The organism is Candidatus Methylomirabilota bacterium (genome assembly GCA_035709005.1).
Taxonomy (GTDB): Bacteria; Methylomirabilota; Methylomirabilia; order Rokubacteriales; family CSP1-6; genus 40CM-4-69-5.
On sequence record DASTFB010000083.1, the window covers coordinates 55782 to 113452 of the forward strand.

General features: G+C 69.6%; 56 protein-coding genes and 1 pseudogene (2 of these 57 cut by a window edge). 35 read left to right on the forward strand and 22 right to left on the reverse strand.

Features of this window, described 5'->3' with window-relative positions; genetic code table 11:
- On the forward strand, positions 1-1064 hold the 3' portion of the coding sequence (locus VFR64_14335; protein HET9490916.1) for a dihydrodipicolinate synthase family protein. 103 nt of this gene lie to the left of the window's left edge; the window shows 1064 of its 1167 coding nt (coding positions 104-1167); its start codon lies off the left edge, out of view; its stop codon occupies positions 1062-1064.
- Between the two features lie 26 nt (positions 1065-1090).
- On the forward strand, positions 1091-2137 hold the full coding sequence (locus VFR64_14340) for a C-terminal binding protein (GenBank protein HET9490917.1): 1047 nt from the start codon (positions 1091-1093) through the stop codon (positions 2135-2137).
- Positions 2138-2140: 3 nt separating this feature from the next.
- On the opposite strand, the gene VFR64_14345 is transcribed toward VFR64_14340, so the two are convergent.
- Positions 2141-2677, reverse strand: coding sequence for a YciI family protein (locus VFR64_14345; GenBank protein HET9490918.1), 537 nt, complete (start codon positions 2675-2677; stop codon positions 2141-2143).
- Positions 2678-2724: 47 nt separating this feature from the next.
- Between VFR64_14345 and VFR64_14350 the strand changes: the two genes are divergently transcribed.
- The 7 genes from VFR64_14350 (at position 2725) to VFR64_14380 (ending at position 9867) form a co-directional block, all read left to right on the forward strand.
- On the forward strand, positions 2725-5307 hold the full coding sequence (locus tag VFR64_14350; GenBank protein ID HET9490919.1) for a DEAD/DEAH box helicase: 2583 nt from the start codon (positions 2725-2727) through the stop codon (positions 5305-5307).
- A 17-nt stretch (positions 5308-5324) separates the two neighbouring features.
- The gene (locus tag VFR64_14355) at positions 5325-5810 is read left to right on the forward strand and encodes a hypothetical protein (GenBank protein HET9490920.1); all 486 of its coding nucleotides are present in this window, start codon (positions 5325-5327) and stop codon (positions 5808-5810) included.
- 261 nt (positions 5811-6071) lie between these two features.
- A complete protein-coding gene (locus tag VFR64_14360; GenBank protein HET9490921.1) occupies positions 6072-6383 on the forward strand; it encodes a hypothetical protein in 312 nt (103 codons plus the stop codon).
- Complete coding sequence (locus VFR64_14365; GenBank protein HET9490922.1) at positions 6380-7087, forward strand: HemK2/MTQ2 family protein methyltransferase; 708 nt, start codon at positions 6380-6382, stop codon at positions 7085-7087. Before VFR64_14360 ends, VFR64_14365 begins: the two co-directional genes overlap by 4 nt.
- Positions 7072-7815 carry a ChbG/HpnK family deacetylase gene (locus tag VFR64_14370; protein ID HET9490923.1) on the forward strand — a complete coding sequence of 248 codons (744 nt, stop codon included), beginning with the start codon at positions 7072-7074 and terminating at the stop codon, positions 7813-7815. The genes VFR64_14365 and VFR64_14370 overlap by 16 nt, the downstream gene beginning before the upstream one ends.
- Positions 7816-7822: 7 nt before the next feature.
- On the forward strand, positions 7823-8818 hold the full coding sequence (locus tag VFR64_14375; GenBank protein HET9490924.1) for an ROK family protein: 996 nt from the start codon (positions 7823-7825) through the stop codon (positions 8816-8818).
- Complete coding sequence (locus VFR64_14380; protein HET9490925.1) at positions 8815-9867, forward strand: alcohol dehydrogenase catalytic domain-containing protein; 1053 nt, start codon at positions 8815-8817, stop codon at positions 9865-9867. The genes VFR64_14375 and VFR64_14380 overlap by 4 nt, the downstream gene beginning before the upstream one ends.
- 4 nt (positions 9868-9871) lie before the next feature.
- Here the strand turns inward: VFR64_14380 and VFR64_14385 are convergent, their stop codons facing one another.
- From VFR64_14385 to VFR64_14405, 5 genes are all read right to left on the reverse strand, one after another.
- Complete coding sequence (locus VFR64_14385; protein ID HET9490926.1) at positions 9872-10408, reverse strand: GNAT family N-acetyltransferase; 537 nt, start codon at positions 10406-10408, stop codon at positions 9872-9874.
- On the reverse strand, positions 10405-11856 hold the full coding sequence (locus VFR64_14390; protein ID HET9490927.1) for a DUF222 domain-containing protein: 1452 nt from the start codon (positions 11854-11856) through the stop codon (positions 10405-10407). Before VFR64_14390 ends, VFR64_14385 begins: the two co-directional genes overlap by 4 nt.
- A gap of 238 nt (positions 11857-12094) precedes the next feature.
- Positions 12095-12583, reverse strand: a complete 489-nt coding sequence (locus VFR64_14395) for a VOC family protein (GenBank protein ID HET9490928.1) — start codon at positions 12581-12583, stop codon at positions 12095-12097.
- Positions 12584-12707: 124 nt separating this feature from the next.
- Positions 12708-13619, reverse strand: a complete 912-nt coding sequence (locus tag VFR64_14400) for an ABC transporter substrate-binding protein (GenBank protein HET9490929.1) — start codon at positions 13617-13619, stop codon at positions 12708-12710.
- 68 nt (positions 13620-13687) lie between these two features.
- Positions 13688-14206, reverse strand: a complete 519-nt coding sequence (locus tag VFR64_14405; protein HET9490930.1) for a TlpA disulfide reductase family protein — start codon at positions 14204-14206, stop codon at positions 13688-13690.
- Positions 14207-14224: 18 nt separating this feature from the next.
- On the opposite strand from VFR64_14405, the gene VFR64_14410 reads away from it, so the two are divergent.
- A complete protein-coding gene (locus tag VFR64_14410) occupies positions 14225-17131 on the forward strand; it encodes an FAD-linked oxidase C-terminal domain-containing protein (GenBank protein HET9490931.1) in 2907 nt (968 codons plus the stop codon).
- A 15-nt stretch (positions 17132-17146) separates the two neighbouring features.
- Entirely contained in the window at positions 17147-17884 is a 738-nt protein-coding gene (locus VFR64_14415) for a sulfite exporter TauE/SafE family protein (protein ID HET9490932.1), read from the forward strand.
- 18 nt (positions 17885-17902) lie between these two features.
- Here VFR64_14415 and VFR64_14420 read toward each other — a convergent pair whose 3' ends face one another.
- Complete coding sequence (locus VFR64_14420; protein ID HET9490933.1) at positions 17903-18940, reverse strand: HD domain-containing phosphohydrolase; 1038 nt, start codon at positions 18938-18940, stop codon at positions 17903-17905.
- A gap of 17 nt (positions 18941-18957) precedes the next feature.
- Complete coding sequence (locus VFR64_14425; protein HET9490934.1) at positions 18958-19914, reverse strand: GGDEF domain-containing protein; 957 nt, start codon at positions 19912-19914, stop codon at positions 18958-18960.
- A 148-nt stretch (positions 19915-20062) separates the two neighbouring features.
- On the opposite strand from VFR64_14425, the gene VFR64_14430 reads away from it, so the two are divergent.
- From VFR64_14430 to VFR64_14445, 4 genes are read left to right on the forward strand one after another with little or no spacing between them, the layout of a single operon-like run.
- Positions 20063-20299 (forward strand): sulfurtransferase TusA family protein, encoded by a 237-nt coding sequence (locus VFR64_14430; GenBank protein ID HET9490935.1) that lies wholly within the window; start codon positions 20063-20065, stop codon positions 20297-20299.
- Positions 20300-20321: 22 nt separating this feature from the next.
- Positions 20322-21461: a cysteine desulfurase family protein gene (locus tag VFR64_14435; protein ID HET9490936.1), complete on the forward strand. Its 1140-nt coding sequence runs from the start codon at positions 20322-20324 to the stop codon at positions 21459-21461.
- A 2-nt stretch (positions 21462-21463) separates the two neighbouring features.
- Entirely contained in the window at positions 21464-21655 is a 192-nt protein-coding gene (locus VFR64_14440; GenBank protein HET9490937.1) for a PspC domain-containing protein, read from the forward strand.
- Entirely contained in the window at positions 21652-22095 is a 444-nt protein-coding gene (locus VFR64_14445; protein ID HET9490938.1) for a CopD family protein, read from the forward strand. The genes VFR64_14440 and VFR64_14445 overlap by 4 nt, the downstream gene beginning before the upstream one ends.
- An 11-nt stretch (positions 22096-22106) precedes the next feature.
- Here the strand turns inward: VFR64_14445 and npdG are convergent, their stop codons facing one another.
- The 9 genes from npdG to VFR64_14490 form a co-directional block, all read right to left on the reverse strand.
- A complete protein-coding gene (npdG, locus tag VFR64_14450) occupies positions 22107-22751 on the reverse strand; it encodes an NADPH-dependent F420 reductase (protein ID HET9490939.1) in 645 nt (214 codons plus the stop codon).
- Positions 22752-22753: 2 nt separating this feature from the next.
- On the reverse strand, positions 22754-23509 hold the full coding sequence (gene cofE / locus VFR64_14455; protein ID HET9490940.1) for a coenzyme F420-0:L-glutamate ligase: 756 nt from the start codon (positions 23507-23509) through the stop codon (positions 22754-22756).
- Positions 23509-24186: a 2-phospho-L-lactate guanylyltransferase gene (gene cofC, locus VFR64_14460; GenBank protein ID HET9490941.1), complete on the reverse strand. Its 678-nt coding sequence runs from the start codon at positions 24184-24186 to the stop codon at positions 23509-23511. The genes cofE and cofC overlap by 1 nt, the downstream gene beginning before the upstream one ends.
- Complete coding sequence (gene cofD / locus VFR64_14465; GenBank protein HET9490942.1) at positions 24183-25130, reverse strand: 2-phospho-L-lactate transferase; 948 nt, start codon at positions 25128-25130, stop codon at positions 24183-24185. The genes cofC and cofD overlap by 4 nt, the downstream gene beginning before the upstream one ends.
- A gap of 4 nt (positions 25131-25134) precedes the next feature.
- Entirely contained in the window at positions 25135-25596 is a 462-nt protein-coding gene (locus VFR64_14470) for a hypothetical protein (protein ID HET9490943.1), read from the reverse strand.
- Between the two features lie 109 nt (positions 25597-25705).
- Positions 25706-25984 carry an HU family DNA-binding protein gene (locus tag VFR64_14475; GenBank protein HET9490944.1) on the reverse strand — a complete coding sequence of 93 codons (279 nt, stop codon included), beginning with the start codon at positions 25982-25984 and terminating at the stop codon, positions 25706-25708.
- 78 nt (positions 25985-26062) lie between these two features.
- The gene (gene cofH, locus VFR64_14480) at positions 26063-27328 is read right to left on the reverse strand and encodes a 5-amino-6-(D-ribitylamino)uracil--L-tyrosine 4-hydroxyphenyl transferase CofH (protein ID HET9490945.1); all 1266 of its coding nucleotides are present in this window, start codon (positions 27326-27328) and stop codon (positions 26063-26065) included.
- Positions 27306-28448, reverse strand: a complete 1143-nt coding sequence (cofG, locus tag VFR64_14485) for a 7,8-didemethyl-8-hydroxy-5-deazariboflavin synthase CofG (protein ID HET9490946.1) — start codon at positions 28446-28448, stop codon at positions 27306-27308. Before cofG ends, cofH begins: the two co-directional genes overlap by 23 nt.
- Positions 28445-29569: an LLM class F420-dependent oxidoreductase gene (locus VFR64_14490; protein HET9490947.1), complete on the reverse strand. Its 1125-nt coding sequence runs from the start codon at positions 29567-29569 to the stop codon at positions 28445-28447. The genes cofG and VFR64_14490 overlap by 4 nt, the downstream gene beginning before the upstream one ends.
- A 120-nt stretch (positions 29570-29689) precedes the next feature.
- Here VFR64_14490 and VFR64_14495 point away from each other — a divergent pair, with 120 nt between their 5' ends.
- From VFR64_14495 to VFR64_14550, 12 genes are all read left to right on the forward strand, one after another.
- Complete coding sequence (locus tag VFR64_14495) at positions 29690-31135, forward strand: ATP-binding protein (GenBank protein ID HET9490948.1); 1446 nt, start codon at positions 29690-29692, stop codon at positions 31133-31135.
- Positions 31132-31527 (forward strand): hypothetical protein, encoded by a 396-nt coding sequence (locus tag VFR64_14500; protein ID HET9490949.1) that lies wholly within the window; start codon positions 31132-31134, stop codon positions 31525-31527. Before VFR64_14495 ends, VFR64_14500 begins: the two co-directional genes overlap by 4 nt.
- A gap of 160 nt (positions 31528-31687) precedes the next feature.
- Positions 31688-33193, forward strand: coding sequence for a response regulator (locus VFR64_14505; protein ID HET9490950.1), 1506 nt, complete (start codon positions 31688-31690; stop codon positions 33191-33193).
- Positions 33190-34566: a sigma-54 dependent transcriptional regulator gene (locus VFR64_14510; GenBank protein HET9490951.1), complete on the forward strand. Its 1377-nt coding sequence runs from the start codon at positions 33190-33192 to the stop codon at positions 34564-34566. The genes VFR64_14505 and VFR64_14510 overlap by 4 nt, the downstream gene beginning before the upstream one ends.
- Positions 34567-34726: 160 nt before the next feature.
- Positions 34727-35065, forward strand: coding sequence for a P-II family nitrogen regulator (locus tag VFR64_14515; GenBank protein ID HET9490952.1), 339 nt, complete (start codon positions 34727-34729; stop codon positions 35063-35065).
- A 103-nt stretch (positions 35066-35168) separates the two neighbouring features.
- Positions 35169-36584 carry an ammonium transporter gene (locus VFR64_14520; GenBank protein HET9490953.1) on the forward strand — a complete coding sequence of 472 codons (1416 nt, stop codon included), beginning with the start codon at positions 35169-35171 and terminating at the stop codon, positions 36582-36584.
- A gap of 111 nt (positions 36585-36695) precedes the next feature.
- Complete coding sequence (glnA, locus tag VFR64_14525) at positions 36696-38120, forward strand: type I glutamate--ammonia ligase (protein ID HET9490954.1); 1425 nt, start codon at positions 36696-36698, stop codon at positions 38118-38120.
- Positions 38121-38302: 182 nt separating this feature from the next.
- A complete protein-coding gene (locus tag VFR64_14530) occupies positions 38303-38920 on the forward strand; it encodes a DUF47 family protein (protein ID HET9490955.1) in 618 nt (205 codons plus the stop codon).
- Complete coding sequence (locus tag VFR64_14535) at positions 38920-39903, forward strand: inorganic phosphate transporter (GenBank protein ID HET9490956.1); 984 nt, start codon at positions 38920-38922, stop codon at positions 39901-39903. The genes VFR64_14530 and VFR64_14535 overlap by 1 nt, the downstream gene beginning before the upstream one ends.
- Before the next feature lie 20 nt (positions 39904-39923).
- Positions 39924-40610: a response regulator transcription factor gene (locus tag VFR64_14540; protein ID HET9490957.1), complete on the forward strand. Its 687-nt coding sequence runs from the start codon at positions 39924-39926 to the stop codon at positions 40608-40610.
- A gap of 4 nt (positions 40611-40614) precedes the next feature.
- On the forward strand, positions 40615-42423 hold the full coding sequence (locus tag VFR64_14545; protein HET9490958.1) for an ATP-binding protein: 1809 nt from the start codon (positions 40615-40617) through the stop codon (positions 42421-42423).
- 49 nt (positions 42424-42472) lie between these two features.
- Entirely contained in the window at positions 42473-42886 is a 414-nt protein-coding gene (locus VFR64_14550) for a hypothetical protein (protein ID HET9490959.1), read from the forward strand.
- An 8-nt stretch (positions 42887-42894) separates the two neighbouring features.
- On the opposite strand, the pseudogene VFR64_14555 reads toward VFR64_14550, so the two are convergent.
- Positions 42895-43044 (reverse strand): annotated as a pseudogene (locus VFR64_14555) (HAD hydrolase-like protein).
- Between the two features lie 288 nt (positions 43045-43332).
- On the opposite strand from VFR64_14555, the gene VFR64_14560 reads away from it, so the two are divergent.
- The 7 genes from VFR64_14560 to VFR64_14590 all read left to right on the forward strand — a co-directional run bounded on the left by VFR64_14560 (position 43333) and on the right by VFR64_14590 (position 51699).
- A complete protein-coding gene (locus VFR64_14560) occupies positions 43333-44088 on the forward strand; it encodes a response regulator transcription factor (protein ID HET9490960.1) in 756 nt (251 codons plus the stop codon).
- Positions 44089-44177: 89 nt separating this feature from the next.
- Positions 44178-45149, forward strand: a complete 972-nt coding sequence (locus VFR64_14565) for a phosphate ABC transporter substrate-binding protein (GenBank protein HET9490961.1) — start codon at positions 44178-44180, stop codon at positions 45147-45149.
- 1 nt (position 45150) lies between these two features.
- Entirely contained in the window at positions 45151-47448 is a 2298-nt protein-coding gene (locus VFR64_14570; protein ID HET9490962.1) for an ABC transporter permease subunit, read from the forward strand.
- Entirely contained in the window at positions 47445-49055 is a 1611-nt protein-coding gene (gene pstA / locus VFR64_14575) for a phosphate ABC transporter permease PstA (protein HET9490963.1), read from the forward strand. The genes VFR64_14570 and pstA overlap by 4 nt, the downstream gene beginning before the upstream one ends.
- 65 nt (positions 49056-49120) lie before the next feature.
- A complete protein-coding gene (gene pstB, locus VFR64_14580; GenBank protein HET9490964.1) occupies positions 49121-49882 on the forward strand; it encodes a phosphate ABC transporter ATP-binding protein PstB in 762 nt (253 codons plus the stop codon).
- Between the two features lie 10 nt (positions 49883-49892).
- Entirely contained in the window at positions 49893-50549 is a 657-nt protein-coding gene (phoU, locus tag VFR64_14585; GenBank protein ID HET9490965.1) for a phosphate signaling complex protein PhoU, read from the forward strand.
- Positions 50550-50613: 64 nt separating this feature from the next.
- Positions 50614-51699, forward strand: a complete 1086-nt coding sequence (locus VFR64_14590) for a TIGR00730 family Rossman fold protein (GenBank protein ID HET9490966.1) — start codon at positions 50614-50616, stop codon at positions 51697-51699.
- Positions 51700-51750: 51 nt separating this feature from the next.
- Here the strand turns inward: VFR64_14590 and VFR64_14595 are convergent, their stop codons facing one another.
- A complete protein-coding gene (locus VFR64_14595; protein ID HET9490967.1) occupies positions 51751-51939 on the reverse strand; it encodes a hypothetical protein in 189 nt (62 codons plus the stop codon).
- Entirely contained in the window at positions 51936-53492 is a 1557-nt protein-coding gene (locus tag VFR64_14600; GenBank protein HET9490968.1) for an ABC transporter substrate-binding protein, read from the reverse strand. Before VFR64_14600 ends, VFR64_14595 begins: the two co-directional genes overlap by 4 nt.
- Before the next feature lie 62 nt (positions 53493-53554).
- Between VFR64_14600 and VFR64_14605 the strand changes: the two genes are divergently transcribed.
- Entirely contained in the window at positions 53555-55279 is a 1725-nt protein-coding gene (locus VFR64_14605) for an NAD+ synthase (protein HET9490969.1), read from the forward strand.
- A gap of 95 nt (positions 55280-55374) precedes the next feature.
- On the opposite strand, the gene VFR64_14610 is transcribed toward VFR64_14605, so the two are convergent.
- Together VFR64_14610 and VFR64_14615 are read right to left on the reverse strand one after the other, a co-directional pair.
- Positions 55375-56952, reverse strand: a complete 1578-nt coding sequence (locus VFR64_14610) for an NADH-quinone oxidoreductase subunit C (protein HET9490970.1) — start codon at positions 56950-56952, stop codon at positions 55375-55377.
- Positions 56949-57671, reverse strand: partial view of a proton-conducting transporter membrane subunit gene (locus VFR64_14615; protein ID HET9490971.1) — the 3' portion only. The gene runs 708 nt beyond the window's last position; the window shows 723 of its 1431 coding nt (coding positions 709-1431); its start codon lies beyond the right edge, outside the window — the gene reads right to left on this strand; it ends in the stop codon at positions 56949-56951. The genes VFR64_14610 and VFR64_14615 overlap by 4 nt, the downstream gene beginning before the upstream one ends.

Here is a 57671-nt window from a genome sequence, read left to right on the forward strand (position 1 = left end):
GGGTGGCCTTCGCCGCCGTGCACGTTGTCGCCGACCCGCTCGCGCCCGGCGACCCCACGGAGGACGCCGTCCTCGATTGGGAGGCGACGTTGGCCTATCGCCGCTACCTCTGGTCGCTGGGGCTGGCGGTCGCCGAGGCGATGGATACGGCGCAGCGGGGCATGGGCCTGCCCTGGGCCGCCGCCCGGGAGCTCATCCGGCGCACGGTGGCCGATGCCCGGACCACCCCGGGCGCCGTCGTCTTCTCGGGCGCGGGCACCGACGACGTGCCGGCCACGCCGCGCGTCACCACCGCGGACGTGGAGACGGCCTACGAAGACTCGTGCGCGTTCATCGAGTCGGTGGGCGGGCGCATCATCCTGATGGCGAGCCGGGCCCTGGCTGCCTGCGCCAAGGGGCCGGACGACTACGTGAAGGTCTACAGCCGCATCCTGTCCCAGGTGAAGCAACCCGTGATCATCCACTGGCTCGGCGACATGTTCGACCCCGCGCTCGCCGGCTACTGGGGGTCTCACGATCTCGATCAGGCCGCCACGACGTTGCTCGCCCTGGTCAGCGAGCACGCCAACCGGGTCGACGGGATCAAGGTGTCGCTGCTGGATCAGCGGCGGGAGATCGCCATGCGTCGCCGGCTCCCCCGCGGCGTGCGGATGTACACGGGAGACGACTTCGACTACCCGACGACCATCGCGGGCGACGAGCAGGGTCACAGCGATGCCCTGCTGGGGATCTTCGACGTCATCGCCCCCATCGCCGCGGCCGCCCTGCACGCGCTGGATGCCGGACACCGCCGCCGTTTCGACGAGCTGCTGGCGCCCACGGTGCCGCTGTCCCGCCACGTGTTCGGCTCGCCGACGCGCTTCTACAAGACCGGCGTGGTGTTCGCCGCCTACCTCAACGGGCACCAGACGCATTTCCGGATGGTCGGCGGTCTCGAGAGTGCCCGCTCGATCGTCCACCTGAGCCAGCAGTTCATCCTGATGGACCAGGCAGGCCTGCTCCGCGATCCCGACCTGGCCGCGGCCCGGATGCGTCACGTCCTGGCCCTGGCTGGGATCAGCTGAGCGCGGGCGCCGGCCGGGAGGGCCGCGTGGCCAAGTTCAAGATCGTCACGCCTGTCGGCGCCAGCTTCTCGGTGCCGGGTGTCGGCTACAAGCTGGAGATGGAAGCCCTTGCCCCGCTCGATGCGGAGATCGTGGAGATCGCCCCCGGCAGCGACGAGGAGTTCGTGCGGGCCGCCCGCGATGCCGATGCGCTCTACGCCAAGGGCCGCCGCATCACCGAGAAGATCATCGACGGGCTGGAGCGGTGCCGGGTCATCGCGCTGGGCAGCGTCGGGGTCGACTCCGTCGACGTCGCTGCCGCCACCGCGCGGGGGATCCCGGTCACCAACGTCCCCGACACGTTCATCGAGGAAGTCGCCGACCACACCATGATGTTGCTGCTGGCCACCTATCGGCGGCTCACCACCATGGACCGGTTCGTCCGGGACGGGCGGTGGGCCGAAGGCCGCCCGTTGCTGTCCCAGTGGCCCCGGCTGATGGGGCAGACGCTGGGCTTCGTCGCGTTCGGGCACGTCGCCCGGGCGGTGGCCGTCAGGGCCAGAGCCTTCGGGTTGCACATGCTGGCCTACGATCCCTACGTGGAGGAACTGGTCATGCCCCGCTACGGCGTGGAGCCGGTGGGTCTGACCGAGCTGCTGCAGCGCTCCGACATCGTGTCGATGCACGCGCCATCGACGTCCGAAGCCCACCACCTGCTGACCGAGCACCACTTCCGGGCGATGAAGCCGGAGGCGATCTTCATCAACACCGGGCGCGGCCCGACCGTGGACGAAGCCGCGCTCATCCGCGCCCTGCAGGAGGGTTGGATCGCCGCCGCCGGCCTGGACGTGCTCGAGCAGGAGCCGGTCGCCCCGACCAATCCGCTGTTGAAGATGGAGAATGTCATCCTCACTCCGCACGTGGCCTCGGCCTCGGTCCGGTTCGATCCCGTGCGCAAGCGCCGGGTCGGCGAGGAGATCGCCCTGGTCCTGACCGGCCGATGGCCGCGGAGCTGCGTGAACCCCTCCGTGCTGGAGCGCGGCGGGCTCCGCCGCTGGCAACCCCACTCCATGGAGCGGGGCCCAGGAGCGTAGCCGCTACAGCACGTGCAGGAGGGGGCGCGCGCGGAGACTGTCCGGCGCCCAGAAGCCCGCGCCGGTGAACCACTCGATGACCGTGGCCGCGTCGCCCGCGCGGCAGAGCGCGAACGTGTCACCGCCCGCGAAGAATCCCCCGAAAGCCAGGCGTCCGGCGCCCCGCAGCTCGATCAGGGCGAACTGGGCCATGTCGTGCTCGGCCGTGCGGCCTTCGATGATGGTGGCCGACCGCGAGCCGTCGAGCACGATCGGGGGAAGCTCCCAGGGCTCGATGAACTGGGCGAAGCTCCGCGGCGTATAGCGGACCCAGGCGCCGCCCGCCCAGTAGGGATCGTCTTCGATGAGCGTGGCGAGCTGATCGGGCCGCCCGATCCGGTAGACGAGGTCGGCGCTGCGCCCGTCCGGCGCCGGCCCCCCGCCGATGACGACGCCGCCTTCGCGCAGCGCGGCCAGCCGCTCGATGTGCGCGCGGCGGTGGGGCTCGCGTTTGTCCGTGTAGTGCTCGGCGGTGGTGATGGCGACGTGCACGACGATCACGCGGGCGTCCTCCTCGGTGCGATGATCGCATGATAAGGTGAACGGCGATGGACGTTCTCGCCGAGTTCCGCGCCCGCTATCCGTTCCCCCTCGATGACTTTCAGGTGGAGGCCTGCCAGGCTATCGGCGCCGGCTCGTCGGTCGTCGTGGCGGCGCCCACCGGGGCGGGCAAGACGCTGGTGGCCGAGTTCGCCATCACGCTGGCCCTGGCCCAGGGCCGGCGAATCGCCTATACGACGCCGCTGAAGGCGCTGTCCAACCAGAAGTTCGCGGACTTCTCCCGGGCGTACGGCGAGGACCGGGTCGGCATCCTGACCGGCGACGTCAAGGTGAACCCGCAGGCGCCGGTGCTCGTCATGACGACCGAGATCCTGCGCAACATGTTCTATACCGGCGGGCTGGCCGGCCTCGGGTGGGTCGTCCTCGACGAGTGCCACTACATGGGCGACGAGGGCCGGGGGACGGTCTGGGAGGAGATCATCGTCAACGCCCCTGCCGACGTCGGTCTGGTGGCGCTGTCGGCCACCGTCGCCAACGTGCGGGAGATCGCCGACTGGATCGCTCTGGTGCACCGCCCCATCGTCCCCGTCTACCATCCCCACCGGCCGGTGCCCCTGTCCTACGCGCTGGCCGACCTGGCCGGCGAGATCCACGACTTCGACAAGGTCCGCAAAGGCCAGGTGCGGATCGTGGGCGACGAGCGCTCCGGTCCCGACGAACGGGGCCGGTGGTTCACGCGGCGAGTGGTCGATCCCACCGTCCTCATCGAGGAGCTGGAAGCCCGGGGGTGGCTGCCCGTCATCTACTTCATCTTCAGTCGCGCCGGGTGCGAGCGGGCGATGGCCGACGTCCTTACGGAAGGCCGCGGGCTGCTCACCCGCGATCAGCGGGGCGAGGTCGACGTCGTCATCGGCGAGGCCCTGCACGAGAGTCCGGGCATGGGGGATTCCGAGCTCAACCAGACGATCTTCCGGGCCCTCGGCCTGGGGGTCGGCGTGCACCACGCGGGGATTCTGCCCAGCGTCAAGCGCCTGACCGAGCGGTTGTTCGAGCGCGGCCTCTGCAAGGTGGTGTTCGCCACCGAGACCATGAGCCTGGGCATCCACATGCCCGCGCGCTCCGTCGTGCTCCAGAGCCTGACCAAGCGGACGGAGCGGGGCTTTCGGTCCTTGTCGCACAACGAGCTGACCCAGATGGCCGGCCGGGCCGGCCGACGGGGGATCGACACCGAGGGCAAGTGCGTGATCGCGCTGGATGCCCGCGACGGCGTCGAGGACGTGGTGCGGGTCGTGGACGGCTCGCCGGAGCCGATCGAGAGCCAGTTCAAGCTGGGGTACGGCTCGGTCGCCATGCTCATCGCCACCGGCGCGCCTCCGGAGGTCCTGCGCCGGCGGGTGGAAGCGTCCTTCGGGCAGTACCAGAACCTCAAGCGCATGCGTGCGATGGAGGACGAGGTGCAGCGTCTGGAGGCCATGGCCAACGAGGCCCGGGCCTTCGCTGCGCCCTGCGGAGACTTCGAGCGGATCGGGCGCTACCGGCGGCTGCGTCAGGAAGTGGAGGCCCGGCGCCGTGCGAGCGGCCGCGGGCGGGGCGAGCGTAGCGCGATCGAAGCCGAGCCGGGGCGCCTGGCCATCGTCAAGCGCCGGGGCGGCCCCAGCCTCGCCCTCATTCTCGGTGTCCATTCGATGCGCGGACATCGAGCGCTGGTGGAGGCGCTCCTGCCCCACGGCGCCGTGGTCCGGCTCAAAGCCGGCGCCATCAAGCAGATCCTCTGGTCGACCCCCGCGCTGACGTTGCCCCGCGATCGTGGCCGCGACCCCCGCGGCCTCCGCCACCTGAGCGCGCAGCTGAGCGAGCTCGATGCTCATGAGCTGCTCGAGCGTGAGCGGGCCCAGCGGCCGGAGGCGGCGCTCGGCAGCGTGGAGTGTCACCGCTGCCCCTGGGGCTCCACGCCCCGGTGCGATCAGGCCTGGCGCGAGGTGGAGCGGGTCGGCGAGCGGCTCGCCCAGCGTCGTCAGGCGCTCGAGTCCTTGCGCGGCGCCTACTGGCACGAGTTTCTGAGGGTGGTGGAGGTCCTGGAGCAGTTCGGCGCGTTGCGCGAGGGGCGGCTCGAGGCCAGGGGCCGATTGATCGCCGGGCTCCGGCACGACAATGAGCTGCTGGTGGCCGAGGTGATCTCCCGCGGGCTCCTGGCCGATGTCACGCTGCCGGAGGCGGCCGCGCTCTGCTCGACGCTCTCCGAGGAGGCGCGCTCCGGCGAGCCGGCGCTGGCCCGTGCCTTCCTCCGGGCCCGACCGAAGCTGCGGCGCCGGCTGGATCAGATCGCCGCCGTGGCCGAGACCGTGGCCGAGGCCCAGCGACACCGCCGGCTCGGCATGCCGGTGAGCGTGCACCCCGGCTTCATGGCCGCCGTCTATCGCTGGGCCTCGGGCGAGGCCGACTGGCAGGCCATCGTGCAGGACGCCTTCGGCGGGCACGAGGGCGACCTGGTCCGCGCCATGCGCCGGCTCATCGATGTGCTGCGCCAGCTCGGCGAGAATGCCGAGGTTCCGCCGGCCACGGGGCGGCTGCTGCTGCAGGCCGCCCGGATGATCGACCGCGATATCGTCCTCGAGTCCGCCCTGATCTGATCTGCTATGCTCTCCTCGTGACGGTGCGCCTCTGGGTTCTCGTTGCCCTCCCGCTGGCGCTGGCCGCATGCGCCACCGGCAAGCCCCTCGAGCAGCGGACGAGCCAGGGACCCACGGCCGAGCACTTCTGGTTGCTCCGGATGATCGAGGCCAACGGTCGCGAGCCGGACTTCGACGAACGCCGGCACTGGCAGAATCAGATCGACGAGGACATCGCGCAGTACCTGCGCACGCACCCCGAGACCGCCAACAGCCTGGAGGTCTCGACGTTCCGCTTCTACCGGCGGGCGACGGTCGGCATGACCAAGGAGCAGATCGTGATTCTGCTGGGCCGGCCGGAGACCACGACCACCGATCCCGCCGAGATGGAGAAGCTGGCCCGTCAATACTGGCCGAGCGTCAAGGCCCGCGCCCAGGAGGCCTGGACCTACCCGCTGGGCTGGCGATTCTACTTTACCGACGACCGGGTGGTCGACATCACGCAGTACCTGCCCCGTGAGTAGCGAGGAGCTTGCCCATGCCGGAGCTGGAAGAGAAAGTCATCGCGAGCTGGAGGTACAGCAAGGGGGCGCTCGACGCCAAGACCGCGGCGCTCTGTTATCTGGCGGCCAACCTGGCCGTGGGGAACACCCACTGAGCGAAACGCGACCTGGCGGGCGCCAGGGCAGCCGGAGCCAGCGAGGCCGAACTGCGAGAGGCCATCAGCTTCGCCATCCGGGCCAACGCGGCCCGCGCCCACGCCGACATCTTGAAGGTGTGGGCCGATGGCGGACATTAGCCTGACCGCGGCTTTCTCCACGGTCCCCGTCGGCGAGCAAGAGCACATCAAGCGCGTGCTGGTCGAGACCGTCGGGCAGCTGGCGCGCGAGGACGGGACGTTCGCGCGCGCGCGCATCGTGTTCACCGAATCCGACGAGCGCTGCGGGCTCTCCGCCGAGCTCGACGGCATCAAACGACAGGGGGTGCCGTTGCCGCTGGACCTCGAGGAGCTGGAAGAGGCGAAGACCTCAGCCGGGGCCCGGGCCCAGCTCAAGGAGTCGTTGCGCCTGTACTTCCGGAAGGTGCTCGGCAAGTGACGGACGACGCAGGGCGGCTCTTGTTCCTTTGGCGGGAGTGCCTGTTCCGAGTGCCCGATCGGGTGCAGGCGCCCAAAGCGGGCTCGCTGTTCTTCTGCCGTCACCTCGCCGTCCAGCGGGGTGAGCGCATGCTGGAGATCGGCGCCGGACTCGGGCTGGCCGCGGTGCTGGCGGCCCGCGCCGGCGCCCACGTGGTCGCCACCGACATCCTCCCCGAGGCCGTCGACGCCATCCGGGCCAATGCGGCGATCAACGGGGTGAGCGTCGACGCGCGCCAGGGCGACGGTTACGGGCCGGTCGTCGGCGAGCGCTTCGACCTGATCTGCACCAATGCGCCCCAGATGCCGACACCGCCTGGCCGTGAACGGCGCGACGCCGCGGCGGCTGCCGACAACGGCGGGTTCGACGGCTGGGACATCCTCGACCGCGTCATCGAGGGCGCCGGCGCCCATCTGCGGCCCGGTGGCCGGCTCGTCTTCTCCATCTTCGGCTTCCTGGGACGCAAGAGCGCGTTCGCCCGGCTCGAGCGCGCGGGATTCGTGCCGATGGTGGTGGCGGTGGAGACGCAGGCGTTCCCGCGCCTGGGGTATGAGCGCCTCGATCACATCCGCAGCGTCGATGGCGAAGGGACACTGCCAGCCGGTGTGCCCGTGACCGTTGAGCGTCTGATCCTCCAGGGCACCCTGCCATGCTCCGCCGGCTGATCGTCAACGCCGACGACTTCGGGATGACACCGGGGGTGAGCGCCGGGATCCTCCTCGCCGCTCGCCACGGCATCGTGACCAGCACCACAATCCTCATGACGGCGGACATCGACCGCGGCCAGCTGTCCGCCGCGCTCGATTCCGGCCTGGGGCTGGGCATCCACCTCAACCTCACGCTCGGCAAGCCGCTCACCCGCGCCCGCTCCCTGGTCGACGGCGACGGCCGCTTCGTGCGTGATCCGCGCCGGGCGGCGGCCCGGGCGGACGTCAAGGACGTCGAGAGCGAGATCGAGGCGCAGGTCGAGCGCTTCATTGCTCTTGCCCGCCGCCCGCCCACGCACCTGGACACCCACCATCACGTCGGGCTCTTCCCGCCCGTCGATGACGTCGTGCTGCGAGTGGCCCGCCGGCTGGGCGTCGCCGTGCGCAGCCAGACGGAGCTGGTCCGGGCGCGCGCCCGCGCGGCTCGGCTCAAGACCCCCGATCACTTCTTCGGCGAATCGGGGCCTGCGGCCTACTGGTCGCCGGCGCGCCTGCGCCAGGTCTTGAAGGAGGTGCCCGGCGGTGTCTCCGAGTTCATGACGCATCCCGGCCACTGCGACGAGGGCCTTGCCGGCAGCCGGTACGGGCGCCAGCGCGAGACGGAGCTGGTCGGCCTGGGGAGCGCGGCCGGCCGGGCGGCCGTGGCGAGCCTCGGTATCCGCCTCTGCCACTTCGGCGACCTCTGATCCGGCCATGACCTCTGTCGTGGTCGGGGTCGACGTCGGCGGAACGACGACGGCTGCCGGCGCGGTGACCGGGCGGGGCGAGGTGTTGATCGAGGAGCGTGCTCCAACTCACGGCGACGGCCCGGGGACTGCCGGACGGACCATCGTCGGGCTCATCGAGTCGATCCTCGACCGCGCCGCCGACCTCGGGCTGCGCCCGAGCGCGATCGGCGTCGGGTTGCCCGGCATCGTGGATCCGGCGAGTGGAGTCATCGGCGAGGAGGCTCCGCACGTCTTCGATCTCCAGGGTCAGCCTTTGAGACAGAAGCTTGCCGATCGGTTTCGATTACCAGCCTATATCGATAATGATGTCAATGCGTTAGCCATTGGAGAATATGTTTTTGGTCAAGGTATAGGTGCTCGTTCTCTGGCCGTTCTGGCTGCCGGGACGGGGTTCGGGGCCGGCATCATCCTGGACGGGCACCTGGTCCGTGGCGTCCGCGGCTTCGGCGGCGAGTTCGGCCACGCGCCGGTGAAGTTCGACGGGCGAGCCTGTTGGTGCGGTGGCCGCGGGTGTCTGGCGGTGTACGCCAGCGGCCGCGGCATCGCCGAGGCCGGGCAGGAACGGGCGGGCCCGGACGCGAGCAGTGAGTTGCTGCGTCTGGCCGGGGGAGATCCTGGCGCCATCACGGCCCCGCTCGTCTTCCAGGCGGCTGCCTCGGGCGACCCCGTGGCGACGGGTATTGTCGAGGAGGCGTGCCGCGCGCTCGGGGCGGGTATCGCCGTCATCGTGAACGGTCTGAACCCCGAGGTCGTGGTGATCACGGGCGGCGTCGCCGCCGCCTACGCGCCGCTGGAGAAGCGCGTGCTGGCCGCCGCTGCCGAGCACGCCTTCCCCCGGGCGCTGGTCGACACGAGGGTGAGCATCGTGCCGGGCGACAAGCGCCACAGCATGCGGGGAGCCGCGGCCCTGGTGCTCTACGAGACGCGGGGTGGGCAGCGACCCCCGGGAGGGCAGCGATGAAGGCCATCACGTTCCATGGGGTGGGCGACGTGCAGGTCGACGACGTCGCGGATCCGAAGATCGTCGATTCCGCCGATGTGGTCCTGCGCATCACCACCAGCGCGGTGTGCGGCTCGGACCTGCACCAGTACCACGGCCGGGGCGGCGGCCTCGTCGCCACCGGCGCCGTGATGGGGCACGAGTTCATGGGCGTCGTGGAAGAAGTGGGCCCGGCCATCCGGAGCTTGCGTCCCGGCGACCGCGTCGTGGCACCGTTCTCGGTCTCCTGCGGTCGCTGTGAGTGGTGCCAGCGGAGGCTGCCCACGCAGTGCACCACCACGGGGCGGGCCGTCTTCGGCGGCCGCTTCGGCACGATCTTCCCCGGCGGGCAGGCCGAGCGCATCCGCGTGCCCTTCGCCGATCACCTGTGCGAGAAGCTGCCGGCCGGCATGTCGGACGAGGACGCGCTATTCCTGGGCGACATCCTCTCCACGGGCTACTGCTGCGCCGAGAACGGCGGCATCCGTCCCGGCGACACCGTGGCCGTCTTCGGCGCCGGCCCCGTCGGGCTCCTGGCCATGCAGTCCGCCCAGCTCTTCGGGCCGGCCCGAGTCTTCGCGGTGGATCGCGTCGACTACCGGCTGGCTCTGGCCCGTGACCTCGGCGCCGAGCCCGTCGACCTCGAGCGCGGCGATCCCGCCGAGCAGCTACGGGCCCAGACCGGCGGCTGGGGGCCCGATGTCGTCCTCGAGTGCGTGGGCCACGAGACGCCCTTCACCCAGGCCATCCAGGCGGTGAGGGCGGGCGGAGTGGTCTCGTCGGTCGGCGTCTACGTCGAGCCGAGCATGGGGTTCCCCGCCCGGGAGGCGTTTATCAAGGACCTCACGCTCAAGATGGGCATCTGCAACGCCCGCAACTACATCACGCCCCTGATGAAGCTGGTCGCCCTGGGCAAGCTCCGGCCCGCGCGCATCATCACCCACACCATGCCGCTCAAGGACGGCCCCCGCGGTTACGCGATCTTCGACCGCAAGGAAGACCGGGCGGTGAAAGTGCTGTTGAAGCCCTGAGGCCTCAGGCGATCACGCGGGCATAGACGTAACAGTCGCGCGGGTGGGCCGACAGATTGGGGTGCACGATCCAGCGCCGCAGCATGCCCTCGCGCGACATGCCGAGCTTCTCGAGCACCCGCGCGGACGCCACGTTCTCGACGTCGCACACGGCCCACACGCGATAGATGCCCGAGAGGCCCGTCGCCCAGCCGACGACCGCCCGGCCCGCCTCGGTGGCATAGCCGAAGCCCCAGCTCGCCCTGGCCAGGGCGTAGCCGATCTCGGCGGCGTGACCGCGGATGCGGCAGGCGATCGAGCCGACCACCTGATCCCGTTCCTTGAGCCCGATGACCCAGCAGTACTCCTCGCCGGACCCCCAGCGCTGGCCGCAGCCGGCAAGGAACCGCTCGGCGTCGGCCCGCGACCGATGGGTCTGGAAGATGAGGTATCGCGTCACCGCGGGGTCGCGCCCGTACTCGTACACGGCGTCGGCGTCCGCCCGTCGAGGACGGCGGAGCAGCAGGCGCTCGGTCGTGAGCGTGTCAGGAGGGCGGATCATTCGTCGACGTCGCCAGTGGGCGGTGATCCGTTGGCTCGCGGATGCAAGACGTCGATCGCCCAGCGGACATCGAGGCGCTCTCCGAGCCAGCCGGGGCCGGAGGTCCTTGGATGGATGTTGAGCCCCTGCGCGGCGTGGTGTGAGCGAAGGGCGTGCGCCGGGTCGGTCGGCACTGCGGCTGGCGGCGGGACTTCCGGGAGGAGCCGCCCGTCGGGCCGCCGGAACCGGAGCGTGCCGTCGGGCTGTCGATCGACCTGGAAGCCCTCCTCGTGGACCGCCCGGTGGTGCCGCCGACAGAGCAGCGTGAGGTTCGAGAGCGTCGTCGGGCCGCCCTGAGCCCAGTGGCGGATGTGGTGCCCCTGGCCGAAGGGGACGCCGCAGCCCGGGAAGCGGCAGCTGCGATCGCGATGCTGGAGTGCTCTCCGTAGGGCGGGTGGAATCGTGCGCGTTCGGGCACCGACTTCCAGCAGGCCGCCGTCCTGGTCGTGGCGCATGATCACCCGGGTGGCGTCGCAGGCCAGGCGCTGGGATGTTTCCGCGGAGAGGCGTGTGCCCTCCTCGAGGACGGACTGGCGGGGCGCATCGGCGTCCGCCAGGACGTCGGCATCGACGTGCACGACAACTTGATAACGCTCGCCCGGGGCCCCGAGATCGAGCCCGTGGTGCAGGGCGGTCTCGGCCAACAGCGCCAGGGCGTCGGCCTGCTGCTGGGCCAGCGTGGAGGTGTCGGGGTGCGGTGCACCCCAGAAAACCACCGGAGACGTTCCCGCGGGAACGTCCACCGGAAGCGTTCCCTCGGGAACGTCGCCCGGGCTGGTGTCGCCTCGATCGGCGCGCTCGTGTCCGCCTGCGCGCGCTTTCTGATACAGCGCCTCCCGGGCCGCGGCCAGCGCCTGCATGACCAGGGCGCCGACCTCGGGCTCCAACCGCCCCCGCAGGACGACCATGCCGTCTTCGTCGTAATACACGTGCAGGGCCCGGCTCTTGTGCCGCTGGGCGGCTTCCTGTGCTTCGGCCTGCCGGTCGACCTTACGCCAGCCCCGCACGATGCGCTCGACGTGTTCGGCCGTCCCGGCCCGCCCGACGGCCAGCAGCCGCTCTTCCGTTTCCGGGGTCGCCACCCGGGTCAGGGCCCGGACCTTCGAGTACGAGAGCTCCCCACGGGCGAGCGCCTGGGCCAGCAACGGTAAGGTTCCCAGGGCGCGGGCCACGCGCACGTGCTCGCGGGCGGCGCCAGGAGCGAGGCCGATCCGCCAGGTCAACCAGTGGGCGCAGGACTTGAACCCGTTGCTCCAGCCGCCGAGGGCATCGAACTCGCGTATCAGGTCGAGCAGGCGGGCAGTCGCAGCATCCAGGTGAGCCGCCAACTCGGCGATCTCGTCGCCCAGCCGGTCGGGCTCTGCGGTGCGATCGTCAGTGGGAACACGAATCGGCGAGTGAATTCCCATGGCGCCCCCTTCGATGGGGGGACTCTACACCGTGTTCTTTACGTCATCCGGGAGCCTCCAGGATAGCCGCTCTTTCGCCCGGCCGGGTTTTTTCGAAACCGCGGGCTCGGCGTCGATTGGGGCAGCGCTCCGCAGCCCAAAACCGGTATTTCCTGAAGGGCATGGGCGGGCGGCAACCGTGGCTCCACAAACCTGTCAACGTCGATTTTTACTGACAGCGTTTTCGGGCAGGGATCAGCTATCCGGCATACGCCCGCTGCAGCTCTGCGAGGTTGATCTTCTTCATGCGCAGCATGGCTTCCATCGTCCTTTCGGACTTCTGGGTATCTGGATCCCCGAGCATCTCCAGAAGAGCGGTCGGGAAGACCTGCCACGACACGCCATATCGGTCCTTGAGCCAGCCGCATTGCTGTGCCTTTTCGTCTCCCCCGGCCGAGAGTTTCTCCCAGTAGTAATCCACCTCTTCCTGCGTCTTGCAGCCGACCTGGAACGAGATGGCCTCGTTGAACTTGAACTGCGGGCCACCGTTGAGCGCCGTGAACGGCTGCCCATCGAGCTCGAAGGCGACGGCCATGACCGTTCCCGCGGGTTTGCCGTGGACCTCGCGTCCCGCCCCTCCGTAGCGAGTGACCTCCACGATCCTGGAATTCTTGAAGATTCCGGTATAGAAGCGGGCTGCCTCCTCCGCCTGATTGTCGAACCAAAGACACGGGGTGATCTTTTGCATGGCATTTCTCCTGATTGGTCCAAAGTGTGGACCTGGATGGCCTCGACCACCAGCTAGTCGCCTGGAGGACCCCGCGATCGACAGCGTCAGCTGTTCGACTGGGACACTGGTTGGCCGGCGTTCATCAGTTGATGATCTGATCCGCTCGCAGCAAGAGCGATTGCGGGATGGTGACGCCGAGAGCTTTCGCCGCCGTGAGGTTTATCACGAGCTCGAACTTCGTGGGCTGTTCGACCGGCAGGTCCGCGGGTCGGGCGCCCTTGAGAGTTTTGTCGATGTAGGTCCCAGTGCGCCGTAGGAGCTCCGGAAGGCTCGTTCCATAGCTCATGAGGGCCCCCAGCTCAACCGCCTCCCTGTTGTTGAACACCCCGTATCGTGGCACTCGCCGCGAGACACCGGCTACCCTCTGCGCGTTCGGCAAAAAGCATCGTGCTCGGGAAGACGGCAAAGTCCTGGCGGCGGCCTCGGCCTCCTTCAACATGTCCCGCATCGTGCTGTCGGCGAATGCCCCCGGATGCCATAAAATCGCGATGCGGGTGGCCCGGGGAAGAGCCTCGGTGAGCAGCGCCAGGTGCTTGGGGACGAGCGTCGGGCCCAGGAACGTGGTGCCTGTGAGATTCCCGCCTGGGCGTGCGAGGCTGGCAACCAGGCCGTCTCCGACAGGATCGCCCATAGCCATGACGATGATAGGGATCGTCGCAGTCGCGGCCCGCGCGGCGCGGCCCGCCGGCGTCGCTCCAGCGACGATGAGATCGACCTTCAGGCGAGCAAGTTCGGCCGCGAGACCGGGGAGCCGCTCGATATTCCCATCGGCAGCGCGATATTCGATCAGGATGTTCCGACCTTCGACATATCCGTGGTCGCGCAGCCCCTGCCTGAAGGCGTCGAGGGATGCCTTCGTCTCGGGCATCTCGAGCGCTCCCGTGATCAGAACCCCTATCCGGGGGACTTTTCCCGGTTCCTGCGCCTGAAGCGCGAGCGCTCCAGCGAGGCAGAGGAGGATAGCCGCCGCGCCACGACCGGCAGTCTTCAGCACCCCCCTAGCTCGGTCAGGCAGTCGACGCGGCAGGGGGGATGCCCGGTGGCGAAACCGGCCGCGCGGCCTCACGAGCCCGGGGGCGCCTCGCGCAGCGCCGCGTCGATGATGGCGGGCAGGCGGTCCAGCGCCGACGCGCCCTCCAGGCGGGCCACCAGATGCCCCTTGAGGTCCATCACGACGGTGTAGGGGGTGCCTTTGAAGCCGAAGCGGTTGCCGATGTTGAGCTGGGGGTCCAAGGCTACGGGATAGGCCACCTTCTGGGCCCGGATGAACTTCCGGGCGTCAACCTGCGTGTCCTGGACGTGAACAGCCACGAACTCCACCGCCTGCCCGCGATAGCGCTCCACCAGGCGGCTGAACGCCCGTGACTCCCGGGCGCAGGCCCGGCAGTAGGAGGCCTGGAAGCGCACCACGAGGACCTTCTTGCCGGTGATCTCGCGGGAATCGATGACCCGGGAGTCGTTGAGCGGCTCCACTCGAAGTCCCGGCGCTTCTCCCAGGTGGTCCGCCCGACCGGAACCCGGGATGGCGGCGATCACCAGCGCCAGCGCGAGCGCCAGCACGAGACGGTGGCCCGGACCCACACGCGTATAATAAGCCCGGTGCGCGACCTAGAGCACGAACTGCGGAAGGTCATCTCGGGCGACGTCCGCTTCGACCGTACCTCCCGGCTCCTCTACGCCACCGACGCCTCGATGTACCAGGCGGAGCCGATCGGGGTGGTCATCCCCCGCGAGGTGTCCGACGTGCAGGCCGCCGTGGAAGCGGCCTGGAAGTTGGGCGCTCCGCTCTTGCCTCGGGGTGGTGGTACCGCGCTCAGCGGCCAGACCGTGAACCACGCCCTGGTGATCGACTTCTCCGCCCATCTCAACCGCGTGCTGGAGGTCAACATCGAGGAGCGGTGGGCGCGGGTGGGGCCGGGGCTGGTGCAGGACGAGCTGAACCACCACGTGCGCCCGCTGGGGCTCCTGTTCGGGCCCGACACGTCGACCTCCAACCGGGCCACCCTGGGAGGCATGATCGGCAACAATTCCGGGGGATCCCACTCCATCGCCTACGGCCTCACGGTCGATCACGTCCTCGAGCTCACCACGCTCCTGGCGGATGGCACGCGGCTCGTCTTCGGCGAGCTCACGGCCGACGAGTTCGCCGCCAAGTGTCGGCTCCCCGGCCGCGAGGGTGACATCTATCGCGCGGTGGACCGCCTGCGCACCGCCTATGCCGACGAGATCCGCGCCCGCTACCCCGCGCACTGGCGGCGGGTCGCCGGTTACAACCTCAACGAGCTCGTCGGCGTCGGGGTGAAGCCCGGTTCGTACGCCGGCGGCGGCAACGGCGCGCCGCGGCCACTGAGCATGGCCCGGCTCCTGGTCGGTTCGGAAGGCACGCTCGTGACGGTCGTGGAGGCCAAGGTGCGGCTGATGCCGCGGCCCCGGGCCACGGCCCTGGACGTGATCCACTTCGCGGAGATGCAAGAGGCGCTGGAGGCGTCCCAGGCGATCCTGGAATCCGGTCCCTATGCGGTCGAGCTCACCGACAAGATGATCCTGGATCTGGCCCGCGGGAACATCGAGCACCGACAGCGAGCGGCCTTCATCCAGGGCGATCCCGCCGCGATCCTGATGGTGGAGTACGCGGGCGACCGCGAGGCCGAAGTCCGGGCCAAGGTGGAGACGCTGGAGGCCCGGCGCCAGCGCGAGCGGTTCGGGTACGCCGCCCACATCACGTACGACCCGGCCGCCCAGCAGTCCATCTGGAAGCTACGCAAGGCGGGGCTCGGGCTGCTGCTGGGCATGAAGGGCGACCGCAAGCCGATCGCCTTCGTCGAGGACACCGCCGTCGAGCCCCGGCACCTGCCGAAGTTCGTGGAGCGCTTTCGCGAGATCGTCGCCCGTCACGACACCGAGGGCGCCTACTACGGCCACTGCTCGGTGGGCTGCCTGCACATCCGGCCCGTCATCAACCTCAAGACCCCGCGTGGCCTCGAGCAGGTGCGGGCGATCGCCGACGAGATCACCGACCTGGTGCTGGAGTTCGGCGGGACCATCTCCAGCGAGCACGGCGATGGCCGGGCCCGCAGTCCCTTCCTGGAGCGCATGTACGGCCCGACCCTCATGCGGGCGTTCCGCGAGCTCAAGCAGGCGTTCGACCCCGACAACCGCATGAACCCGGGGAACCTGGTCGAGAGCCCCGGCATCACCGAGCACATGCGCTACGGCGCCCAATACACGACGTGGGAGCCGTCGACGCTGCTGGACTTCAGGGGGCAGGGAGGGTTTGCCGCGGCCGTCGAGATGTGCAACGGCGTCGGGGTCTGCCGCAAGACGCTGGAGGGCACCATGTGCCCCTCCTACATGGCGACCCGGGACGAGGAGCACTCCACGCGCGGGCGGGCCAACGCGCTGCGGGCGGTCTTGTCCGGGCAGGTACCGGCCGGGGAGTTCACGGGCAAGCGCCTGTACGAGGTGATGGATCTGTGCCTGGAGTGCAAGGGCTGCAAGGCCGAGTGCCCGTCCAACGTCGACATGGCCAAGCTGAAGTACGAGTTCCTGCACCACTACTACCGCGCCAACGGGCTGCCCCTGCGCAACCGACTCTTCGGCCACCTCGCCCGCGTGAGCGCGCTGGGCGCCGCGGCCCCGTGGTTGGTGAACCGCCTCTCCGCGCTGGCTCCCAGCCGGTGGCTGCTGGAGAAGATCGCGGGAATCGACCGCCGCCGGCCGCTGCCGCCGCTGGCGGCCCAGACGTTCACGGACTGGTTCGCGCGGCGACCCGCGCCGGCGGCGGCATCGAAGGGCGACGTCGTGCTCTTCCACGACACGTTCGTGACCTACAACGTCCCCGAGATCGGCCAGGCCGCCGTGGGCCTGCTGGAGGCGGCCGGGTACCGTGTCGTGCTCGTCGACCGCAAGTGCTGCGGGCGGCCCCTCATCTCCAAGGGGCTGCTGGACCAGGCGCGCGAGCACGCAGCCTGGAACGTGGCGCGCCTGGCGCCCCACGCGAGCCGGGGGACCGCCATCGTCGGGCTCGAGCCCTCGTGTCTGCTGACGCTGCGCGACGAGTGGGTGGATCTGTTGCGCACCGACGAGGCCCGGGCCGTGGCGCGTCAGAGCTTTCTCCTCGAGGAGTTCCTCGTCCGCGAGCGCGACCGCGGGCTGCGGCTTGCGTTCAAGGGCCAGGGGCGTGCGGCCCTCTTGCACGGCCACTGCCACCAGAAGGCGCTGGTGGGCACGGCGCCCACGGTGGAGGCGCTGCGCTGGGCCGGGTTCGCGGTCAGCGAGGTCGACTCGGGCTGCTGCGGAATGGCCGGCTCGTTCGGCTTCGAGCACGAGCACTACGACATCTCGGTCTGGCTCGGTAACCGCCGCCTGGCTCCCGCCGTGAAGGCGGCGCCGACCGAGACCGAGATCGTGGCCCCGGGCATCTCGTGCCGCCAGCAGATCGGGCATCTGGCGGGGCGGCGCGCCCGACATCCGGCCGAGGTGCTGTGGGAGGCGCTCGCGACCTGAGGTAGCATCCTCGGCGTGCAGGCTCTTCCGGTCGCCGCCCTGGCCGTGCTCCTCGCGGCGGTCGTCAAGGGCACCATCGGGATCGGTTTTCCGACCCTGGCCACGCCCCTGCTCACGCTGGTCCTCGACGTCAAGACGGCGGTCGTCCTGCTCATCCTGCCGAACATCGTGATGGACGGTATCCAGTTCACCCGTCAGGGCGTGCCGGTGGCGACGATGCGCCGCCTGACCTCGCTGATCATCTTCGGGGCGCTGGGCACCGTGCTGGGAACCCGGCTGCTGGTGGAGTTGCCCGCCCACGTCGTCCTCCTGGTCCTGGGGGTGTTCCTGCTGGTGTTCGTCGCCCTCAACGTGGCGCGCATGTCGCCTCGGATCCCGGCGGGCTGGGAGCCCTGGGTCGCCCCGGTGGCCGGTCTCGTGGCCGGGGTCCTGGGCGGGGTCACGAATGTCCCGGGCACGCCGCTGGCCGTCTACTTCTACGCCCTGGGCATGGAGAAGCGCGAGTTCATCCGGGCGGTGGCCTTCACCTTCCTCGTCTACAAGCTCGTGCAGCTCGGCGCGGTCGCCTACTACGGACTGCTGACGTGGAGCCTGCTGCTCGTCTCGGCCGGGCTCACCGCGGTCGCGGTTACCGGGTTCGCCGGCGGGCTACTGGTCCAGGACCGGCTGGAGCAGCGGGCCTTCAACCGCCTGATCTTGATCTTTCTGGCCGGGCTCGGTCTGTGGCTGGTGCTGCGCGCGACGCGCGGCTGAGCGGGCCCGGTTACCGTCTCAAGGCTGGAAGCTGGCGAGCCGGATCTCGGCCAGCACGGCGTCGGGCACGCAGAGGAAGGAGGCGACCACGGCGGGGTCGAAGTGGCTGCCGGCGCAGCTCTGAATCTCCCGCTTGGCCGCGTCGAACGAGATCGCCTTCGAGTACGGGCGGTCGAACGTCATGGCGTCGAAGGCGTCGACCACGCTGAAGATGCGGGCCCCCAGGGGAATGACCTCGCCCTTGAGCCCTTGCGGGTAGCCGGTGCCGTCCCACCGCTCGTGATGGGAGTACACGATGGGCACCGCGCCCTTGAGGAACGGGATGTTCTCGATGAGCCGCTTGCCGATATCGGGATGCCGCCGCATGATCGCCCACTCTTCGGGGGTCAGCGCGCCGGGCTTGAGCAGGATGTGGTCGGGAATGCCGATCTTGCCGATGTCGTGCAGCAGCACGCCGTGGGCGAGGTCGACGAGCTCCTCGTCGCTCAGGCCGTGCTGCCGCGCGGTAGCCAGCGCGTAGCCGTGCACCCGCCGGGAGTGCGCCTCGGTGCCGACGTCGCGGGAATCCAGCGCGGCGCCCAGGGTTTCCAGCGTCGCGCGGTAGGTGTCCTGCAGCTGGCGATAGGCTCGTTGCAGATCCCGGGTGGCTTCGTCGACCCGGCGCTCCAGCCGCACCTGATACTCGCGCCGGTCCACGAGGAGCTGGCGGCGCTCCAGGGCCCGTTCGGCGGCGATGAGCAGCTCGTCGACGTTGACCGGCTTCACGATGAAGTCGTCGGCGCCCAATCTCAAACTTTCGATGGCGGTCGTCACGTCGGGGGCCCCGGTGAGCACGATGACGGCGGCATCGCGGTCGAGCGCCCGGATCCCGCTGAGCACGGCGATGCCGTCGAGCTCCGGCATCCGGAGGTCCATCACCGTCAGCGCCGGCCGCGACTCGGTGAAGGCGGCCAGGCCCTCCTGACCATTGCTCGCGTGCAGGCAGTCATAGCCGGCCGACAGGAAGACCTGATGCAACAGCGTCCGCACATGAGCGTCGTCGTCGACGACCAGCACCTGCCGGCGGTGTGCGTTCAGAGGATCTTCTCCGGCGAGTCGGTGGTGGCCACCTGATTCTTGCCGGCGCGCTTGGCCGCGTAGAGCGCCTCGTCGGCGGCCCGGACCAGCTCCTCGGCGCTGGCGGCGTCGTCGTCGGGCAGGCTGGCCAGCCCGAAGCTGGCGGTGAGGGGCTTGCCGTGGGCGAAGGCGTGAGTGGAGACGACGTGGCGGATGCGGTCGGCGTACAGGCGGGCCCCCGCTCGCGAGGTCTCGACCAGGAGGACGACGAACTCGTCGCCCCCATACCGCGCCACGACGTTGATCCCACGCGAGTGCTTGACCAGGATCTGGGCCACGTCCCGCAGCGACTCGTCCCCGACGGCGTGCCCCAGCTCGTCGTTGACGGCCTTGAACCCGTCCAGGTCCATGAGCACGACGGAGACGGGATGATTGAAGCGCCGGTGCCGCTGCATCTCCTCCTCGAGCCGGATGGAGAAGAAACGGCGGTTGTAGAGGCCGGTGACTTCGTCCTTGAACGACGTCTCCTTCAGACGGGTGTTGGTGTTCTCGAGCTCCTTGTAGGCGGCGTCCAGGCGGGAGGCGAAGCTGTTGATCTCGCCCGCCTGCTGCTCGATCGTCTCCAGCATCCGGGCGATGGTCTGCATCAGCGTGCCGGCCTCGCCACGGCGCTCGGCCAGCTCGCCCAGACGCCCCTCCTCGCCGAGCATCCGGGCCACGCGGGCCACCGTGCGCCCGATGTCCCACACCATATAGCCGCCGGCGACGATGGCCAGCGCGGTGAAGAGGAACAGGCCCAGCAACCCGAAGAATTCGGCGCTACCGAGCGGGCTCAAGGACGGCAGCACGAACCGGTGGGTGACGTACGCCAGGACGAGGAGCGGGATGATGGCGACGAGGCCGAGGGCGACGAGGACCTTGTGGCTGAGCCGCTGGCCTGCTTCCGCCACGTCGGACGGGGGCTTGGCCGGCATATGGGCATTGTCTCGGGTGTTGCTGCGAAGTGTCAATGTCCAGAGGTCGGCCGGGCCAACTCCCCGGAAAGACTCGACAAGTCCGTTTCGGGCCCGCCGTCGGCCGGTTGCGCTCGGCCGCCGGTCGGTGTCAGAATGTCGGTGCACGATGCTCCTCACACCCGACAAGAAGCTCGATTGCATTGGTCTGTTCTGCCCGATGCCAGTCCTCAAGGTTCGGGAGGCGCTCACGACGATGGCCGAAGGCCAGGTGCTGGAGATGCTCGCCGATGATCCCGCCGCCGAGGCGGACCTCAAGAGCTGGTCCGCCCGCACGGGGCACCAGCTCCTGGTGGTGGACAAGGATGGGCCCGTCTTCCGCTTCCTCGTCCGAAAGACCAAGTAGCGGCGTCGTCGCCGTCACTCGCGTGTACCTGGACTACGGCAGCTTCACCCCTGTCGACCCGCGAGTGGTCGCGGTCATGCGGCCGTTCCTGGAGGGGGGCGCCGGCAACCCGTCGGCGCCGCACTCGCTGGGCCTGGAAGCGCGGGCCTCGCTGGACGGCGCCCGGGCCAAGATCGCCCGACTCTTCGGCGGCGCCCCCGCGGGCATCATCTTCACCGCCAGCGCCACCGAGGCCAACAACCTGGCGGTCAAGGGGACCGCCCTGCGCACGCCGGTGCGCCACGTCGTCACCTCGGCCGTCGAGCATGTCTCCGTCCTCAACCCGTGCCGGGACCTCGAGAAGCACGGCTCCCCCGTCACCTATGTGGGGGTGAATCACGAGGGTCGGGTCGAGCCGGCCGCCGTGGAGCGGGCTCTGCGGGACGACACGACGCTCGTCTCGATCATGGCCGCCAACGGCGAGATCGGCGCCGTTCAGCCGCTGCGCGAGATCGGCCTGATCACTCGGCGCCGGGGCATCCCGTTTCACGTCGACGCCGTCCACGCCGCCGGTCGGCTGCCGCTGTCGGTCGACGAGTGCGGGATCGATCTGCTTACCCTCTCTTCCAACGACCTCTACGGCCCTCCGGGCGCCGGGGCGCTCTGGGTGCGGCCGGAGGTGAGGCTGGCGCCCCTCATCCTGGGTGGCGGTCAGGAGCGCGGCTACCGCGCAGGCACGGAGAACCTGCCGGCCATCGTGGGCATGGGCGTGGCCGCCGAGCTGGCCCGCGTGGAACGCGTCGGGGAGTCGACGCGCCTGACCGCCCTGCGCGATCGCCTGATAAACCAGCTGCTGGACCGGGTGACCGGCGCCGGCCTGACCGGCCCGCGCGCCGAGGCGCGCCTGCCCCACCACGCCAGCATCGTGGTCCCGGGGGTCAAGGCGGAGGCGCTGCTGCTCGAGCTCGATCTGCGTGGGGTGGCGGTGTCGTCGGGTTCGGCCTGCACCACGATGACGGGCGAGCCCTCGCACGTGCTGCGGGCCATCGGCTGCGACCGCGAGGCCTCCGAAGGGTCGCTGTGCTTCACGCTGGGGCGGTGGACCACGGCCGCCGAGATCGACTTCACGCTGGACGTCCTGCCTGGCATCGTCGAGCGCCTGCGCCGGCTGGCGCGGGGCTAGCGATGCCGCTGCAGCGCTCCCGCCGCCACCGGATGATCGCCGGCGTCTGCGGGGGCCTCGCCGAGTGGCTGGGATGGGATCCCACGCTGGTGCGGGTGCTCTACGTGCTCGTCTCGATCCTGTCGGCGGCCTTTCCGGGCATTGTCGTCTACCTGTTGCTCTGGATCATCATGCCCCGGGCCCCGGCGGAGTGAGGCTGTTCGCGCTCTGGGTTCACGTGCTCGGCGCGGTGGTCTGGCTGGGCGGGCTCGTGTACCAGATCCATGTCGTCGGTCCGCGGGCCGGGCAGGCGCGGACCTTCGCCGAGGCCGCCCGGGGCGCCCGCCCGTACGCCTGGACGGCCCTCGGGCTGACCACCCTGACCGGGTTCTACAACGTCACCCGCCTGGGTCCGCTGGAGCGTGTCATGGAGAGCGGCGCGGCCCTGCTCCTGGCCGGCAAGTTCCTTCTGGTCCTGCTCATCGTCGCGCTCGCCGCTCAGCGCGACTTCGCCCAGATCCCTCGTCTGGCCCGGGTACTCACGGCGGGCGAGGATCCCGGGCCGGCCCTGGCGGCGATCGGCTGGCTCGATCGCATCGCCATGCTGCTCGGTGTCATCGTCGTCTATCTGGGGTTGGCCATCTCCCGGAGCTGACGGGCGGCTGCTCAGAGTCCGGTGATTCTGACGCCGGCGTTCTTCACCTTGTACCGGCGGTTGATGGTGGCGAGCAGGGCGGTGACGCCTTCCAGCGGCCCCGCGTTGGCCAGGGGGCCAGCGTCGAAGGTTCGCAGCCCCATCGTCGCGCCAAGCTCCGCCACGGTCTCTTTGGCTGCCGGCTCGTCGCCGCAGAGCAGCAGATCGCAATCGATCGTCTCCTGGATGTCGGCGAGCTCGTGAGCCGCGATGTGCTGGAAGGCCCCGACCACGCGCGCCCCCGGCAGCAACGCCTGAATTTCCTCGGCCGACGAGCCGGCCGGCGGCGGGGTGAAGAGGCGAGGACCCTTGAAGTCGAGCGCGACCACCGTGCTGACCACGACCTTGCCGCGACAGGCCTCGGCCAGGGGCGGCAGCGTGGCCGCCAGGCCGCTGGCGGGCAGGGCCACCACGACGATCTGACCCAGGGCGGCCGCCTCCGCGTTGGTGTGACCGACGATGGTGAGCTTGCGCGTGAGCTCACGGAGCTCGACGGCCTTGGCCTTCGCCCGCTCGAGGTCGCGGGAGCCGATGACGATGCCGTGGCCGCCCAGCGCCCACCGGGCGGCCAGGCCCACGCCTTCCTTGCCGGTGCCTCCGAGAATGGCGATGTTCATGGCTAGCGAAACAGGTCCCGGGCCGGGTCGCGCAGCAGCGGCTTGGAGCCCTCCTCGCCCGGCGCCACCCGCAGGCCGCGCACGATCGCGACGGGGACGCGGTCGAGCTTGCCCATGACCAGCTCGGCGGCTCCGGTCACCTCGTCGGCCACGGCCAGGATCGTGGCCTGCAGGGCGCGTCCGGCCTGATCCTTGTACCCCAGGTAGCTGCGCAGCGGCGCCATCCCGCTCACGCCGATGGCCACGTTGGTGAGTCCCTCGCGCCAGGGACGCCCGAACGTGTCGGCGATGATGACGGCAAGGTCGATCCCGGCCGCTCCGCGAATCGCCTCGCGCAGCCGCCGGGCCGAGCGATCGGGATCCTCGGGGAGCAGGGCCACGCAGTCGGGCTCGACGTTGGACTGGTCGACGCCCGCGTTCGCGCAGACCCAGCCGTGGTGGGTCTCCGCGATGAACACGCCACGGTCCATGCGCACGATGCGTCGCGACTCACGGAGGATGACCTCCACGAGGCGTGGATCACGTCCGAGCTGGGTCGCCATGGTGATAGCCGCCGGCGACGGCGACACGTCGCTCAAGCGGACCAGGCGGCCTTCCGCCTTGGACACGACCTTCTGGCCGACCACCAGCAGGTCGCCGTCGCGCAGCGGGGTCCCCTGACGGTCGGCCGACTCCACGACGAGTCGGCCGAGGTCGTCGCCGGGGCGGACTTCCGGGATCCCGGTGACGCCGACCACCTCGTACCGGGGCAGCATCATCAGTGCGCGCGCTGAAGCGACGGTGGTAGCGCCTCGTTCAACTGGATTCCCCAGCTCGCGACCAGACGGCCGCTCTCGGTGCCCGGCCCCTGGTGGAGCAGGGCACGGAGGTCGTCGAGTTCGTCCACGTCGAGACCCAGCCCCGCCAGCGGCAGCACCCAGGGGTTCAGCCCCCGCGCGCGCGCGGCGGCCAGATGGTTGTCGAACGAAGGCTCGCCGAAGACGAGCGGCATGATGTCGGGGGGAGCCAGGGCGGCCCCGTTGGTGCCGCGGCCCGAGCGGGACGGGGTGAAGACCACGCCGGGATGTCCGGACGCGGCCACCTCGATCAGGGCGGCCACCTCGTCGGCGGTCGTGCAGGGCACATCGCCGGGCACGGTGAGGAAGAGGCGGGCGCGGCGACGGGCCGCCTCGGCCTGGGCCTGGGCCACCGCCGCCGTGTGCCCGCGATTGCAGTCCTCGTTGAGGGTCGCGGCGCCGGCACGCCGTGCAATGGCGGCCACTTCGGCGTCCCCGCTCACTACCCACACCGCGTCGAGCCCGGCGCCCATCAGGGCGCCGAGCACGTCGCGCAGCATTGCCCGGGCCAGATCCACGCGCTCGGCCGGAGTAAGCACGGTGATCAGGCGTTGCTTGGCGTTGACGAGGTCCTTCACGGGAACCGCGGCGACCCTCATCCGCCGGCCACCTCGAGCACCCGCCTCGCCAGCGCGACCTCGCGCTGGCGATCGGGCATGAGGATCTCGGCCAGGACCGGCGAGACGCCCCGCTCGCGCAGCGCGGGAACCGAGGCGCGGTCGCCGGAGTCGATGAGAAGCATGCGGAGCCACGGCGCGTAGGCCAGGGCGACGCCCACGGGCGACACCGGCAAGCCCCGAGCGCGCATGAGCTGAGCGGCGGGTCCGCTCACGGCGGCGCCGCCGATGATGGGGCTCACCCCCACGATCGGCGCCGGGGCCCTGGTCAGGGCCTCGACGATGCCGGGCACGGCGAGCACCGGCCCGATCGACGTCACGGGATTCGAAGGACAGATCACGATGAGCTCGGCTTCGGCGATCGCGCCCAGCACCTCCGGTGGCGCCGTCGCCTGGGCCGCGCCCGCGTAGGCGACCTCGAGCACCTCCCCGAGGGCCTTGTCCCGCACGAAGTACTCCTGGAACGTGAGCCAGCCGTCCTCGGCCCCGGTGGCCATCGCCGCGCGGATCCGGGTCCGCACAGGATCGTCGCTCATGGGCAGGATGCGCGTCTCCACCCCGAGACGACGGGCGATGGCCGCCATCACGTCCGACAGCGGCGTCCCCGCGCGCAGCGCCCGCGTGCGGAACAGATGCGTGGCCAGATCGCGGTCGCCGAGGTTGAACCAGGTCTCGGCGCCGAGCTCGGCCATCGCCCCCAGGCAGCGGAACGTCTCTCCGGCCAGCCCCCAACCCCGCTCGGTGTCCAGGCGGCCGGCCAGCGCGTACGTGATGGTGTCGAGGTCCGGGGAGACGTGCAGGCCCCAGATCTCCGTGTCGTCGCCGGTGTTCCCGATGACCGTCAGGTTCCGGGGCCCCAGGCAGACGACCAGTCCCCGCAACAGCTTGGCGGCGCCGGTTCCGCCGGCGATGGCGGTCACCTTCACGACGTCACTCGCGAGGTGCTTCGCGCAGGGTCCAGAGGGCGCTGCCCCCTCGCCAGGCGTAGAGGCCGACCCCGGCCCGACCGGTCAGGGCTCCGGGCAGGGTGCCCTCCGGTACGGGAATGAAACCGAACCGCACCCACACGCGGTCAAGACCTTGCGGGCGCGCGAACACCACGTCGCCACCGAGGGCGGTGCTGTGATCCAGCGCCGCCGTCACCAGTTGGGCCGCGATCTCGAGGGGGTCTTCGCCGGCGACGACGACGGGACCGTGCAGGAACAGGGCGCGCCCCTCGCGCTCGGCGAGCACCGCCCCCACCAGCCGCTCGCCCTGGGGTGGTGTGGCCACGAAGGCTCCCCACGCGAAGGCGAGCCTCGCCGGTTCGGGCCAGGCGAACGCGGCGAAGTCGAACAGCGAGCGCGCTTCGGTCCCGTCGGCCAGGGGACGGTAACCTACTCCCTGCCACACGCGAGGGACGGTTGCCTGAGCCAGCGACGGAGTGGGCGCGAGCGCGACGCCCGGCGCCCCGGCCGCCGCCGCCGGCGCCGACCCGGGACCGGGACGGCGCCGGCGCGGGCTACTTCTTCCCAAGCACGGAGTCCTTCAGGCTCTTCGTCAGCCGGAACTTGCACACGCGCTTGGCCGGGATCTTGATGGGCTCGCCGGTCTGCGGATTGCGTCCGATCCGCGCTTTGCGATTGGACAGGACGAGCTTTCCGAAGCCGGGGAGAACGAAGCCGTTCTTGGCCTCCTTGCACGCGAGCGTGACCAGCTCGTCGAAGAGTTCCCCGACCTGCTTCTTGGAGAGGTTGCTCTTCTGCGCGAGGTGGGACATCGTCGCCGACTTCGTCATCATCTTCGCCACGGGCAGCCTCCTGTTCGTCGGTTGGGAGTGAGGGTGACGTGAATTAATACCACAGGCCGCAATCGCCGGCTACCGACCCGTGTAGCGAAACTCCCCCGACGCGATGAGACGACGGTACGAGCCGAACCGCGACTCGGTGTCGTGGATGGCGTCGAGGGGCGAGGCCTCGTCGTCTTCCCCGTCGTAGCGCCGGAGGATCGTGTACAGCGTGTCCCGCTGCGCCGGCACCCGACCGGCGTCACGGACCAAGCGCTTGAGCTCGGCCGGCGGCACCAGCTGCCCGTAGGCGGCCCCCGCCGACGTCGAGATGGATTCATTGATCAGCGTTCCACCCAGGTCGTTGGCGCCGGCGTCGAGCAGGAGTTGGGCCAGCTTGGGTCCTTCCTTCACCCACGAGGCCTGGATATTGGGTATGTGAGCGCCGAGCATGATCCGGGCCAGGGCGTGCATGACCACCACCTCGGCCCCCGTCGCCCCCGGCCGGACCCCTCCGACCAGCCCTTTGGCCCACATGGGCGCTTCCGTATGGATCAACGACAGGGGCACGAACTCGGTGAATCCCCCGGTGTCCTTCTGGATCGAGCGCAGCAAGGCCAGGTGCCGCACCCAGTGGGCGGGGGTCTCGACGTGGCCGTACATGATCGTCGAGGTGGTCCGGAGCCCCAGCGCGTGAGCGGTCGTCACGACCTCGACCCACTGCGGTACCGTGATGCGCCCACGGGCGATCCGGTCGCGGATCTCCTGATCGAGGATCTCGGCCGAGGTGCCGGGCAGCGTCCCCACCCCGGCCGCCTGCAGCTCGGCGAGGTATTCGCGCACCGGCAGCCCCGAGCGCACGGAGCCGTACAGCACTTCCTCCGGTGAGAAGGCGTGCAGGTGCAGCGCGGGGATGGCCTCCTTGATGGCCCGGCACAGGTCGATGTAGTAGCGCCCATCGAGCTTGGGCGGTAGCCCGGCCTGGATGCACACCTCGGTGGCGCCCAGCTCCCAGGCCTCCCGGGCCCGCCGCACGACCTCGGCCACCGGGAGGAAGTAGCCTTCTTCCTCGCGGTGATCCCGGCTGAAGGCGCAGAAGGTACAGTGCTTGATGCAGACGTTCGTGAAGTTAATGTTGCGGTTGATGACGAATGTCACCAGCTCGCCCGCCTGTCGCCGCCGCAGGGCGTCGGCGGCGCGGACGAGGGCCTGGAGATCGCGGCCGCGGGCCGTGGCCAGCACGAGCGCGTCGTCGACGGACACTTCGCCGCCCTCGAGCGCCCGCCCCAGCACGCGGCGCACCGGGGCGGCGGCCGCGTCGAGCGTCGGGCGGAGGCTACCAGCGTCGCCAGTGTTCATAGGACTCCTTGACGAGGCCGTCCTCGTCGGTCAGGTTCGCGATCCGAGGGCGCAGCGGCTCGGCCACGAACTCGGCCCGCCGGCTGTATTCGGGATAGATGGCCAGGCGTTCCCGCAACACGAAGCCCGCGCGCGCCGTCGCCTCTCGCAGGTCGATGATGCGCGGCCAGGGCTTTTCGGGATTGATGTGATCGAGGGTGAGCGGCGACACGCCGCCCCAGTCGTTGAGGCCGGCGGCGAGCAGGCGGGCGTAGGCGCCCGGCGACAGGTTGGGCGGGGCCTGGATGTTGACTTCGGGTCCGAGGATCAGCCGGGCCACCGCGATCGTGCGGAGGAGGTCGTCGAACGACGGCTCGGGGGCGTCGCGCATGGGAATCGCGGGCTTGGCGCGGAAGTTCTGGACGATGACTTCCTGGATGTGGCCGTAGCGCTCGTGGAGGCTGCGGATGGCCATGAGCGCATCGACTCGCTCCCGGGGTGTCTCGCCGATGCCGATGAGGATCCCGGTCGTGAAGGGGATCTGCAGCTTGCCGGCCAGCTCGATCGTCCGGAGTCGGCGCGCCGGCACCTTGTCGGGCGCGCGCTCGTGGGCCATGCCCGGCGCGAGCAGACGCTCGGCGACCGTCTCCAGCATGAGCCCCATGCTGACCGTGACCTCGCGGAGCGCGGCCAGGTCGCGTTCGCCCATGAGCCCGGGGTTCGCGTGGGGCAGGAGCGGCGATTCCCGCAGGGTCGCCGCGCACATCGCCGTCAGATACTGGAGCGTCGTGCGGTGGCCGTGCGCCCGCAGGAACTGTCGATGCTCGGGGAAGCGAGCTTCCGGCTTGTCCCCGAGGGAGAACAGCGCCTCCTTGGCCCCGATGCGCTCGCCGGCCTGCACCAGGGCGACGACCTCGTCCGGGGTCATGGTGTGCGCGCCGGCCTGGCCGGGGTCGCGGCGGAAGGTGCAATAGCCGCAATAGTCGCGGCACAGCGTGGTGAGCGGCACGAAGATCTTCTTGGAGAAGGTGACGCGGCGGCCGCGGCCCTGGTCGCGCAGCGCGCCGGCCCGGTCCAGGAGGTCGGGGATGCCCGCGGCGGGCGTCTCGATCAGCGCGCACGCCTCAGCGTGAGTGGTCACTGTATCGGGGGCCGTGAGGCCGGCTTGGACCGTGGGTGGCCTGTTCTAGGTGCGGGGCGGCTGCGTTCGTTTTTCCGATTGATTGGACTCGAACTAGGTGCGGCGTGGCTCCGTTCGGATTTCCGATTTATTGAAGTCGATCGTGCTGCGGGGTGGCGTCGCCCGGTCTTCAGTTTGGGGAGGACGTCGTGGGCGAAGCGCTCCATGCTGGCCAGAACTTTGCCCAGGGCGGGGCGTACGGGGTCGAACACGAAGTGGGTGACGCCCAGGGACTGGTACCGGCGGATGTCGGAGGCGACCTCGGCGGCCGTGCCCTGGAACAGGGGGCGCTCGCCGGCGGGGGCCCGGTCGCGCGGGCCCCGAACCTCCATGGGAGCGCGGAAGCTCAGGGTGATGGCGCGGGGGTCGCGCCCGGCCTGCCGGGCGTAGGCCTGCAATTGTGCGACCCGGGTCCCGTACTCGTCCGGGTAGAGCAGGGCGGGTGGGCGCAGCCCGATCGGATGCCACCCATCCCCCAGGCGGGCCGCCCGCCGCAGCGCGGCGTCGGTGTGGCCGCCGATCCAGATCGGGATCCCGCCTCGTTGGGCGGGCTTGGGCAGGGCGTGGACCTCGCGGACGGTCGCGTAGCGTCCCTCGAACGTCACCGGGTCGGTCGTCCACACCCGACGCATCAGGCTCAGATACTCGTCGGTGACTCGTCCCCGTTCCTCGAAGGGGGGTGCGCCCACCGCCTCGAACTCCTCCTTCAGCCAGCCCGTTCCTGCGCCCAGGATGAGTCGCCCCCGCGACAGCACGTCGATCATGGCCAGCATCTTGGCGGTGAGCAGCGGGTTGCGGTAGGGAATGACCAGCACGCTGGTCCCCAGCCGCAGCGTGCGGGTGACGTGCGCCAGGTAGCCCAAAAGCACCAGGGGCTCCAGATAGTCCTGCTGGGAGCCTCCGGGGAAGCGGCCGCTCGCCGCATAGGGATAGATCGACGCATCCGTCTTCACCGGAAGCACGATGTGATCGGTGACGAACAGGGAGGAGAAGCGCAGCGCCTCGGCCCGCGTCGCGATCTTGAGTACGGTGTCGAGGGTAGCGAACGGTCCGCGGCCCGGCAGCGAGAGGCCGAACTCCATGGCGGGCGTAATGGTAGGCTACGCTCCAGGCCTTTGCAATCGCGGGCATGCTCACGCGTGTCTCGTCCCTGACGCCAAGAGGGACAACCCTCCCCCGTTCACGCTATCTTTGAAGCGCGTATGAAGCTCGGGGCCAAATTGTTCGTGGCCTTCTCGCTGGTGCTCGGCGTCCTCTTCATCGTCGGTGTGCTGAGCCTGCGCGCCCTGGACCGGCTGGTCACGGTGAATCGGGACATCACGACGCGGACCTTGCCGGCGGTGCGGCACGTCTCGGCGGCCCACGAGGCCATGCCCGGCCTGGCCCGGCTGGAAGCCCGTATGCTGATCCTCCGCGACGCCGCCTACGCCGTCGCCTGGACGGAGCGGATGGCCGAGGTCCGGCAGGATCTGGCCCGCCTGTCGGCGCTGCTGACCGCGCCCAGCCAGACCGCGTTGCTGAACGAGGCCCGGCTCGCCCTGGACCAGTACGACGCCGTGGTGGCCCGCGAGCAGCTGCTGACCGCCGAGGGCAAGCGCCAGCAGGCGCTGGAGGTGGCCCAGACCGAATCCAGCGCGCTCGTCGAAGCGGTCGAACACGCGCTGGGCAGACTCATCGAGGACATCCACGAGGCGGCGCGCAGCGCCCAGATCGAAGCGGCGCGACTGGAGGCCCGAACCTGGACCGGCGTGCTCGTCGCCCTGGGCGCCGCGGTGGGCCTGGCCTTTCTGGCCGCCGCGGTGATCGTCGTCCGCCTCACGCGCTCGCTCCGGGCCCTGTCGGTCGCGACCTCGGCGCTGGCCACCGGCTCGTTCCGCGAGCCGGTCAAGGTGGAGGGGCGTGACGAGGTGGCCGCCCTGGCCCTGGCCTTCAACCGGATGGCCGAGCGGCTGCAGGAGATCGATCGGCTCAAGGAGACGTTTCTCGCCGCCGTCTCCCACGAGCTCCGCTCGCCGCTGACCTCCATTCGCGAAGCGGGCCACCTGCTGCGCGAGGGGGTGCCCGGCGGCCTCAATCCCAAACAGACGCGCCTGGTCGCCATCGTGGAGAAGGGCGCCGACCGCCTGCTCCGGCTGGTCAACCAGATCCTGGACCTGTCCCGTCTGCGCGCCGGCATGCTCCGGATCGAGCGCAAGCCGGTGGTCCTCGACCGGGTAGTGGCCCGTGCGGTGGAGGAGCTCCGCCCTCAGGCCGAGGACGCCAATCTCACCCTGACGCTGGAGCGGGTCGGCACCCGGTTCGATTTCCTTGGAGACGAAGATCGCCTGGTGCAGGTCGTCGTGAACCTCGTCTCCAACGCCGTGCGCTTCACGCCGGGCGGAGGACGCATCACCGTGCGCGTGATCGACGTCGGCCGCGAGATCGAGGTTCAAGTGGAGGACACCGGCATGGGCATCCCCGCGGCGGCGCTGCCTCACATCTTCGGCTGGTACGAGCAAGCCCATCACGACCGCGGGGGCACCGGCCTGGGTTTGCCCATCGTGCGGGGACTGGTGACCGCGCACGGGGGGCGCGTGACGGTAGAATCCCAGGAGGGCAAGGGCAGCCGGTTCACCGTGCTGCTGCCCCGCGAAGGTGTGGACCCGTGAGGAGCGACCGACTCCTGGTCGGGATCGCGCTGGTGTCGGTGGCGTCGGGCTGTGCCGCGTCTCGTCCGGCCACGTCGCTGCTGGAGCGCGCCGATCGCCTCGTTCAGCAGGGCCAGTATCAGGCTGGGATGCGCGCGTACGACGAGCTGGTGTCGACGTACCCGACCGATCCCGGGGCGCCGCGAGCGCTGGCGGCCCGGGACGCCCTGGGCTCCCTGCTGGCCGCGCGCGGCGACGTGGCCCGTCTGAAAGAGGAGCTGGCGGCGCGGGACAGCGAACTCGGCCGTCTCAAGCAGGAGCTGCAGCGGTTGCAGGGCGAGACCGAACGCCTGCGCGCCGACCTCGAGGCGCTCAAGAAGATCGATCTCAAGCAGGAGCGCCGGCCGCGATGAGGCGACGGGAGCCCCAGCTCGGATCGCGCGATCGAACCATCACAGCCGGAGGTCGCGGCGGGGCACGGGCCCGCGGTGCGAGCCGCAGGACGTCGCGGGGCTGGGGCCCCGCCGTCCGAGGCGAGCCGACGAGGCAATCACAGCCCGGGTGCCCAATCCCATGAAGCGACGCGTGCTCATCGTGGACGACGATCCGGCCATCCTCGAGGTGCTGGAGATGCGCCTGAATGCCATGGGCTTTCAGGTCGTGGCCACCACCGACGCCCGGCGGGCGAGCGAGGCGGTGGAGAAGACGCGCTTCGACGTGGCCCTGCTGGACCTGCGTATGGAGCCCGTCGACGGCATCCGGCTCATGGAGATGCTGCACGCCCGCCAGCCGCGCCTGCCCGTGCTCATCATGACGGCGCACGGGACGATCGAGACCGCCGTCGACGCGGTGCAGCGGGGCGCCTTCGATTACCTCACCAAGCCGTTCGTCCGCGACGAGCTCCGGGCCAAGATCGGTCGGGCCCTGGCCGTGCGCCAGTGGGCGCGGGATCGGGAACGACTGCTGATGATCGGGGAGACCTTCGCCTCCTCGGGCGTCATGACCCGGATCCTCGACTCGGTGGCCCAGGCCGCCGTCGAGACCACGGAGGCCGAGCGCTCGGTCGTCTTTCAGCTCACCAACGGCCGCCTCACGCCCATGGCCAGTGCCGGCACTCCGCCGCCCTCCTGGAAGGCGCTCGAGCAGGCAGCCGGCCAGGCCATCGACAAAGGCGCGCCCGTGACGACGCCCGGCACCGAGAGCCGGGTGATCATGGCCGCGCCCCTGGTGGTGCAGCGGGGACCCGTGGGGGCCCTGGTGATCGAGACGCCGGCCCGGGTCGAGCCTACCGACGACGACCTCGACTTGATGGCCCTCTTCTCGTCGCAGGCGGCCATCGCCATCCGGAACAGCCACGAGCTGGAGCGGTTGCGGAGCGGGGCCCTGGCCGCGCTGGGCCGCATGGCCACCCAGGTCGCCCACGAGCTCAAGAACCCCCTGGCCGGGTTGCGGCTCTACGCCCATCACCTGGAGCAGCGGCTGGAGCGAGCCGGCGAGGCCGACACCGCCGAGCTGGCGCGGAAGATCAGCTCCACGGTCGATCATCTGGCCTCGGTCGTGTCGGAGATCACCGCGTTCGGGCGGCCCCCCGAGCTGCACCGCGCGCGGACGGCGTTGGCCCCGCTGCTCGACGAATGCATCGCGCTGGGGCGGGCCCGCTGTCCCGACGAGCGCATCGAGGTCGTGCGGACCTACGACGCCCGCTGTCCCGAGGTCCACGTGGACCCGCGCGAGCTTCGCAAGGCGTTCCTCAACCTGATCCTCAACGGGCTGGAGGCGCTCGGGGGCAATGGCCGCCTCAGCGTCAGCCTGGCCTACGCCGGCGAGACGCAGTCCGTCACCGTGGGCATCGACGACACCGGCGCCGGCATGACCGAGGAGGTCCTGGTGCGCGCCTTCGATCTGTTCTTCACTACCAAGCCGGAGGGGACGGGGCTGGGGATGGCTATCTCCCGCTCGGTCATCGACCTGCACGGGGGCGAGCTGGGCATCCAGAGCTCGCCCGGGCAGGGCACCCGCGTCCGCATCCGCCTGCCGGTGGGCGCGCCATCGCGCGGCGAGGCGGCGGAGGGTCGGTGAGGCAGGGCCGCACGATCCTCGTCGTCGACGACGAACCGACCATCGTCGACGGGCTGCGCATGACGCTGGAGGCCGAGGGCTACGCGGTTCGCATCGCCGGCAGCGTGGAGACGGCCCTGGCCGCGCTGGCCCAGCTCGAGGCTCACATGGCGATCGTGGACCTCATGCTCCCCGACGGGGACGGTATCGCGCTCACCCGCGAGCTCAAGAAGCGCGATCCCTCGCTCGAGGTGATCATCATCACCGCCTACGGATCGGTGCGCCGGGCGATGGAGGCCACCAAGGGAGCGGGGGCCTTTCACGTGCTGGAAAAGCCCTTCGATCCCGAGGAGGTGCTGGGGCTGGTCAGGAACGCCCTGGAACACCGCAAGCTGCTGGCCGAGAACACGGATCTCCGGCGACGGCTGGGCGAGCAGACGGCCGACAGCGAGATCCTGTTCGAGGCGCCCTGCATGCAGCGGGTCATGGAGACCGTGTCGGCCGTGGCCGACGCCGACGCCAACGTGCTCCTCATCGGCGAGAGCGGCACCGGCAAGGAGCTGATCGCCAACGCGCTGCACGAGCGCAGCCGGCGCCGTGACGGACCGTGGGTGAAGATCAACTGCGCGGCTCTGCCCAAGGACCTCATCGAGTCGGAGCTGTTCGGCCACACCCGCGGCTCGTTCACCGGGGCCACCGCCGAGAAGCCCGGCCTCCTGGAGGAGGCCCACCGGGGCTCCCTGCTGCTCGACGAGATCACGGAGATGCCCTTCGATCTCCAGGCCAAGCTCCTGCGGGTCCTGGAGGAGCGCATCGTGCGGCGCATCGGCGGCACCAAGGCGGTCAACGTCGACTTCCGCCTGATCTCGTCGACCAATCGCAACGCCGAGGCCGTCGTGAAGGAGGGCGGTCTGCGCCAGGACCTCTACTTCCGGATCAACACCGTTACCATCCAGGTGCCCCCCCTGCGCGAGCGCCGGGACGACATCCCGCTGCTGGTCCGGTCCTTCTTCGAGCGCTACGTGCGGAAGCACGCCCGGCCCATGGAGGGCATCGAGCCCGAGGCCTACCGCCGGCTCATGAACTATCCCTGGCCGGGCAACGTGCGCGAGCTCCAGCACGCCATCGAGCATGCAATTCTGGTATCCCGGGGGCAGCAGATCACCCTGGCCGATCTGCCCGAGAGCGTCCAGCGGGCCGGCGGCGGCGCCGCGGCGATCGCGCCCTCGGAAGTGCCGTCGGGCTCGCTGGAGGAGATCGAGCGGGCCTCCATCCTCAAGGCCCTGGAGACGACCCGTTGGAACAAGCAGGCGGCGGCGGCGTTGCTGGGCCTGCGGCGGCCGACCCTCTACTCCAAGATGCGCAAGCACGGCATCCCCCAGCGCCCCGGCTAGCCCGGGCAGTTCAAAACTCGGGCAGCAGCCCGCCGCGTGCCTAATCGATAGGCAACGGCGTCCGGCTGAGTTCCCGCTAAGTCGCCGAAAACACGAGGCTCTACATTCTCCGAGACAGGCACACGCGTTGCTTTGATGCTCGACTCCTGGAGGGCTGGCGATGAAAAAGATCGAGGCGGTGATCAAGCCGTTCAAGCTCGACGACGTCAAGGAAGCGCTGACTGGCATCGGCGTGATCGGCATGACGGTATCGGAGGTCCGGGGGTTCGGCCGCCAGAAGGGCCACACCGAGCTCTACCGGGGCGGCGAGTACACCGTCGACTTCCTTCCCAAGATCAAGGTCGAGGTCGTCGTGCCCGACCACCTGGCTGGCAAGGTGGCCGACGTCATCGCCGGGGCCGCCAAGACCGGGAACATCGGAGACGGCAAGATCTTCATCTGCCCGGTCGAAACAGCGATCCGGATCCGTACCGGCGAGCGCGACGAGAATGCGCTCTAGCCACGAGCCTGGCTGCCCGCCGGGCCGGACCCGACGGCGAGCCCAGAGGAGGGGGTTGACCGTGACGCGACTGACACTCGCATTCGCAGTGGTGGTGGTCCTGATGGGGGCGGTCGTCGCATCCGCCCAGCAACCGGCGGCGCCGCCGGCGAGCCCGACGGCCTCCGCTCCGGCGGCCGAGGCGCCCAAGGCAGCCGAGGCGCCCAAGATCGACAAGGGCGACACGGCGTGGGTGCTCACATCGTCGCTCCTCGTCCTCATGATGACCGCGCCCGGCCTGGCCCTCTTCTACGCGGGGATGGTTCGCCAGAAGAACTCCCTGGCCACGCTGATGCACTGCTTCATCATCGCCGCGCTGATCTCCGTGCAGTGGGTCCTGTGGGGCTACAGCCTGGCCTTCGGCCCCGACAAGGGCGGCATCGTAGGGGGTCTGGAGTGGATCGGCCTGCGTGGCGTGGGCTCCGAGCCGTTCCCCACCTATGCGGGGACCATACCCCATCAGGCGTTCATGATCTTCCAGATGATGTTCGCCATCATCACGCCCGCCCTGATCGTCGGCGCGTTCGCCGAGCGGATGAAGTTCTCGGCGCTCATCCTGTTCACGCTGCTGTGGGCCACGTTCGCCTACGACCCCCTGGCCCACTGGGTGTGGGGCGACGGCGGCTGGCTCAAGAAGCTGGGCGCGCTGGACTTCGCGGGGGGGACGGTCGTTCACATTTCCTCGGGCGTCTCCGCGTTGGTCTGCGCGCTGGTGATCGGCCGCCGACGCGGCTACGCCCACCAGCCGATGCCGCCCCACAGCTTGCCGCTCACGGTGACCGGCGCGGCCCTGCTCTGGGTGGGGTGGTTCGGCTTCAACGCCGGCAGCGCCCTGGCCGCCGACGGCCTGGCGGCCAGCGCCTTCCTGGCCACCAACACGGCGGCCGCGGCGGCGGCCCTGGGCTGGATGTTCACGGAGTGGCTCACGCGGGGCAAGCCCACGGTGCTCGGGGCGGCGTCGGGCGCCGTGGCCGGTCTGGTCGCCATCACGCCGGCCGCCGGCTTCGTGGGACCCGTCGCGTCGATCATCATCGGGGCGATCGGCGGCGCCCTGTGCTACAGCGCCTGCAACTTCAAGGCGCGCCTGGGCTACGACGACTCGCTGGACGTCGTGGGCGTGCACGGAGTGGGCGGGACGTGGGGCGCTATCGCCACCGGCCTGTTCGCCTCCAAGGCGGTCAACGCCGCCGGCGGCGACGGGCTGTTCTACGGCAACCCCGGCCAGCTGATGACTCAGGTCCTGGCGGTGCTGGCCACGTTCGTCCTGGCCGTCGTCATCACCGTCATCGTCCTCAAGGTCGTGGACGCGCTGGTCGGGCTCCGGGTCAGCGAAGAGGACGAGGTGGCGGGGTTGGACCTCTCCCAGCACTCCGAGACCGCCTATACGTTGGGCGGGGGCTCGTACGGCGAGTTCTCGAGCGGCGGGGCCATGGCCGAGGCCATGCGGGCGGCGGAAGCCAAGGTACGGACGGCCCATTGAGGCCGGAGGTGCCTTGATTTTGCGCGCGTAGTTCACTAAGGTAGCGCGGTCCGGCGGCGCCGCACGGCGCCGCCGGGGCCTCGTCAAACTCAACAAGAGGAGAAGGATCGCATGACCCCGAAGGATGTCCTCAAGCTCGCCAAGGAGAAAGGCGCCAAGATCGTCGATCTCCGCTTCATCGACTTGCCGGGGCTCTGGCAGCATTTCTCGATCCCCATCTCCGAGCTCAACGAGGGCATCTTCGAGGACGGGCTCGGCTTCGACGGCTCGTCGATCCGCGGCTTCCAGACCATCGACGAGTCCGACATGCTGCTCATGCCCGATCCGGCCACGGCCGCCATGGACCCGTTCACGGCGGTGGCGACCCTCGTGCTCATCTGCAACGTCAAGGACCCCGTGACGGGCAAGGCCTACACCCGGGATCCGCGCTACGTGGCCCAGAAGGCCGAGGCGTACGTGAAGAAGAGCGGCGTGGGCGACACCGTCTACATCGGGCCAGAGCTCGAGTTCTTCTTCTTCGACTCGATCCGCTTCGACCAGTCGTACAACTCCGGCTACTACTTCATCGACTCCGAGGCCGGCTTCTGGAATTCCGGCAAGGAAGGCCCGGCGGACAATCCCAACCTGGGCTACAAGCCGCGCTACAAGCAGGGCTACTTCCCGGTGCCGCCGATGGACAAGTTCCAGGACATCCGCTCGGACATGGTGCTGGCCCTGGAGAGCGTGGGCGTCCGCGTCGAGGTGCACCACCACGAGGTGGCGACCGGCGGTCAGACCGAGGTCGACATGCGCTACGACACGCTGACGAAGATGGCCGACAAGGTCATGTGGTACAAGTACTGCGCCAAGAACACCGCGCGGAAGTGGGGCAAGACGGCCACCTTCATGCCCAAGCCGCTGTTCCAGGACAACGGCTCCGGGATGCACACGCACCAGTCGATCTGGAAGAACGGCAAGAACCTGTTCTACGAGCGCGGCGGCTACGCCGACATCTCCAAGACCTGCCTCTACTACATCGGCGGGATCCTCAAGCATGCCCCCGCGCTGCTGGCGCTGATCGCGCCCTCGACGAACTCCTACAAGCGCCTGGTGCCGGGCTACGAGGCGCCCATCAACCTGGTCTACAGCCAGCGCAACCGTTCGGCCTGCATCAGGATCCCGATGTACTCCAAGTCGGAAGGGGCCAAGCGCATCGAGTTCCGCACGCCCGACCCGACCTGCAACCCGTATCTGTCGTTCGCGGCCTGCGTGATGGCAGGGCTGGACGGCATCGCCAACAAGATCGATCCTGGCAAGCCGGTGGACAAGGACCTCTACGAGCTGCCGCCGGCCGAGCAGAAGAAGATCAAGCAACTGCCCGGCGCGCTCGACATCGTGCTCGACAATCTCGAGAAGTCGCACGACTGGCTGCTCAAGGGCGACGTGTTCACGCCGGATCTCATCGAGACGTGGATCGACTACAAGCGCAAGAACGAGGTCGATGCCATTCGGCTGCGGCCGCACCCCTGGGAGTTCGCCCTCTACTTCGATATTTGATCGCATGGGGGGCCTCGAAAGGGCCCCCCATGCCGCCCGAAACGTTCGGACCGCCCCGGGGGACCCGGGGCGGTCGTCTATTTCCGCCTGCCGTTATTTCCGGCTGCCGTGGACACGCTCGCTGGGCGGAGTATGCGCTGGCGCCCATCACACGTTTCCGTTAGACTCCGGAGCAGCCGGTCATGTTCAAGCTTTTCCCGCGGGAAGCCCGGTTCTTCGATCTCTTCGAACAGCAGTCCCAGCACATCCTGCGCGCGGCGGGGCTCCTGCACGATCTCGTGCACAACTTCACCGACGCCCGGGTCAAGCTCCACGCCATCAAGGAAGTCGAGCACCAGGGCGACCAGATCACGCACGAGGTCGTCCGCCGCCTCAACACCACGTTCATCACGCCGCTGGATCGCGAGGACATCCACGCGCTGGCCAGCCGGCTCGACGACGTGCTGGACTACATCGAGGCCGCGGCCGAGCGGCTGGTGGTGTACCGGATCAAGGAACCGACCGCGGCGTCCCGCGCCATGGCCCAGGTCATCGTGGAGATCGCGCGGGCCACGGACCGGGCCGTCCGCTGCCTGCGGGGCATGGATCCCGGCTTCCACGAGCAAGCAGTCGAGGTCAACCGCCTGGAGAACAGCGCCGACAACCTCTTGCGCGACAGCCTCGCCGAGCTGTTCGAGCAGCAGGCCGATCCCATCGAAGTCATCAAGTGGAAGGAGATCTACGAGACGATGGAGATCGTCACCGACCGCTGCGAGGACGTCGCCAACGTCATCGAGGGCATAATTCTCAAGATGGCTTGATGGAGTCGTCCCTCCTCCTGGTCCTGCTGCTGGTCCTGGCCGCGGAGTTCGCCAATGGCTGGACCGACGCCCCCAATTCCATCGCCACCGTCGTCTCGACCCGTGTGCTCACGCCGCTGCAGGCCCTGGTCATGGCCAGCGTACTCAACATCGTCGGCGCCATGTCGGGCACGGCGGTCGCCGCCACCATCGGCAAGGGGATCATCGACCCCGGCGCCGTCCATCTGGGCACGGTGGCCGCTGCCATGGTGGCCATCGTGCTGTGGAGCACGGTGGCCTGGTACTACGGGCTCCCCACCAGCGAGAGCCACGCCCTGGTGGCCGGGCTCAGCGGCGCCGCGCTGGCCACGGCGGGTGCCGGCGCCCTCATCTGGGACGGCTGGCAGAAAGTCCTCATCGGGCTGCTGTTCTCCACGTTCCTCGGCTTCGCCGGAGGACTGGTCCTCACGCTGGTGATCTACTGGACCTTTCGGGAGGCGCGGGCGGGGTCCGTACGTCGAAAGTTCGGGCGGCTGCAGATCCTGTCCTCGGCCTTCATGGCGTTCAGCCATGGCTCCAACGACGGCCAGAAATTCATCGGCGCCTTCACCCTGGCCCTGGTGCTCGGCGGCATGCTCCCCCGGTTCGATGTTCCCCTGTGGGTGATTTTCCTTTGCGCGGTCACGATGGGCATCGGGACGGCGATCGGCGGCTGGCGGATCGTCAGGACCATGGGACTCAAGGTGACCAAGCTGGATCCGGTGCACGGCTTCGCGGCGGAGACGGCCGCCGCCAGCGCCATCGAGCTGGCCTCGCGGCTGGGGATCCCGGTCAGCACGACGCACACGATCAACACCGCGATCATGGGGGTCGGCTCCACGCGCCGGCTGTCCGCCGTCCGCTGGGGCGTCGGGCGAGAGATCGTGATCGCCTGGATCCTCACCTTTCCGGTGTGCGGCTTCATCGCCTGGGCGGTGGCCAAGGTCTTCGCGCTTCTGCGCTGACCGTGCGCTAGAGTGCGGGCATGGCGCAGAACGTCCTGGTGGTCGAGGACGAGACCGACATCCGCAACCTGGTGGTCTTCCACCTCGCTCGCGAGGGCTTTCGCTGTCGGACGGCGGCGACCGGCACCGAGGCCCTGCAGGAGGTGCGGCAGCACCCGCCAGATCTCATCGTCCTCGACCTCATGCTGCCCGAGATGGACGGCCTCGAGGTATGCCGGCGGGTGCGTGCCGACCCGGCGGCGGCGGTGGTGCCCATCATCATGCTGACGGCGAAGGCGGACGAGGTGGACCGAGTGGTGGGGCTGGAGATGGGCGCCGACGACTATCTCGTCAAGCCATTCTCCCCCAAGGAGCTCGTGGCCCGTGTGCGGGCCGTCCTGCGCCGGACCCGGGCGCCGGTTCCGGCCGCCGCCCTCCACGCCGGCGCTCTGGTGCTGGATGCTGGGCGCCACATGGTCGCCGTCGAGGGCGCTTCCATCGTGCTCACCCCCAAGGAGTTCGACCTGCTGCAGGCGCTCATGGAAGCCGCCGGGCGCGTGCTCTCCCGCGAGCATCTGCTCGATCGTGTCTGGGGATACGCCCGGGCCGACGAGGTCGAGTCGCGGACCATAGACGTCCACGTGCGGCGGCTGCGGGCCAAGCTCGGGGAGGAGGGCCGACGGATTACGACGGTCAAGGGCGTGGGCTACCGCTTCGAGGCGGAGTGAGGCGGTGACGGCCGGCGTCGTCCAGCTCCTGCGCCGGCGCATCGCCGTCAAGCTCACGCTCGCCCTGGTCGGCTTCGTTGCCGTCACCCTTCTGATCGTCGGCCTCTACGTGAACCGGGTTTTGGAGCGCCTGGCCCTCGAGGGTCTGGAAGCTCGGCTGACCACCGCCGCCGAGCTGCTTCACGACGAGGCCCGGGCGTTGCTTGCGCGCGGGGCATCCCCCGAAGAACTCCAGGCCTTCGCGGCGGGAGCCGGGCGGGCGAGCGACTTCCGGGTCACCCTGATCACCCCCGACGGCCGGGTGGTAGGGGAGTCGCAGCTCCAGCTGCGCGATCTGGCTTGGGTGGAGAACCACCGCGGTCGGCCGGAGGTGGAGGCCGCCCTCGCTGGTCGTCACGGCCGTGACCTGCGGCGCAGCACGACCGTGGACACGCCCTTGCTCTACGTGGCGGTGTCTATCCGAGACGACGGACGCGTTCTGGGGGTGATGCGCACGTCGCTGCCGCTGCGCGTGGTGACGTCCTCGCACGGCGCGATCCGGCGCCTCCTCTTCCTCGGCAGCCTGGTGGCCCTCGCGGTCGCTCTCGGCATCGGGCTCTTCGTGGCCCACCGGGTGACACGCCCGGTGATCCAGATGCAGTCGGTGGCCCGGGCCATGAGCGAGGGCGACTTTTCTTTCCGCGCTCCCATCCGCTCCCCCGACGAGATCGGCCAGCTCGGCCGGGCCCTGAACGCGATGGCGGCGAGTCTTCAAGATCGGCTTGCCGACCTCCAGCACGAGCGCGCCAAGACCGCGGCCATCCTCGACAGCATGGTGGAGGGCGTCATCGCCGTCGACGGGCAGGATCACCTGCTGCTCATCAACGAGCAGGCCCGGGTGATCCTGGGGGTCGGGCGGGGGCCGGCCGAGGGCAAGCCGTTGCTGGAGGTCGTCCGCAACGTGGACCTGCACGGCGTGCTGCGCCAGGCGCGAGCCACCAGCCAGGGTCCGCTGACGACCCGGGAGTTCGTCGTGCCCGGGCTCGTGAATCGGCGGCTGCAAGTCAATGCCGTGACTCTGCGTCTGGGCCCCGAGGACAGCGGCGTGGTGATGGTGCTCCACGACCTCACCGAGCTCCGGCGCCTCGAGCAAGTGCGCACCGAGTTTGTGGCCAACGTCTCCCACGAGCTGCGCACACCGCTCACGGCCATCCAGGGATATCTGGAGACGCTGCTGGGCGGAGCCCTCGAGGATCCCGCGCACGCCCGACGATTCCTGGAAGTCGTCGCCCGGCACACCGAGCGCCTGGGTCGCCTGCTGAACGATCTCACCGACCTCTCGAACATCGAGCTGAACAAAATCAGTCTCCGGCTCGAGCCGACCGGGCTTCTCGAGGTCATCGACTCCGTGATCGGGATCATCCGTCCCCGCGCCCAGGGCGGGGGCGTGCGGCTGGATGCCACGCTTGCCCCCGACCTCCCTCCGGTGAAGGCCGATCGCGACCGGCTGGCGCAGATCCTGATCAATCTCGTCGACAACGCCGTCAAGTACACCCCGGCGGGCGGCCAGGTGACGGTGACGGCCCACGGGGCGCCGCCCGGGATGGTGGAGATCGCTGTCCAGGACACCGGCCTCGGCATCCCGGCCGCGGACCTGCCCCGGATCACCGAGCGGTTCTACCGGGTGGACAAGGCGCGCTCGCGCGAGCTCGGCGGCACCGGGCTGGGCCTGGCCATCGTCAAGCACCTGGTCGCCGCGCACGGCGGCGACCTGAGGATCACGAGCGAGCTGGACCGGGGAACGACCGTCCGCGTCACCCTGCCGGCCGCCTGAAATCGGGTAGACTCCGGGACGTCGTCCAACCGACCCGAGGGAGGGGCTCATGGCCGATACGGTCAGCCTGGTCGACTACTATTACGTCATGGCGCCGGATCGTCCGGGCGAGGCATCCCGGATGCTCGAGCATCTCAAGAGAGCGGGAGTCAATCTGCTCGCGTTCACGGGATTCCCCAAGGGCAAGCAGGCCCAGCTGGACTTCGTTCCGGCCGACGCGGCCGCCTTCCGGGCGGTGGCCAGGCAGGCGAAGTGGAAGCTGACGGGCCCCAAGAAGGGCTTCCTGATCCAGGGGGAGGACCGCGTGGGCGCCCTGGCCGACCTCCTGGGCCGGCTCGCGGAAGCGAAGATCAACGTCACGGCCACCGACGCCCTCTGTGCGGGCGCCGGCCGTTACGCGGTGCTGCTATGGGTCAAGCCCCGCGACGTCAAGCGCGCGGCGCAGGCGCTCGGCGCGTCGTAAGCCTCGCGTCACCACCCGAAGAACTCGTGCGCCCATTGGAAGCGGCCGACCCCGGCGCGCGCCGCCGCCTCGCGGTCTTTGTCGGAGTCTCCGACGTGCAGCGACGCCGGTAGATCGAGGCCATAGCGCCTGGCGAGCTCGAGGAACATGCCGGGCTGGGGCTTCCTCGGTGTATTCGACCTCGACCGGCCGCCGGGAGCGTCTCGTCGTCCGGAGTCGCCCTCGCGCTATGCGCTCGCCTCGATCGGGTGAAGGTTCTCGACGTGACAGGCCGCCCGAATTTCGACGCCCTGGTCGGGATCATAGACGAGCTGGACCGCTGACCTGGAAAAGCCCTCGCTCCGCGCCTGAATGAGCAGGTGGCGGGCGCCCTGCACACGCCGCTCGTTACGCAGGATTTACCCGGCCGTCATCGCTCGTTAACGCTGCTGGCGGACACTCCCCATGTGGCCAAGACGACCGGAGAAGTGGGTCGGCAGCCGGGACGAGCGCAGGCGCCCCAGCGGCTCGGCCGCGTCCTGGTCGTCGAGGACGAACCCGACGTCGCCGAGCTCCTCCGCTACAACCTCCAGAAGGAAGGTTGGGAGGTTCTGGCTGTCTCCACCGGCGCCGAGGCCCTGCGCCGCGCCCGCGAGGCCCGGCCTGACGTCATCCTCCTCGACATCATGGTGCCCCAGCTCAACGGCTGGGAGGTGTGTCGCCGTCTCAAGCAGGACGCCGAGACGCGGGCCATCCCGATCATCATGGTCACCGGTCGCGTCGAGGAAGGCGACAAGGTCCTGGGCTTCGAGCTGGGCGCCGACGATTACGTCACCAAGCCGTTCTCCCCGCGCGAGCTGATCGCGCGCATCCGCGCCGTCATGCGGCGCGGCAAGGTCGAGGCCCAGGAGCGCAAGCACTACCTCAAGGCCGGCGACCTCGAGGTGGACCGCCACCGCTTCGAGGTCCGGATGAGCGGCAAGCCGGTCGAGCTCACCCCCAAGGAGTTCGAGTTGCTGGCGGCTCTGGTCGCCACGCCCGGCCGGGTCTTCGGCCGCGAAGAGTTGCTCGACCTCGTCTGGGGTCACGACGGTTTCGTGGAGCCGCGCACCGTGGATGTCCACGTGGCCCGTCTGCGCGGCAAGTTCACGGTGGCCAAGCTGCCCACCGCGGCCATCGAGACCGTGCGGGGCATCGGTTATCGCTTCCGGGACCCGGGGTGACGCCGGACGTAACAGGTTTGTAACACGGCGGTCACATGGACGAAACACAGGTGGCAGAGCATGACACCCAGGACAGAGGGAGGCGCAACATGAGGAAGACGGTACTCGTCGCAGGCCTGCTGATGATCCTCTCCGTCGTCGGCGCCTACGCCGCCGGACCGCCCAAGCTGGATCCGGCGCTCGTTGTCTACAAGGCGTCGTCGGGCGTGAGCGGCAACGTGAACAGCATCGGCTCCGACACGCTGAACAACCTCATGACCCTGTGGGCCGAGACCTTCAACAAGTTCTATCCCAACGTGAAGATCCAGATCGAGGGCAAGGGCTCGGCCACGGCCCCGCCCGCGCTCATCGCCGGCACCGCCCAGCTCGGCCCGATGTCCCGCCCGATGAAGGGCACCGAGATCGACCAGTTCGAGAAGCGATTCGGGTACAAGCCGGTGGCGGTCCGCGTCGCCGTCGATGCGCTCGCCGTCTATGTCAACAAAGACAACCCGATCAAGTGCATGACGATGGCCCAGGTGGACGCGGTGTTCTCCAAGTCGCGCCGCTACGGCTACCGGGAAGACATCAAAACGTGGAGGCAGCTCGGTCTCACCGGAGAGTGGGCGAGCCGGCCCCTCAGCATCTACGGCCGTAATTCCGCCTCCGGTACCTACGGGTTCTTCAAGGAGCACGCGCTGAAGAACGGCGATTACAAGGATGAGGTCAAGGAACAGCCGGGCTCGGCCTCGGTGGTCCAGGGCGTGACCGTCGATCGCTACGGCATCGGGTACAGTGGGATCGGGTACGCTACCGCCGGCGTCCGCGCGGTGCCTCTGGCCGCCAAGGAAGGCGGCAAGTGTTTCGACGCGGTCCCCGACAACGCCTACTCGGGCGACTTCCCGCTCTCGCGGTTTCTCTATGTCTACGTGAACCGGGCCCCCGGCAAGACGCTCGATCCCATCACCCGAGAGTATCTGAGGCTGGTGCTGTCCCGGGAAGGGCAGGAGGTCGTGATCAAGGACGGCTACTTCCCCATCCCGGCCTCGATCGCGAAGGAAGAGCTGAACAAGGTCCTGTAGCTTGGCCGTTACCAGCGAGACGCTGAAGGCGGGCGGGTCGGGACTCCCGGCCCGCCCGCTGCTTCAGACCCGCCAGCAGACGAGCCGCCGGCTTGGCCTCGACCGCTGGGCCGGACGCCTGGTTGTCCTCGGTGGCGTCACCATCATCGCCTCGATCCTGGCGATCCTCGCGGTGATCCTGGTCGAGGTCTACCCGATGTTCGAGACGCCCCACGCGGCGTTGGTGGGGCTTCGACGTCCGGCCGGCCCCGCCGAGCCAGCGCCGACCTCGCCCGTCGCCGCCGACGAGTATCGCGAGATCGCATACCTGGTCACCGCCGAGGGCGCTCTCACGTTCATCGCGTTGAACGATCGCGCTCCGATGCCTCCCGTCCCCGTGCCCGGGCTCGGCGGCGCCCGAGTGACCGCCGTCACCTCCTGGGTCTCGAAGGAGGGAGTCTGGTACGTGATCGGAACAGCGGATGGACGCATCGTCCCGGTGGAGATCAAGTTCGAGGTGACCTACGAGGGCGGTCGGCGCGCCGTCGTCCCGGTGCCGGCGATTGGCGAGTCGTCCTTCCTCGATCCGGAGCAGCGACGGCCCGTCCAGCGCTTGACCTTTGCCCACACGGGCGCCGGGCCCCTAGCGGCAGGCCAGCTCGGGCCGCGAGAGCTCGTGATCCAGACGATCGTCGAGAAGAAGGCGTTGATCGGCGAGAGCAAGCGGGAGGCGCGCCTGGAACCGCTAGCGCTGGCGATCGACGGCGTCGTGACCGCTGTTCGGGTCGACGAACGGGGGGATGACCTCTTCGTGGGCACCTCCACCGGCCGGATCCTGCGCTACGACCTTCGCGAGCAGGGCAGCGTCCGGTTGGCCGAGGTACGGGAGGCGACCAGCCGATCCGGTGCCGCGGTGACCGAGATCGGTCTGCTGAACGGGGACCGCACCGTCGTCATCGGCGACGCGGCGGGTGGCGTGTCGTCGTGGCAAGTGGTCGGTCTGCCCGGCGAAGGGGAGCGCCGGCTTACCCGGATCCACCAGTTCGAGGGTCACCAGGGGCCAGTCGTGGCCTTCAGTCCGTCCCGCCGGGACAAAGGGTTCGTGACTGCCGATCCCACTGGAGGGATCCGTGTCCATTACGCGACGTCCGGGAGGACGCTGATCTCGCTCCAGGCCGAACATCCCGGGCTTCGAGCCGTGGCGATTGCCCCGAAGGCCGACGGGTTGGTCAGCCTGCACGATGACGGCGCGGTATCGCACTGGACGCTGGCCAACCCCCACCCGGAGATCACGCTCCAGACCCTGTTCGGGGCCGTGTGGTACGAGGGTTACGCGGGGCCCGACTACGTCTGGCAGTCTCACGGCGGGACCGACGACTTCGAGGCCAAGTACAGCCTCACCCCGCTCGCATTCGGGACTGTGAAAGGTACGCTCTACGCGCTGCTCTTCGCCGTCCCTATCGCGCTGTTGGCTGCCCTCTACGTCAGCGAGTTCATGCACCCCACCATGAAGAGCTACGTCAAGCCGGTCGTTGAGGTCATGGCGGCGCTGCCCAGCGTCGTCCTCGGCTTCATCGCGGGACTCTGGCTGGCCCCAGTCGTGGAGCGGGTCGTTCCCGCGCTCTTCGTGCTGCCTGTGGTCGTCGCCGTGGCGATTCTGATCGCTGCGGCCCTGTGGCGCGGGCTTCCGGCCACGCTGCGAGGCCGCGTCCGACCCGGCACCGAAATGTTCGTGGTCATCCCGGTGGTCGTGGTGGCCGGCGCGACCGCCCTCTGGTTGGGCGGCGTGATCGAGGACCGGTTCCTCGGCGCCGACTACCGCCGATGGCTGCTGTCGGCCCTCGGCTTCACCTACGACCAGCGCAATTCGCTGGTCGTCGGCATCGCCATGGGATTCGCGGTGATCCCGATCATCTTCACCATCGCCGAGGACTCGCTGGCCAACGTGCCCCAACACCTCCGAGCTGGCTCCCTCGCACTGGGGGCCACCCGCTGGCAGACGGCCCTGCGCGTCGTGCTGCCCACCGCGAGCCCGGGGATCTTCTCGGCTGTCATGATCGGGTTTGGACGCGCTGTCGGCGAGACCATGATCGTGCTCATGGCCACCGGCAATACCCCGGTGATGGAGTGGTCGATCTTCAACGGCTTCCGGGCACTCTCGGCCAACATCGCCGTGGAGCTGCCGGAGGCCCCGGTGGGCCACACGCACTACCGGGTGCTATTCCTGGCCGCGTTGCTCCTGTTCTGCCTGACCTTCCTCGTGAACACGGTGGCCGAGCTGGTGCGGCTCCAACTGCGCCGCCGGTACCGTTACCTATGAACGGCCGGCAGCGGTTCTGGCGCAGCGGTGACCCCTTCATCTGGCTGACCGGGAGCGCGGTGGCCATCGCGCTCCTCATGGTCGCCGGCCTGGTCGGCCTGATCCTCGTCAACGGCCTGGGCTTCTTCTGGCCCGCGGAGGTCGTCCGCCTGACCCTGGCCGACGGCGCCGTGCTCACGGGACAGATTGCCCAGCGCGAGACGATCCCCGGTCAGGCCGGCCAATACCGGATCAAGCTCAAGGTGGCGAACCGCGACCTCTACGGCGCCGATTTCCTGTGGGTGGACGAGGCGAAGATTGCGCGGCGCGAGCGGCCGGCCGATGTACTCGTCATCGAGCGCACCGAGTGGGGGCTCCTCATCGGCACGATCCGTGAGATCCGCGAGGGCGGCCAGGTCGTGACCCGCGGGCCCGAGGCCGGTCGGCAAGCACTGCTCGATCGCCTGCCCGAGGCCACCCGCGTGCGACGCGAGATCCGCCGCATCGAGAAGGGCGATATCGGCCGTGTCAATTACGCGCAGGAGCAGGCCCGGCTCCAGCTCCGCCGGCTGGAGCTTCGGGGCGTCACCGAGGGGCCGGAGGTGACGGCGATCCGGGCGCAGCAGGCGGAGCTCGCGGCACGCTATCAGGACCTGGCGGCCCGCGTAGCCGAGCTCCGTCAGCGGCAGACGGCCAGTGTGCTGGTGGCGGCCGACGGCGGCAGGGACAAGGAGTGGCCGTTGACCGAGGTGGTGGACGTCTACTGGCCGAACACGATGTCGGCCGCCGCCAAGGTGGGCCACTACGCGGCCAAGGCGTGGGAGTTCGTCAGCGATGACCCGCGCGAGTCGAACACCGAGGGTGGGGTGTTGCCGGCCATCTTCGGGACCGTGATGATGGTGCTGATCATGAGCGTGGTCGTGACCCCGCTCGGGGTGCTGGCCGCCTTTTACCTGCGTGAGTACGCCAAGCAGGGGCCCTTCGTCAGCGCTGTCCGCATCGCCGTGAACAACCTGGCCGGCGTGCCCTCGATCGTCTTCGGTGTGTTCGGCGTCGGCTTCTTCATCTACTTCGTGGGAGGGACCATCGATCGCCTCTTCTACGTCGAGGCCCTGCCCACGCCGACCTTCGGCACCGGCGGCATCCTGTGGGCCTCGCTGACACTCGCCTTGCTGACGGTGCCGGTGGTGATCGTGGCCACGGAGGAAGGCCTGGCCGCCATCCCGGGAGGCATGCGCGAGGCCTCGCTGGCCCTGGGGGCGACGAAGCTGGAGACCACCGTCCGTGTGGTGCTGCCAGCGGTCATGCCCTCGATCCTCACCGGGCTCATCCTGGCCATGGCCCGGGCCGCCGGAGAGGTGGCGCCGCTCATGCTCACCGGGGTGGTCAAGCTGGCGCCCTCCCTGCCTGTCGACGGCTTCTGGCCCTTCCTCCACCTCGACCGCAAGTTCATGCACCTGGGGTTCCACATCTACGACGTGGGGTTTCAATCGCCGAACGTGGACGCCGCACGTCCGATGGTCTTCGCCACCACCCTCTTGCTGCTGACCATCGTGGTGCTCATGAATCTCTTCGCGATCGCGCTCCGAAATCGGTTGCGCCGCAAGTACGTGATCGTGGCAATCTAGGAGGAGCTATGGCAACCAGTATCCAGGTGACGGCCAGCCTCAACCCCCAGGCGAGCGCCGCCCCCATGCTCGAGCCTCCCATGGTCGAGATCGAGCGCCTCTCGCTCTGGTACGGTCCCAAGCAGGCCCTTCGCGAGGTGTCCATGACCGTGCCCAAGCACCGGGTCACCGCCTACATCGGCCCGTCGGGCTGCGGCAAGACCACGTTGCTCCGGTGCCTGAACCGGATGAACGATCTGGTGGACGGGGTCAGGATCGCCGGCACCATCCGGATCGGGGGCACCGACATCTACGACGCGTCACTCGAGGTGACCGACCTCCGCAAGCGGGTGGGCATGGTCTTCCAGAAATCGAACCCGTTCCCGAAGTCCATCTTCGAGAACGTGGCCTACGGGCCACGGGTCCTGGGCGTGCGCAGCCGCGACGATCTGGCCGGCATCGTCGAGCGCAGCCTGCGGGCGGCCGCGCTGTGGGAGGAGGTCGAGGATCGCCTGCACGACTCGGCCCTGAGCCTGTCGGGGGGACAGCAGCAGCGCCTCTGCATCGCCCGGGCCATCGCCGTAGAGCCCGACGTGCTCCTGATGGACGAGCCCTGCTCGGCCCTGGACCCCATCGCTACCGCCAAGATCGAGGAGCTCATGCTGGAGCTCAAGGCCAGCTTCACGATCGTGATCGTCACCCACAACATGCAGCAGGCGGCCCGGGTGAGCGACTACACAGGGTTCATGCTCCTGGGGGAGCTGGTGGAGTTCGGCGTCACGCGGGAGCTCTTCACCAATCCGCGGGACAAGCGTACCGAAGACTACATTACCGGTCGGTTCGGATAGGCGCCAGGCCGTGCAACGGCACTTCCACGAAGAGCTGGACGGCCTCAAGCAGACGCTCCTGGCCATGGGCGCGCTGGTGGAGGATCAGATCCGCCGGGTGATGCGGGCCCTCGTCGAGCGGGACGGCGCGCTGGCCCAGGACGTCATCGACCGCGACCGCCAGGTGAACGCCTACGACGTGGAGATCGACGAGAAGTGCGTGGAGCTGCTGGCCCTGCACCAGCCGACCGCCGGCGACCTACGCTTCATCACCACGGCGATGAAGATCGTGACCGATTTGGAGCGCATCGGGGACCAGGCTGTGAACATCGCCCAGAGGGCGCTGGAGCTGAACGAGGAGCCGCAGCTCAAACCCTACATCGACCTGCCTCGCATGGCCCAGAAGGCCCAGGGCATGGTCAAGGAGGCGCTGGACGCCTTCGTGGCCCGCGACACCGAGCTGGCTCGTCAGGTGTGCGCCAGGGACGCGGAGGTCGACGGCATCAAGGAGCAGGTGTTCCGGGAGCTGCTGACGTACATGATGTCGGACCCCAAGACCATTCCCCGGGCGATCCGCCTCATCCTCGTCTCCCGCTTCCTGGAGCGGGTGGCCGACCACGCCACCAACATCGCCGAGATGGTGGTCTATATGGTGGAGTCCAAGATGGTCCGCCACACCCTGGCGTGAGCCTGGCCTGAGCCCGCCTGCGGAACGGCAAGGTCGGGGAGCCCCGGGCGGTATACTCGAAGATGTGCCGGAACCCCGCCGTTATCAGCTGCAGAACGAGGCCGCCAATCGTCTGATTCTCGAGATCCTGGACGTCACCGGCGTTCCGCCGGAGCGGCGTCTGTGGATCCAGCACATGCTGACGACGGTGCTGAAGCTCCACGAGGACGGTGCCTCCACCGGCGACCTCAAGATCACCAACGCCACCCTCAAGGAGCTCCGCTACGCCTACAAGGTGTTCGCGCCCTACCGGGACGTCCGCAAGGTGACGGTGTTCGGGTCGGCCCGGATCTCCCCGGACGAGGCGGCGGCGGCGGCGGCCCGGGAATTTGGCCGTCGCATGGTGGAGCAGGGGTGGATGGTCGTCACCGGAGCGGGGGCCGGCATCATGGGCGCCGCCCAGGAGGGGGCCGGAGGGGAGCGGAGCTTCGGGCTGAACATCCGCCTGCCGTTCGAGCAGGAGGCCAACCCGTGGATCGCCGCCGACCCCAAGCTCATCACCTTCAAGTACTTCTTCACCCGCAAGCTCTTCCTGCTCAAAGAGGCGAGCGCGGTGACGCTGTTCCCCGGCGGGTTCGGCACCATGGACGAGGCCTTCGAGCTGTTGACCCTCATGCAGACGGGCAAATCCGCCATCGTCCCCGTCGTCCTGGTCGAGACGGGCCCTAAACCCTACTGGCGGATCTGGAATCGCTGGATCGCCGCCACGCTGGTGGAGCGCAAGCTCATCGAGCCCCAGGACACCACGTTCTATCGCGTCGTGGACAGCAGCGAGCAGGCGGTGGACGAAGTCCTCGCCTTCTACCGGGTAGTTCACTCCAGCCGCATCGTCGGGGACAACCTGGTCTTCCGTCTCCAGCGGGCGCTCGGCGAGGACGAGCTGGCGGCGGTGCAGCGGGAGTTCGAGGACATCCTCAAGGGACGGGTCGATCAGACGATGGGGCCGACACCACCGGAGCAGGCCGAGTTCCCCACGCTGCCGCGCCTCACCCTGCCGTTCAATCGGACGTCGTACGGCCGCCTGCGCCAGCTGATCGACTTCATCAACGACCTGGGCGGTCCCGGCAACCGGGCGCCCAGCCCGCCCAGCCCCGGGCTCGAGCGTCCCTGATCGTCGGAGGGGGCGCTTACTGGCCCGCCTAAGGGCGCGACGGCCCCCTCACTACTCCGGCTCGGGGCGCTCCTCCATCGTCTGGCACTCCGTGCAGATCCACGTGCGGAACACGACCTTGGTGTGCCCATCGCGCCGGAGAGTCCAGGGGATCAAGGCGCGCCGCCCACACCGGGGACAGCGCTCGACCTCGGCTCCTGGCGGCACGACGGACGGTAGCCACGGCGTCTTGGCTCTCATCGTTCGCCGATCGTACCATCGCGCGACCGTGGTTTGGCGTCGAACAACCACAGCCACTGATCGCTGCGGGCGGCGTAGTCGATCCGGTCCGACAGCGCGAGCGTGTCGACCTCGTGGAAGAGGAAGATGCTGGGGCACTCCTCTTTGAGGAGTCGGAGGATGTGGGCATAGGTCCGCTTCCGCAGATCGGCGTCGAGCGTGGAGCGGGCCTGGTCGATCAGGTGGTCCAGGCCGTCGATTCGCGTGTACCACTTGCCCACCCACCCCCGGGGGCCCGTGTGGTAGAGCGGGTACAGACTGGCGTCGGCGTCGAAGACTGAATAAGAGCCCCACGACCCGTAGTAGCCGTTCGTCGCCTTACCCTCGCGCTGGAAGAACGTCGTCCAGGCCTCTCCCGGCTCCCACGTGCGCAGGGTGGTCTTGAAGCCCGCCGCGGTGAGCATCCGGGCGAGGGCCTCGAACACCGGACGGGATTCCACGAAGGCGCTGTGGAGCGTGATGCTGACGCCGTCGGGATAGCCGGCGCGGGCCAGCAGCGCCCTGGCCTTGTCGGGATCGTAGGGATAGGCCGTCACGGCCGCGTCGTAGCCGAACGCCGCCGGATGCACGGCGGTCGGCACGACGCCTCCTCGCCCGGCCAGCAAGGTCCGGACGATCGTGTCCCGGTCGATGGCATAGTTGGCGGCCTGCCGCGCGGCCTTCCTGTCGAACGGCGCGGTCCGCATGTCCAGCTGGACGTGGTGCGTGCGCAGGATGGGCGCCGAGCTGAGCCGGATCCGGGGGTGGGCCCGGAGGTCGGCGATCTGGGCGGCGGAGACGTGGCGGACGATGTCGATGCCGCCCCTCTTGAGCTCGTTCACCTGGGCGACCTTGTCGGGAATGACCCGGAACGTGAGGAACTTGAAGGCGGGCTTGCCGCGCCAGTGGCCCTCGAAAGCCTCCAGCCGGATGTGCTGCCCGGGCTTGAGCTCCGAGAGCTTCCAGGGGCCGGTTCCCACGGGGGCTGACCGGCCGAAGACCTCGTCGCCCACGCGCTCGACGTGCTGCTTGGGGACGATGGGGAAGTAGACCAGCCGCTCGAGCAGGAGCGGGGCTGGCCGCTCGGTGATCAGATGGATCGTGTCCGGGCTCACCACCCTGATCGACCGGACGGCACGCACGTTGTGGTACTGCGGTGATCCGCGCAGAGGATCGAGCACCCTCTCGAAGGAGTACTTCACGTCCTGCGCGGTCAGGACGGCGCCGTTGTGGAACTTCACGCCCTCGCGTAGCTTGAACTCCCACACGGTGTCGTTCAGGGCCTTCCAGGACACGGCCAGGCCCGGTTCGTACTCGAGCCGGGCGTTCCGGTGCAGGAGGGAATCGAACATGTTGAGGCTGATGAGGATTCCCACCCACTCGTAGTGCATGTGGGGATCGAGCGTCGGGGCCTGCGCGGTCAGGGCCACCGTCAGTGTGTCCGCGGGTGGCGCGGCGACGCCGGGGGTGGGAGCAGCGGCCGCTGTCGCCGCGAAGATGGTCAGAGCCAGGGCGAGCAGCGGACGGCGACGCATGGTCTTCTCCTCGTACCACGCTTCGTGGGCTGGCCACCAGTGTCGCGGGGTACAATGACGCCATGCGGCGGTTCCGGGTGGGCCTCGCCCAGATCAATCCCACGGTGGGAGACTTCGAGGGCAACGTCCGCACGATCACGGAGGTGATCGGCGAGGCCCGGCGGCTGGGGTGCCGGCTGCTGGCCTTCCCGGAGCTGGCGGTGACCGGCTATCCGCCCGAGGACCTCGTGCTCAAGTCGGCGTTCATCGAGGCTAACCTCCGGGCCCTGGAGGACGTGGCCAAGGCGACCCGGGGGCTCACCGTGATCGTCGGCTTCATCGACCGCCGCGACGACGTCTTCAACGCCGCCGCGGTTTTGCACGACGGCGCGCGCGCAGCGACCTATCACAAGCGGTACCTGCCGAACTACGGCGTGTTCGACGAGAACCGGTACTTCCAGGCCGGGACCGAGGCGCCCGTCTTCGCCCTGGACGACGCCATCTTCGCCGTGAACATCTGCGAGGATCTCTGGTACCCGTCGGGACCCACCAGCGCCCAGGCCCTGGCCGGCGCCGAGCTGATCGTCACCATCAACGGCTCGCCCTACCATGCGGGCAAGGCCCACTTCCGCGAAAAGATGGTGGCCACCCGGGCCGCCGACGAGGTGGTGTGCCTGGCTTTCGTGAACCTGGTCGGGGGACAGGACGAGCTCGTCTTCGACGGCGCCAGCCTGATCGTCAACGAGCGCGGCGAGGTGCTGGCCCGGGGCCACGCCTTCGAGGAAGATCTGATCGTCGCCGACCTCGATCTCGACGCCGTGTTCCGCGCGCGCCTGCACGACTCCCGGCGCCGCAAGGAGAAGCTCCGGGCCCCGAGCTCGGCCAGCTGCGTCACCCTGCCCGCGCTCCCGGCGCTTCCGGCGCCTCCCCTGCCGTCCCGCGACGTCCCCGTGCTGGGGCGGGTCGAGGAGATCTTCCGGGCCCTCGTGCTGGGCACCCGCGACTACGTGCAGAAGAACCGGTTCAAGCGGGTGGTGATCGGGCTGTCGGGCGGCATCGACTCTTCCCTGGTGGCTGCCATCGCCGTGGAGGCGCTGGGCCGCGAGAACGTCACCGGTGTCACCATGCCCTCGCCCTATTCATCGGCGGGGACCCGGGCCGACGCCCGGCGGCTGGCCAAGAACCTGGGCATCGAGTTCCTGCGCCTGCCCATCACCCCGGCCTTCCGCGCCTTCCGGCGTATCCTGGCCCGCCCCTTCAAGGGCCTCAAGGAAGACGTCACCGAAGAAAACATCCAGGCGCGCGTGCGCGGCACCCTGCTCATGGCGCTGAGCAACAAGTTCGGCTGGCTCGTGCTCACCACCGGCAACAAGAGCGAGATCGGCGTGGGCTACTCCACGCTCTACGGCGACATGGCCGGGGGTTTCGCGGTCATCAAGGACGTGCCGAAGACGCTGGTCTACGAGCTGGCCCGCCACGCCAACGAGCGGGCCGGCCGCGCGGTGATCCCCGAGACCGTCTTCACCCGGCCGCCCTCGGCCGAGCTGCGGCCCGACCAGACGGATCAGGACACGCTGCCCCCCTATCCCGAGCTCGACGCGATCCTGGAAGCGTACGTGGAGCAGGACGAGAGCGTGGCCGACATCGTCGCCCGGGGCTTTGCGCCCGAGACCGTTCGTCGGGTCGTGCACATGGTGGACGCCAACGAGTACAAGCGTCGGCAGGGGCCCATCGGCGTCAAGATCACGCCGCGCGCGTTCGGTCGCGACTGGCGGCTGCCCATCGTGAACCGGTTCCGGCAGGGTTGATTTCAGCTTTTAGCCTGGAGGGGGCACGAGACGCGCCCCCTCCAGACCTCCCCATTCGCGCGAGGTGCGACAACGGTTGCTGTCTCTCCGCGCAACTAGAGATCGTTGCCCGAGTACGAGAGGTTGAATGATTTATTGCAGAGGGGGAAGTCGGGGACGATGTTCTTGAGCACGGCGTACTCGAGCGCCGGCCAGTTCCTGAACGAGGGGTCGACGACCTTCACGCGGGCGAGCTCGTGTGGCCCCGCGGCCCGCACCCAGTACCAGATGGGTCCCCGCCAGGCCTCGACGAGGCCGAGCGCGTCTGCCTCGGCGGGCAACGGGCCCAGCGGCGCGCGCGGGGGCCCCCCGGGGGCGCGGTCGGCGGCGAGGGTGATGAGTCGCGCAGCCTCCCGGGCCTCGTCGAGCCGCACCATGGTCCGCGCCCACACGTCGCCTGCCTCGTAGGCGGGCACCCGCACGTCGAGCTCCCCGTAGGCGGCGAAGGGGGCGTCGCGGCGGGCATCGGCATCGATCCCGCTCGCCCGGCCGACCAGTCCCACGACCTGCATCTCGCGGGCCGTGCGCGGCGTGAGGCGGCCGGTGCCCTGCAGGCGCTCCAGCACCATGGTGTTGTCGAGGCACAGCCGCGCGACTTCTAAGAATGCCGCGACCAGGCGGTCGACCTCGGCGGCCACCGCGTCGAGCGGAGCCTTCGCCAACGGCCCGGCCACTCCGCCCGGCACGATGGCGCCCCGGAGGAGGCGGTGGCCGGCGAGCCGGTCGTTCAGCCGCAGGAGCTCTTCGCGAATACGGAAGCAGTGGGCGTGACCGAAGGCGAAGCCCGTGTCGTTGACGATCATGCCGACGTCGCCGACGTGGTTGTAGAGCCGCTCGAGCTCGAGCAGGATGACCCGCAGCCAGCGGGCTCGCGCCGGGATGGCGCAGCCGGCCAGGGTCTCCAGCGCCTGGGCGAAGGCCAACGCGTGGGCGGCGCTCTCGTCGCCGGACACGCGCTCGGCGAGCTCGAGGGTGCGCTCGAACGGCAGGGTCTCGAAGAGTTTTTCGATTCCCTTGTGCACGAAGCCCAGGCGCGTCTCGAGGTTCACGATCGTCTCGCCCTCGACGCTGAAGCGGAAGTGCCCGGGCTCGATGATGCCGGCGTGCACGGGCCCTACGGTGATCTCGAAGATGCCTTCGCCGTCGACCCGGCGGAAGGGGAACGGCTGGCCCTCGTCGACGAAGTCCCGGCGCGCCGCCACGTCGCGGCGAAGCGGATGATAGGTCTCGGGCCAGAACTGGTGCAGGGCCAGCCGGCGCGGGTCCGGGTGGCCCACCGGGATCAGCCCGAAGAGATCCCGGATCTCGCGCTCGAAGCGGCTGGCCGCGAACGAGCGCGTGGCGAGCGACGGGAAGCGCGGGATGGCGGCGGGCAGCGTTACCAGCACCACGGCGGCCGGCTGGCCGCCCGCCGGAGCGAAGACGTAGGCCAGCGTGAAGGTTCCGGACGTCGCGGTGCTGTCGGCGGCGGCGAGGAGCTGGAGCTCCGCGCCCAGCAAGGAGAGCCGGTCGGCCAGCGCCGGCACCCGGGCGGCGTCGAGCCGGCCGCGCAGCACGCCGTCGCCGTCACGGGACACGGCGGCGACACCGCCGGCGGCGAGCGCCTCCGCGAGCGCCTCGGCGGTGAGGATCATGGCGCCAGCAGGCTCACGATCTGCCCGAGCGCTCCGGCCAGGCCCGGAGGCCACGCCAGTCCGGTGACGACCAGCATGAGCAGCGCGACGCCGAGGGGCAGCGCGGATGCCCAGTGAGGGTTCTCCGAGACCTGGCCGGTGACCGGGCCGTAGAGCATGCGATGGGCGGCGCGCAGGAGCCCGGAGAAGGCCACGACGAGCAGGGCCAGGCCGAGCGCAGCCGCCGGCGCGTACCCTGCCTGAAAGCCCGCGGCGAAGATCATCACCTCGCTCACGAACAGGCCGAAGGGTGGCAGGCCCATGAGGGCCAGCATGGCGACCAGGAAGCCGCGTCCCGTGACCGGCATGGCCCGGAGCAGGCCGCTCACCGCCGGGATCTCGGCGGTGCCATAGGCGGCGCGGATGCGACCCGACAGCAGGAACAGCACCGACTTGGCCAGGGCGTGATTGCCGATGTGCAGGACGGCTCCGGCCACGCCCAGGGGCCCGCCGAAGCCCAGCCCGAGACAGACCACTCCCACGTGCTCCACGCTGGAGTAGGCGAGCATGCGCTTGTAGTTGCGGGGGGCCCAGAGAAACGCCGCCGCCACGCCCAGCGAGGCCAGGCCCAGCGCCACCAGCAGGCGGCCGGCGAAGTCCGGGCCCGCCGCCAGATCGACCACCGCCTTGAACCGCAACACCGCGTAGAGGCCAACGCTCAGGAGCACGCCGGACATCAA

Coding starts and splice junctions, on each gene's coding strand:
- VFR64_14350 (HET9490919.1), top strand. CDS start 2,725: ATGGACGTTCTCGCCGAGTTCCGCGCCCGCTATCCGTTCCCCCTCGAT.
- VFR64_14360 (HET9490921.1), top strand. CDS start 6,072: ATGGCGGACATTAGCCTGACCGCGGCTTTCTCCACGGTCCCCGTCGGC.
- VFR64_14370 (HET9490923.1), top strand. CDS start 7,072: ATGCTCCGCCGGCTGATCGTCAACGCCGACGACTTCGGGATGACACCG.
- VFR64_14375 (HET9490924.1), top strand. CDS start 7,823: ATGACCTCTGTCGTGGTCGGGGTCGACGTCGGCGGAACGACGACGGCT.
- VFR64_14380 (HET9490925.1), top strand. CDS start 8,815: ATGAAGGCCATCACGTTCCATGGGGTGGGCGACGTGCAGGTCGACGAC.
- VFR64_14385 (HET9490926.1), bottom strand. CDS start 10,408: ATGATCCGCCCTCCTGACACGCTCACGACCGAGCGCCTGCTGCTCCGC.
- VFR64_14390 (HET9490927.1), bottom strand. CDS start 11,856: ATGGGAATTCACTCGCCGATTCGTGTTCCCACTGACGATCGCACCGCA.
- VFR64_14395 (HET9490928.1), bottom strand. CDS start 12,583: ATGCAAAAGATCACCCCGTGTCTTTGGTTCGACAATCAGGCGGAGGAG.
- VFR64_14425 (HET9490934.1), bottom strand. CDS start 19,914: ATGCCGGCCAAGCCCCCGTCCGACGTGGCGGAAGCAGGCCAGCGGCTC.
- VFR64_14430 (HET9490935.1), top strand. CDS start 20,063: ATGCTCCTCACACCCGACAAGAAGCTCGATTGCATTGGTCTGTTCTGC.
- VFR64_14440 (HET9490937.1), top strand. CDS start 21,464: ATGCCGCTGCAGCGCTCCCGCCGCCACCGGATGATCGCCGGCGTCTGC.
- npdG (HET9490939.1), bottom strand. CDS start 22,751: ATGAACATCGCCATTCTCGGAGGCACCGGCAAGGAAGGCGTGGGCCTG.
- cofE (HET9490940.1), bottom strand. CDS start 23,509: ATGATGCTGCCCCGGTACGAGGTGGTCGGCGTCACCGGGATCCCGGAA.
- cofC (HET9490941.1), bottom strand. CDS start 24,186: ATGAGGGTCGCCGCGGTTCCCGTGAAGGACCTCGTCAACGCCAAGCAA.
- VFR64_14475 (HET9490944.1), bottom strand. CDS start 25,984: ATGATGACGAAGTCGGCGACGATGTCCCACCTCGCGCAGAAGAGCAAC.
- cofH (HET9490945.1), bottom strand. CDS start 27,328: ATGAACACTGGCGACGCTGGTAGCCTCCGCCCGACGCTCGACGCGGCC.
- VFR64_14490 (HET9490947.1), bottom strand. CDS start 29,569: ATGGAGTTCGGCCTCTCGCTGCCGGGCCGCGGACCGTTCGCTACCCTC.
- VFR64_14495 (HET9490948.1), top strand. CDS start 29,690: ATGAAGCTCGGGGCCAAATTGTTCGTGGCCTTCTCGCTGGTGCTCGGC.
- VFR64_14505 (HET9490950.1), top strand. CDS start 31,688: ATGAAGCGACGCGTGCTCATCGTGGACGACGATCCGGCCATCCTCGAG.
- VFR64_14515 (HET9490952.1), top strand. CDS start 34,727: ATGAAAAAGATCGAGGCGGTGATCAAGCCGTTCAAGCTCGACGACGTC.
- VFR64_14520 (HET9490953.1), top strand. CDS start 35,169: ATGGGGGCGGTCGTCGCATCCGCCCAGCAACCGGCGGCGCCGCCGGCG.
- glnA (HET9490954.1), top strand. CDS start 36,696: ATGACCCCGAAGGATGTCCTCAAGCTCGCCAAGGAGAAAGGCGCCAAG.
- VFR64_14530 (HET9490955.1), top strand. CDS start 38,303: ATGTTCAAGCTTTTCCCGCGGGAAGCCCGGTTCTTCGATCTCTTCGAA.
- VFR64_14535 (HET9490956.1), top strand. CDS start 38,920: ATGGAGTCGTCCCTCCTCCTGGTCCTGCTGCTGGTCCTGGCCGCGGAG.
- VFR64_14540 (HET9490957.1), top strand. CDS start 39,924: ATGGCGCAGAACGTCCTGGTGGTCGAGGACGAGACCGACATCCGCAAC.
- VFR64_14550 (HET9490959.1), top strand. CDS start 42,473: ATGGCCGATACGGTCAGCCTGGTCGACTACTATTACGTCATGGCGCCG.
- VFR64_14565 (HET9490961.1), top strand. CDS start 44,178: ATGAGGAAGACGGTACTCGTCGCAGGCCTGCTGATGATCCTCTCCGTC.
- pstA (HET9490963.1), top strand. CDS start 47,445: ATGAACGGCCGGCAGCGGTTCTGGCGCAGCGGTGACCCCTTCATCTGG.
- pstB (HET9490964.1), top strand. CDS start 49,121: ATGCTCGAGCCTCCCATGGTCGAGATCGAGCGCCTCTCGCTCTGGTAC.
- VFR64_14595 (HET9490967.1), bottom strand. CDS start 51,939: ATGAGAGCCAAGACGCCGTGGCTACCGTCCGTCGTGCCGCCAGGAGCC.
- VFR64_14600 (HET9490968.1), bottom strand. CDS start 53,492: ATGCGTCGCCGTCCGCTGCTCGCCCTGGCTCTGACCATCTTCGCGGCG.
- VFR64_14605 (HET9490969.1), top strand. CDS start 53,555: ATGCGGCGGTTCCGGGTGGGCCTCGCCCAGATCAATCCCACGGTGGGA.
- VFR64_14610 (HET9490970.1), bottom strand. CDS start 56,952: ATGATCCTCACCGCCGAGGCGCTCGCGGAGGCGCTCGCCGCCGGCGGT.